Here is a 57,671-nt window from a genome sequence, read left to right on the forward strand (position 1 = left end):
CCACAGGCGTTGATTTATGTTGCCGGAGCAGTTCCTGAAGGAAAGACTGGCACTCTGAACCTGAAGAAGCAGGGTTTGAACATGAAAGTTGCCAATCTGCCGATCACGATTCAGGAAGTACAGAGCACAAGTGGCTTGCCAGGATATGCGTAATGGCATGGGGCCGGTGTCGAATGAGGATCCGCAGACTCGTTTCAGTTTCGGTTCAGCAAGAAGATGTAGTGTGTCAGAGGTTGGACTCAATGAGGAGGATCGATAAATGACCCGCAAAAATTCTGCCACCGGAGTCTCCAGACGCCGACTGCTTCAGGGTGCCGGTGCCATGGGGCTACTTGCCGGATTTGATAGCCTGATGCCAGCATTTGCCAGGGGCCAGCTGGATAATGCCAATGTTTACCACACCGTGCGAGACGGCGCTGATATCTATGATCTGAAAATCGCCAGAACGCCTCTCACGATCGGATCCAGACTCTCTGAACAACCAATCACCATCAACGGCACTCTACCTGCGCCTCTGGTTCGGCTTAAGCAGGGTCGCGAAGCGATTTTGCGGGTCACCAATACCTTGCCCGAGGCAACCTCCATTCACTGGCATGGCCTGATACTGCCCTTTCAGATGGATGGTGTTCCGGGGGTCAGCTTTCCTGGCATCATGCCCGGCGAAACCTTCGAGTACCGCTTTCCAGTCGAGCAGCACGGCACCTACTGGTATCACAGCCATTCGGGCCTACAGGAACAGCTCGGACATTACGGGCCTATTATCATCGACCCCGCCGAACCGGAACCCCTTGACTACGACCGTGAATACGTTGTGGTCCTCTCCGACTGGACCTTCGATTCTCCGGCCAGCGTGTTTCGCAATCTGAAAGTGGCCGAGGGCTACTACAACTACAACCAGCGTACCGTTGGCGACTTCTTCAACGACGTGGAAACCATGGGCTGGGACGCCGCATGGAAAAAAGCTGGCATGTGGGGACAGATGAGAATGAGCCCGCGGGACATTCTGGACGTGACCGGCTCCGAGTATACCTACCTGATGAATGGGTCACCCTCTGCCAGCAACTGGACCGGCCTCTTTAAGCCTGGTGAGAGAATTCGACTGAGATTCATCAACGCTTCGGCCATGACCTTTTTCGACGTACGCATCCCGGGGCTACCAATGACTGTCGTTTCCGCTGACGGTCAGCCAGTACAGCCGGTTGAAACCGATGAATTCCGCATTGGCGTAGCCGAAACCTACGACGTCATTGTAGAGCCAACGGACATGGCTCATACCCTGTTTGCACAATCCCAGGACCGGTCCGGTTTTGTTCGCGGCACATTGGCCTCCAGAGCAGGACTGGAAGCGCCCGTGCCCTCCATGTATCCGCGCACTGAACGTGGAATGGCCGCGATGGGAATGGGTGCCATGACTATGGGCGAAGGCATGGAAATGCAGGACAACATGAAGATGGGCCACGGCAGCATGGCTAAGGATCCAGGTAATATGAAGATGGATCACGCGGGCATGAGCATGGACTCTGCTCCGAAAGAGGCGGACCTGAGCGCTGTTCCCACCGCAGGGCGCCCTATCTCCCACGGACCTGACAACCATGGCCCCGGTGCTGCGATGGTAGCCTCCAGCCCACAGTCCCGCCTGGACGACCCGGGCGTTGGCTTTGAAACCGCCGATCACAGGGTGCTGACCTACTCACAATTACGAAGTATTGATGGCTGGCCCGACAAGCGCCCCGCCGAACGGGAGGTGGAGCTTCACCTTACCGGTAATATGGAGCGCTACATGTGGTCGTTCGATGGAAAGAAATTTTCCGAGGTCGATGGCCCGGTAAAGTTCTATCACGGCGAGCGCCTTCGACTGATTCTGGTGAACGATTCCATGATGGACCACCCCATTCATCTGCACGGTATGTGGATGGAGTTGGAAACCGGAGCGGGCGAGTATCGCCCACGCAAGCACACGATTTCCGTGAAACCCGGTGAACGAGTATCCGCGCTGATATCGGCAGACGCACCAGGAGACTGGGCATTTCACTGCCACCTGCTCTATCACATGGACGCAGGTATGTTCCGTGTTGTGTCGGTCGTTTAACCGGATGGGGATGAGAACTATGAAGAACCGAATGAAACCGTTTGTTGGCATTTGCACTTTCACAATCAGCACTAGCGTCATTGCAGCGGGTACTGGAGTACAGGCCGAACCGGACTGGACACTGCCTATCCATGACAATGACATCTACGGCCAAATACTGTTTGATCGCATGGAGTACCAGCGCGATGGTAGCGACGAGATGGCACTCTGGGATGCTCAGGCTTGGGTCGGCAAAGACCGCAAGCGGCTCTGGATTGAAACAGAGGGCGAGACGGATCTGGCTACCGAAGGCGGCGATATAGAAAACTTTGATGTCCAGTACAGCTATCGACTGGATCGCTTCTGGGACATACAGACAGGGCTGGGCGCTCAGGCAACCTTTGGGCCAGGCCAGAACAAAGAGCGTTATTCGGCACTTATTGGCCTGCAGGGTCTCGCACCTTACTGGTTTGAGGTAGACACTAACCTGAGGGTCACTGAGGACGGCGATCTGTCCTACGACCTCGAGGCAGAATACGACTGGCTACTAACCCAGAAACTGATATTGCAAGGCAGGGGTGAAACGCTGGTTGCCTTCAGTGACGTCAAGGAATGGGGCGTTGGCAGCGGAGTCAACAATCTGGGTCTTGGGCTGCGGTTGAGATACCACTTTTCGCGGGAATTCGCACCGTACGTTGGGGTTGCCTATACACGATATCTGGGCAACACCAAGGACCTGCGGGAGCAGGAAGGTGAAAGCACTGAGTCCTCGAGCTTTGTAGCGGGTGTCCGGTGGTGGTTTTGAGGTGCTTGCCGGGTCGTTCCCGGCGCATGCGATAACCAGTAACAAGACTGCGTTTTGCAGGGCAACTTCAGGAGGCAGGCCCCTAGACCGGCCTGCCTCATCCTGGCCAGCACGACTGCAAAAGAGAGCTGGTTTAAAGCCTCTTCGTCACTCCAGTTCGTGGTGCTTCCCTTCGTATAATTTGACATTTCTAAGAGTACCATTCTCATTTACGAGCTCATACCCGCCATCGTCGAGAGGTCTGATTTTATTGCAGGAATAATCCCGGCCATAGACAGAGGTACAGAATTTCCCGTTTTTAACCTGCCAGCTACCAACATAATGGGTGAAATTTCCTTGCTGCTCCCTGTACTTTGTCATGCCATAGATTGACCCGTCGGGATCATAGTATTCATGAAAAGTGCGGGTTCGGAAGTCATCCCTTGCATCCCGAAACACCATTTGAACCGTATTACCCACGACAATGTCAGCGACATCCTTACCTGAAAGGATTTCGCTCGCCTGCAGCAGTGGTGCTTCAAATACCATGAAAATGAACGCTAATTGCAGTATTTTAACTCGCATTATCTGACCTCCAACTAAACCCAACAGCTGTTTAAAATCGATAACCATTCGTTGGCTCTTGTCATTTACATCAACGAACGCTGTATCCAACCTCAAATATTTACCTTAATGTCATTTTTTTTCATATCAAGCCCCTAAGGCCCAGTGTGATAATCCGGGGCAAGTCAAAGAATTGGACTTCCCCCGATCACAGTGTAGACCAACGTGTGCTTCTGGAGTCACCGCCGCTAACATAAGCGCAGTATCAATCAAAAAACTGATGAAGTATCTGGCATTTTGATTGAGAGTGGCTCATGCCAACGCCCATACCAGTCCCACCAATATTGAGCGTCTAGACGGCTATACCCGGCTCAGCTTACGCATTATCTGATGAAAATTGACTGAAACGATGCTAAAGCCACGAAAGACAGTAATGGAGGATCTGTCCGGCAACTATCGGGTGACCAGAGGCGCTCGAGTTTTGCCCGTGTGGACAACCTGCTTGATGATCAGAAAGTAGCGTCTCGTTTGACGCGCGAAAAAAACCGCAGATATTTCTGCGGCGAAGATAAAACTGAGTTAACACAAAAGGCAGCCCGTCAATATGACCAACCCCATTGCACCACCAATTGAAACACAGCCTCCTTAAACGAAACTGAATTTTCGATAATTGTTTGGATGCGACGGAATTGGATTTCTTTGAATTGGCCGAAAATTCGGGCTGCGATCTTTATGTCGCCAATTCATTCACAGCCCTGAAAAACAGCGCCAACAGACTGACGTCCCGGACTTTAATGGAGTAAATCAGTGACAATGTTCGAGCGTTTGATGTCCAAACCTTTTACTCCGTTCAAATCAGACGCTCAGAATGTCTGGCCACTTTCATTTTGAAGGCCTTTCAAAGTTCCAGCTTTTAATATGGCCCACGCTCTCACATACAGCTCAGACGTATAAGAACTGGGCAGCCAAGCCTAGAATCAATGTAGTTGCGAGCGTTATCAACACCACGATTCCCAGCCATATCTCCAATGTGGCGACGGTGGCTGTCTCCCCTTGCCTGTACATGGGCACGACGATGCGCAGATACACTGCCAGCGACAGTACGCTATTGATGATCGCCACGACTGCCAGCCAGGTGAACTGAACATCAATGGCCGCTGCGAACAACAGGAACTTGCCGACGAAGCCGGCCAGTGGCGGAATGCCGACCAGAGACAACAGGAAGACCACCATCGCGATTCCCATCAAGGGCCGCGAGCGCCCCAGCCCACCGAAATCGCTCAGATTGCGTCCGGTAGCCGCGGCAACAGCAAAAGCACCCAGGTTCATGGCGGCGTAGGCGGCAGCGAACAGAATGATTGACGGTAATGCCAGTTCACTGGCGCCCACCGCCACGATACCCAGAAGGAAATAGCCAGACTGGGCAATCGACGAATAGGCAAGCAGCCGGATAACGTTGTCCTGCACCAGAGCAGCAAGATAACCATAGGTCATGCTCAACACCGCCAGGCCCGCAATAACAACGGTCCAACTGCTGCCTGCTGGCAGGTCACGGACCACCTGCGTTAGCGCAAACAGCGCACCGACCTTGGGCACGACTGACAGGTAGGCTGCAATCGACAGAGGTCCTCCCTCGTAGGCGTCGGGTGCCCAAAAATGAAACGGAACCAGCGATGCCTTATAGCCTAGACCAACAACCACAGCCACAAACCCAAGAATCACGGCCATAGGAATCGCATCCATGTCCGGCAGATCAGTAAGCAACGTAGAACCGGCAGCGCCGAACCAGTAGCTGAGACCGAAAATCATGATGGCACCGGTGACCGAGGCAAACACGAAGAATTTCATCGCGGCTTCGGTAGCTGGGTCGGTGTCGGGATAAGCAACCAACGCAAAGGTGGCCAGGCCGGTCAATAGTGTACCCAACACCAGAAACATCATATCGCCCGCGCCGGCCAGGGCCAGTGCGCCCAGGGTGGCAAAGCACAGCAGGCTATAAACAGTGCCCTCTCGCGCCGTTCCTCCCACATCCACTCGTGCCAGCAGCATGGCGAGCAGGGTGGCCGGCAGCAGAATGAGCTTGGCCCAGACACTGAGCTCATCGATCCGGAAGCTGCCGCCGAACACTGTGGTGTCCGTGCCGATCATCCGCAAGGTCAGGCCAGTAGCGACGAGCAGGCCCATGACCGCTACAGCCAGCGAGATTCGGGGCTTGCGCAGCATTTCCGCAATCAGCGCACCGACAGCCGTCAGCAGTACGGCGATTTCGGGGATCAATAGTGCAAGATCACGAGCCATCACAGCACCAACGCCGATGTTGCCCGGTGAATCATGTCCAGCACCCAGGAAGGAGCCACACCGGTGGCTATGGTGAGCACCAGAAGAGGCGCTACGGCAAGCCATTCCCGCACATCAAGGTCCGGCATGGTTTGCCAGCGCTGCCGGGGTTCGCCGAGAAAGGTTTCACGCAATGCCTTGAGAAAGGTGCCGGCGATAATGGCAATACCCAGAATCACAACCACTGCGGCGGGAGCGCCACTTAAAGTGGCGAGAAATATCTGGAACTCAGCCGGGAAATGCGCCAGTCCCGGCAGTCCCAGGGATGCAAAAGCCGCCAATACGAATGACCAGCCAAGCATCGGGACCGTCTTGAGCAGACCGCCGAGCTCACCCATTTCACGGGTATGGGCGCGGTCCTGAATCATGCCCACCAGCAAGAACAGGGCACCGGTGACCAGACCGTGACTGAACATCTGCAATACCGCACCGTCCAGCGCAACAGCACGCACTGAGGGGTCCAGAGTGAGCGCGGCCACAGCGACGCCAACGATCACGTACCCCATGTGGTTAATCGAGGTATAGGCAACCAGGCGTTTGAGATCGGTCTGAGCCAGCGCGGCAAAAGCCCCATAGAGCGCGCCGACAACACCGAAGATCAGAACAGCAACTCCCGCTTCACGGAATGCATCGGGGGTCATTTGCAGCGCAAAACGGATCAGCCCGTAAGTACCAAACTTCAACATGATGCCGGCCAGAATGACACTGCCGACGGTCGGCGCCTGGACGTGCGCGGCGGGCAACCAGGTGTGCACCGGCACTGCGGGGATCTTTACCGCAAAGGTAATCAGCATTGCAACCAGTGCCCACATCGCTGTCGCTCCTTCTAGTGGCGGATTCTCGATCCAGGCTCGCATGTCGAAGGTCGGTTCGGGACTGCCAAGATACAACGCCAGAATCGCGAGTAGCAGCGGCAGGCTACCCAGTAGCGTATAGATAAAGAACATCAGTGCGGCGCGTTGCCGGTCCTCATGTCCCCACCCAGCGATCAGGAAATACATCGACACCAGGGAGACTTCGAAGAAAACATAAAACAAAATCCCATCGAGGGCGGTGAAGGTCCCGATTGCCGTGGTTTCCAGAAGCAGCACCAGAGCCACGTAGGCACGCGGACGATCGCGAAGGGACGACGCGTAGACGAGAGCAACCAGAAAAAGCACGGCACTCAGCAACACCAGCGGCAGGCTGATGCCATCAACGCCAACCCGGTAGGCAGCGCCGATGGCAGGGATCCATTCCAGCTCTTCAACCTGGGAAAACGCCGCACCACCTACCCCCTGCAGCCACATGGCCAGAGCGCCGACCAGCGTCAGCGCGGCACTGGCAATCGCTATACCGTGCGCGCCGCGCGCCGAGAGCTTCGGCAAACACAGAATCAGCACGGCGCCGGCGAGTGGCAAGAACAGGGTAAGAGATACAAGTGGTAGCATGGGTAGTAATTCCCTTTAGAAACTCAATGAAGCTAAAAACAGGACGACCAATGTCACGGCGCTGGCTACCGCGCTGATGGCCAGACTATGATGGATCAGCCCGCTCTGCAGGGTTCGCGCTCGCGCACCCATGGCCTGCACGCCGGCCACCAGGGCGAAGATCAGACCGTTGATGCGGCGCTCATCCCCGGCCCGAACGAGGTTTGCCACAACCAGGCTTGCATGGCCGGTACGAAGCACTGTCACATACAGGCCCTGTTCCAGGCGCTCACACCCCCGGGCAACCGCCATTGCCGGCCGCCCTACCCAGGCCGCTAGCCCTCCCGCAATCGATAGCCCCGATTCCGCCCATTGATGGATAGGACCAAGCAAGCGCTGGGCTGACACCAGCGAACCCAGCAACAGACCTCCCAGTCCAGCGAACAAACCGAGCAGCACGACGCCAATGCCCTCATCCGGCATGGACAGATCAAGAATCGCCTCGATGGAACCAAATGCCAGACCCAGCCCAGCGGCCGGGACTACCAACCCCAAAATACCCGCGCGCATCCAGGCACCACCGGCAACCGCCAGAGTTTCGTCAGGACCTCGCCACAGCAGCCGCAGCGACCGGGCCATATAGGCGCCTGTCAGCAGCGTGCCCACCAATGCCAGAGGGCCGAGCCAGGCGAAGCCCTGTGCAGACAGGGCCGCAGCAATGACCGCGTCCTTTGAGAAAAACCCGCTCAATGGCGGGATGCCGGCCAAAGCCAGCGCCGCCACCGCAAAACTGGCAAAGGTCCAGGGTCTGGCACGGCCAACGCCCTCAAGTTGATCAAAGCCAGTGCCCCCACGGGCGTGCTGAAAGTCGCCAGCGGCAAGAAACAGAGCGCTTTTGATAGCAGCGTGGGCGAGCAGGTGTAACAAAGCAGCCAGCGGAACCCCGGCGCCAACAGCGATCAGCATCAGGCCATACTGGCTGGCAGTGGAAGCGGCAAGCAAGCGCTTCAGATCACGCTCGGCAAGTGCGATGACCCCGGCTGCCACCGTGGTAATACCGCCGACAAGCCCAACGAAAAACAAGGCTTCGGGGCTCAGTAGCGGGGCCGAGCGGATCAGCAGGATAGCACCTGCCGCCACCAGCGTGGCCGAGTGCAACAGAGCCGAAACCGGCGTTGGGCCCGCCATGGCACGCATGAGCCAGTCCTGTAACGGGACCTGGGCGGATTTACCCATGGCAGCCAGCAGCAGCAACAGCCCCGCGGCGGTCGATGTACTTCCACCTGCTTCCAGGGAAGGGGCAATTTCGCTGGTACCCGTCGCCCCGATTAGCATGAATACGGCCACGTACAGACCCAGATCGGCGCTACGGGTGTACAGGAAAGCACGACCGGCGGCATCTGCGGCCTCGGGCCGCTGGAACCAGAAGCCGATCAGCAGGTAACTGCACATACCGATTAACTCCCAGGTCGCCAGCAGCAGAACCCAGTCACCAGCCAGAACCAGCGCCTGCATGGCCGCCAGAAACAGGGACATGATTGCGTAGAACCGGACAAGACCGGACTCCCGCTTCATGTAGCCGACGGCGTGAATCAGTACGAAGGTACCCACTGTGGCGACCGCCACCGTCAACAACGCCGTCAGCGGCCCTGCGACCAGCCTCAGTGGCATCTCTGGCAGCCCGGGCAGCAGGAAGGTCTCGGGTTGACCGCCGCCGACCCGCACCAGAAGCCACAGACTTCCAGCCAGGCTAAGCGTTGCGCCAGCCAGGGCCAGACCAGGCCCGCCCCGGCGCAATAACAATACGGCCAAGGCGGCGATCAGCGGCGGCAATATCGGTAGGAGCACCGCACTCATCCTTTCAAGTCTCCGGCTTCTTCCATTTCAACCGAGCCCTTGGCCCGGAAGCGCGCGATCGCGACGCCAAAGCCGACCGCCATTTCAACCGCCATGACGGTCATCACCACCAGCACGAACATCTGGCCGGAGTAGCTCTCGGGATGCAGAAAACGCCAGAAGGCCACCAGGTTCACCAACGCGCCCGCGAGAATCAGTTCCACCCCCATCATAATCATGACCAGATTGGTCTGGGACAACGCGCCATAAACACCAATACCGAAGAGGATTGCGCCGGTCACAAGTGCCACGATCAGTACAGCCGTCATTCGGAGTCCTCCTTGTCACCACCATTGGCCAACGTTTGCACCGGTATTGCCACCGCCGTTGCCGCAATCATTGCGGTCAGGATAGTAATACCGGCGGTTTCAAAGATCAGCATTGAGCGCCCAAGCAGCTCCATGCCCAGCTCCCTGGTCTGCATTGCCGCATCTGGCGCCTGGGGCGTCACCGGGCCCCAGTCCGCCAGAAGCGCGACGGCAATCGCGACGCCGCCAGCAATCACCCCGGCACCAATCGAAAAGCGTTTCTGATGGGTCATATCCATGCCGCCAAGGCCACCCGGATCCATCATAAACATCACCATGAAGATGGCCATGATGCTCATCTCGGTAGCCATCATCATGATCTGCAGCACGCCCAGAAATTCGGTCTGCATTGCCAGGAACATACAGCCGACGGCCGTCTGCGAAAACAGCAGGGCCAACGCGGAACGAACCATGGACGATGTGCGAAACACCCACACGCCGAAGCCGATTGCGGCCAGCCCGAAAATAGCAACGAAAAAAGCCTGAGCGTACATTATGAAACCACCAGAACCAGTAAACCGACGATAATGATATTGACCAGTGCCAGGGGAATACCCAGGGTCCAGCACCACCTCATCAGATCCGCTTCGCGAATGCGCGGCAGATAACGACCGACCAGCAACATCGACACCGCCACGGCCAGAGTCTTGATCAGGCTCCAGGCCCAGGGTGGCAGCAGCGGCCCGTGCCAGCCGCCGAGATAGAACACCACAGTCGCGGCAGCCAGGGTAACCACCAGCGTCAGTCGAGCTAGACGCAGAACCGCCCGGCGCACGCCGGTGTATTCGGCGTCCACACCCCCGCCAAGCTCACCCTCTGCGATGGGCAGATCGAATGGTGCACGGAATGCCAAGGCCATAGCAGCAATGAAAAACAGCACGAAACCGAGCGGTTGATAGACGATGTTCCACAGGCTTTCCTGAGAAGCAACAATCACGGTGGTCACCAGGGATTCAGCGCGCATGGCCACCGCGGTGATCGGCATAACTATGAGCATAGCGTAGGCAATGAGCTGGCCAAGGAATCGCCAGCCACCGATCATGGCGTAGGCGCCGTTCGGGCCCCAGCCCGCCATAATCAAGGCGACCAGCACATAGGCAAGCGCTGCGTTGATGAACAGGGCACCGGTGGCAAGATCCGCAATAACCAGGGTCGGGGCCAACGGCAGAACCGTCACACCGAGCACCGCGACAATCAAAAAAAGAATCGGCGCTGCCTCGAAAAACAGCCGGTCCGGCGTGCGTGGAACTATGGATTCACGACCAAGATGCGCAAGGCCACTGAGCAGGGGTGCGGACAGGCTCAGGCGGCCCGTTGTCGTCCAGCCCTCGACGACCGCAAGCAGCCAGACACTGCCAAGCAACGCAAGCAACACAATGACGACGTTCACGAAATCACCTCCCAGGGAGACAGGTCAAGTGATCCGACCGCCACCAGCGCATCGCCCAACTCCCTGCCCTCGACAAGTTGCGCGACCAGGCCGATATGGTGACGACAGGCGGTGTCCAGCTTGTACGATTTCACCTGGCCATGCTCCAGCGTCAGGCTCAGTTGCGCCTGGCCGCGCGGGGTTTCCACGGAGGCCTCACCGGTGCCGGATCCATGACCGATGTTTCGCAAAACCGGTAGCTCCGGCTCGCCGATTGCCTTGATGAAGTCGAGGCTCGTCGTGATTTCGTCCAGGCGTTGCCACAGTCGCCCCCAGGCATCTCCCGCATTGCCATCAGCGCGCGCGACCGGGCCACTTAGGCCCGTAGCGTCCGATGGCAGTATGCCGATTCCCTTCAGTCTCGATTTGAGCAAAGGCGTTCGCCCAAGACGAGTAACCAATGCCTGCAAAGCCGGCGCCAGTTCAGCAAGCCGCTTTCCACTCGCGCAGCGGATTTCCAGTTGCAAGGTTGAAGCACGATGCGTCAGCCAGGCGAAGCCGAATTGGCGCCCTAGTTGCGCCAGCCAACCCATGTGACTGGCGATGCGCTCACGTTCAAGCGCCACGGCGCGAGCCTGAGCGGTCGCCGGATCCTCCTCCAGACCGGCTGCCCGCTCGATTGCCTGGCAGGCCAGCAGTCGGTAGCTCACGCTAGCCAGCGGCATCGCCGACGCCAGACGCTCGATAAAGGTCTCGGCGTCCACCTCCTTGCCTTCTTCAACCTCATTGACCATGCCCACAAGGGATATGGCCTGCCCTTCGGTTACGCCGTCACCGTCGAGGGTCAGCGTTAACTTGAGCCCGCCAGGCAGGCCGGAAAAAACCGGACCAAACGGCACTTCTAACCAGTCCATTGCTAACCCGTCGGCACTGCGGGGCAGATCTTTGGTCACTTCGATCATGGACATGAATCCCGAGGCACCGTGATCATGCCCACCATGATCGTGACCACTGTGGTCGTGCCCACCGTGATCATGATGGTGCTCGTGTTCATGGCCCTGTTGGTGCGCATCATCGTGATCCTGTCCATCGTGCTGGTGATGGTGATGCTGATGCTGATGGTCGTGGTCGTGATCATGATGATGCTCGTGCTCATCATCATGTTCATGCTCGTGGTCATGATGGTGTTCGTTGTGCCGATGTTCGTGATCATGGTCATGACCGTGCTCCGGGGCCGATTCCCCGGCCTCGTGGGCTACCAGATCCATACCACATTTGGGACAGCTACCCGGCTCGTCCTCGACAACTTCCGGGTGCATGGGGCAGACATACTCGATCCTGGCGTGCAGGACAGAGGCGTCGAAATCCTCGGATGAGCCGGAGAATGCAGCACCCTCAGCCAGCGTACGCCTCAGCAAGCCAACTGCATCAATCAGCTCAGTTTGCGAAAGACCTGCGGAAAAATCAGCGTTCGGTAGCGTTGACGGTGTCTGTCCGCCCAGCACCACAATGGCGCGTGGCCGGGGCATTTGCGCATAGAGCACTGCCACGGCTTCGCTCATTCTCTCAGACAACTCTCCGACAATCAGAAGTACACCTGCATCGCGAGGCGTAGCGGTGATACGCATGCCTGCTGCGATCACATCCAGGCCACGCGCCAGAGCGACTTCCGGCCCGGGGACGATGAGGCAACTCAGGTTGCGCGCGATAGCACGAGAGATCCATCTCTGCAATATTGCGAACCGCGCCTGTCGCTGTCGCGGGCCCGTGATGGTCATTTCAGGATCAGAAGTCATTGCCGCCTCAGAGCCCCCTGGCTCCACCCGTAGATCAGGCCGAGAAAGAGAATGGCAAGAAACACGCCCATATCAAGCAAGGCAACCAGCCCTACTTCCTTGTACACGACGGCCCACGGGTACATGAACGCCATCTCCATATCGAAAGCGAGAAACAGCAACGCGTAACCGTAATACCGCACGTGATAGCGCCCCCACACCGGATCCCGCGACAGCACGCCGGAACTCGCCGGCACATCCTTGCCCGGTTCCCGGTGTATTGGGCCCATGGTGCGAGCAAGCCCATACAGCGCCAGGACAGTAGCAGCAATGCCTAGCGCCAAGGCTAACAGCAGACCGTATTGCTCCAAAAGATTCATCATCTAATCTCCAGATCGAGCAAACAAGTGTGTTTCGCACTTACCTCAACACTCAACGAGCGTGAGTAAATCCAACAGGATGGCCGATGCTATCACCCACACGCTGACTTTCACATCGTCACGTAGGTATCTTAGCACGCCCCAAGGGATGGCAATCTCCATGATCAGGTAAAACACGATACCTAGTGCGGGACTTGCAGCCGCCGTCACATAGCTCAGCCGCAGCCCGGTTTCAGTGGAGACCAACCCTTCGGCGCCAGTCCGGCAACACCCAGCACCGCATAGGTCCGGTCTGGTCCTTCAGGAGTATCGAACCGCACGCCAGCCTTGGCATCGAAGAATTTGGAGATGGGTACTTGGCCCAATAACTGGTTTTCCAGCGTTTCGTAGGCTTGCTCCTCAATCTCATACTCTCCAGATGTCAGAAACCGGACTTTCAGGTCGTCGCTGCCATAAAAGGCATCGGCGTCCCAGCCCCCCAACTCTTCGTCGTCGTCGCTGTAACGGTATTCAAACTCTTCGAGCTGATCCCCCCAGGTTGTCAGCGGTTGCTTGCGAGCCGTGGTGTCGGAAATCATTTCCTGAGCCACCAATGAGGCTGGAAAACCAATCGCGGCGAGCAGACTGACAGCCGCAACGGTACAGACACGGCTCATGCCTCACCCCCTTCTTCTGTCACCGAATCTGTCTTTGCCTGAGTCGAATCAGGGCCACCCTCTACGACGACCTTGCGGAACATTCCGGATTCCGCGTGGTAGGACAGATGACAATGGAAAGCCCACTGCCCGGGTGCATCAACTTCGGTTTCCATATACACAGTGGTGCCGGGCTGAACGCTCACGGTGTGCTTGATGGGGTTCCACTCACCTGCGCCAACATCCAGAATCGACCACATGCCGTGCAGATGCATGGGGTGAGTCATCATGGTGGTATTGACGAATTTGAAGCGAACACGCTCACCGTATTGCAGACGGATCGGGTCTGCACCCTCATACTTGACGCCATTAATGCTCCAGATACAACGCTCCATGTTCCCGGTCAGGTCAGGCGCAACTCGATCTCCCGGATCGGTTCACTGACCCCGGAGATTTGCCATTGTATCCGATGCCCTTCTTGACAAAATCACCGATATCAATGTTCACCCGGTCGACCGTTAGATCGTATTCGCCGGCCAATCCCAGCGCCGGAATCATCAGGCACAAAAGCCCACGTTACCAGGCGTATCTTCATCTATTTTCCTCAAAATAATCTGCACGAAGCCCGAACTGGGCCCCTAGGCACCAGCCCGGACATCCATACACTTTCTCAAAACCGAGTTACTTGAAGTTAACCTCGCCGTACATCCCAGACTGATAATGCCCCGGCACGTTGCAGGCAAATTCGATATTGCCCTGCTCGGAAAACTTCCAGACAACTTCCTTGCTCTGCCCCGGCTCCAGTAACACGCTGTTCGGATCGTCATGCTTCATGGACTTTCCGTCGCCCATGTCCATTTCCATCATCTCGTGATTGAGCTTGCCGCCCTGAATCACGCCATGCTCGACCATCATCATCATTTCTTTCTGGTGGGCCTCATGCATAGCCGGAGTACCAACGTTAAACTCGTGCACGAGATTACCCTTATTCTCCACGACAAACCGCACGGTTTCGCCAGGTTTGACCTCAATCGCTTCCGGCTCGTAGTAGTTATCGTACATTTCGACAGTGATGGTGCGACCAGCCTCCGAAGCCTTACCGGGTTCACCGATGCTGCCACCGTGTCCATCACCGTGTTCATCATCGTGCCCACCCCCGGCAAAAGCAGTAGCGGACATCGACAGAACCACCGCAACAACCAGAAACTTTGATGCATTCATTTTATCTTCTCCTTCAAAATAATGTTCACCAACGCGGGTGTTGATTAGCTCAGAACACTGGGCCATGCCAGAATACGATACAAACCATCGCTCACTTACCTGAATTCTTGCTGAAAAAGCCTAAGGAAACTCTGAACACGTCCCCAAACTCGGCGATAATACAGCTGTCGTTAACCGCATAGGGTTCCTTGCCAACATGGATCAGACGACCTTCTCCGGCGACCGTGACCCTGCCTCCGCTTTAGTACCACTCATTGTCAGAAAAATCCGACTCCAGTTGATGCTGTTTTCGCCGAAAAACCGCATGTTTCCTGGCGTAGTCAGAGGGCGTGGAACACTCCAATGCAGAATGGGGCCTGACTTGGTTATAGAACGTCCGCCACGCTTCGATTTTCTCCCGGGCGTCGGCCAGTGACAAGAACCAGTTTTCGTTCAGGCACTCCTGGCGGAGTCTGCCGTTGAATGACTCCTCGGTGGCATTATCCATGGGCTTCGCAGGCCGCAAGAAATCAATTTCTATCTGTCTCTCGTAGGCCCATCGGTCCACGACCTTGCCAGTATATTCAGAGCCGTTGTCTGCTTTCAGAATCTTCGGATCGCCCCGGAAGCGAGCACTCCGCGTCAGGGTCAGTGACCAAGAATTGACCCTGTAGCAACTACAGGGTTTTAACAACAACCGACCGGCTCCCATCAATCTTTTTTATGTCTCGAGAAAACCTGAGCTAAGCTTTCAGTATCAACGAGCACTCTTCACAAACAACCAATCTATACTTTTGCTTTAAATTCACAAAGAGAGTTCATGAACTTCAAACGTCTGGAAACCTTTATCTGGGTAGCCACGCTCGGGAGCTTTCGCAAGGCGGCAGAGCGGCAAAACACCACGCAACCCGCGATATCCAATCGGATCGCAGCGCTTGAGGAGGAACTGGGCGTTCAGCTCTTTGAGCGGGATTCCGGCCGCACCATGCTGACGACCAGGGGGCAGGAACTGCTGCCCTATGCCGAAAAAATCGTCTCCATGTCGCAGCAGCTGCGCAAACGGGCAGACAGGGTCGCGTTGCTGTCTGGTATCTTGAGACTTGGCGTTTCCGAGACCATTGTCCATTCCTGGCTGCCATACTTCTTCCGCGAACTGAACGAAAACACACCAAACCTGGACGTGGAGATCACCGTCGACGTCACCGGAAACCTCCGCACCGGCCTGATGGACCGGACCTTTGACCTCGCGTTCCTGATGGGCCCGGTTTCCGAACCCAAAATTGAAAACCTGGACCTGTGCAGCTTTCCCTTGATCTGGGTTGCAAGTCCCTCGCTGAAACTGCCAGACCGGACACTGGCACTGGAGGAACTGGCCCAGTGGCCCATCATCACCTACGCCAGGAATACCAAGCCGTTCGCCGAAATCAGCCAGAAATTCAGCGAACTGGACGAGCTGCCCGCACGCTTCTATTCGTCCAGTTCACTGGCTGCGTGTCGACGCCTGACCCTGGATGGCATTGGCGTGTCAGCACTACCGCTGAGCGTGATATCTGACGGCCTGAAAAGCGGACGCCTGATTACTCTGGACGCGGCCTGGACACCATCACAGCTGGCATTCACAGCCTCGTACCCCAGCGTGCCGTTTAACCCGATCGCCGAACTGGCCGCCAATCTGGCGGTAAAGGTTTCGAAACAGTACGTGGAGCCAGACATCACGAAAATTTATCGACAAACGTAAAAAACCATAATTAGACTTTTTCGCCAATAGGAATAACCTGATCCATAACCACATAACTAATTCAATCAGGGGTAGCCGAGATGCAGACCGGCGATTATTCAGACTTCAAAGCAGGCCTGCTCGACCAGGTAGCTGAGCTGCGCGCGCACATCCGTTCCGGTCTCCATACCGGAACCACCAGCGGCAAGGCACAAAGCCTGGTTCAGGGCAATGTCGTCATCCTTCCGGCCGACTGGGCAAACGATTTTCTTCTGTTTTGCCAGAACAACCCAGTTGCCTGCCCCCTCATTGGTGTCTCCCAGACCGGTGATCCCATGCTGCCGGGCCTTGGGCATGATCTGGACATCCGAACCGACATTCCCGAGTACCAGATCTTCCGCAAGGGAGAACGGGCTGAGACCACCACTGATATTCGCGATGTGTGGCGCAACGATTTCGTGACGTTTGTACTCGGCTGCTCCTTCTCGTTCGAAGATGCGCTGATCCGTGCTGGCCTGTCCATCAGGAATGTCGAGCAGGGACAGAACGTATCCATGTATCGCTCGAACATTGCCACCCAATCGGCCGGCCGGTTCCACGGCGACATGGTGGTATCCATGCGGCCGTTCAAAGCTGCCGACGCCATAAGGGCGATTCAGATCACCACCCGGCTACCCAAAGCGCACGGAGCACCGGTGCACCTCGGAGACCCGACCCTGATCGGAATCAACGATATTCACACTCCGGATTTTGGCGACGCCGTCACCATCGGCCGTGACGAGATACCTGTCTTCTGGGCCTGTGGCGTGACGCCGCAGGTTGCCCTGGAAAACGCACGCCCCCCGATCGCGATCACTCACGTACCGGGAAAAATGCTGCTCACCGAGCGGCTCAACGAAGAACTGGCGGTGCTGTAGCAACTGCCAACTGATGATCAAAGCAACAACAAAAGAACGGGAGAATCGATATGTTCAAACAACTTGCGACAGTCACCCTGATGGCTGGTTTTTTCTTCACCACCGCAGTCAACGCTGCCCAATGGCATATGCCAACGCCTTACGGCGATGCGAACCTGCCCACCAAAATCGCCTATGGGTTTGCTGAAGACATCAAGGCAGGCACCGACGGCGACATCGCGATCACCGTCCACTCCGGCGCCTCACTGGTCAAACACCCGGAAATCCCGAGGGCCGTCCGCACAGGACAGGTTCAACTGGGGGAGATCTTCATCGGCATCATGGGTAACACCCACCCGGTGTTCAAACACGACAACATTCCGTTTCTGGCAACCAGCTTTGAGGATGCAAAACGGCTCTGGGAAGCAGCGAAACCCGAGGTGGAAAAACAGCTCGATAAAGAGGGTATGAAGCTGCTTTACACGGTGCCATGGCCCGCCCAAAGCCTCTATACAAAGGCTCCGGTCAACACCATGAGCGACCTGGAAGGTCTGAAGATGCGCGCTTACAGCCCGTCCACCTCACGCCTGGCCGATCTCATGAACACCACCCCAACCACCGTTCAGGTACCGGAGATCCCCCAGGCATTCAGCACTGGCATCATTGACGCGATGATTACCTCTCCGTCCACCGGCGCCAACGGCCAGGCCTGGGATTACCTCTCTCACTACACGGACATCAAAGCCTGGATTCCCAAGAATGTTGTCGTCGTCAACAAGCGCGCCTTTCGCCGCCTGAGCGATGAACAACAGCAGGTCATTCTTGATGCTGCCGCAGCCGCCGAAAAGAAAGGCTGGGAAGGCGTTCGTGTCACCGCCGCCGAAGACACGGCGACGCTGGCAGAGAACGGTATTGAAGTATCCGAGCCATCCGAACAGCTGATGCAGGAATTCCAGAAGATCGGCGACATCATGATCCAGGAATGGGAAGAGGAAGCTCCGAAGGAAGTCGGCGCCATTCTGCAAAACTACCGTTAACGGTCTATTCACAAGACGCTTTCCCCTGGTATTCCAGCGGGAAAGCCGCCTTGGGAGGCATCTGCCATGAGTACCCTTCGAGACAAGTTTTACCTGGCATCTGGTTACGCAGCGGGTTTTTGCATTGCACTGATCATGGTCGTGATTCTGGTGCAGATTGTCGGCCGCCTGTTCGGCTTCATCATCCCTTCTGCTGAAAACGTGTCCGGTTATGCTCTCGCTGCGTCTACGTTTTTCGGGCTTGCCTACACCTTCCATGAAGGTGGTCATATCAGGGTGACCCTGGTTATACAGAAGTGGTCGGCCAGGGCGCGATTCGTTCAGGAACTGGCGGTACTCATCCTTGGCCTCGGCCTTTCGTGCTTCATGACGTTCTACTGCTGGCACATGGTGTGGGAATCCTACGTTTTCGAGGAGGTCTCGCACGGCTACATTCCCATTCCGCTCTGGATTCCTCAGATCCCGGTGGGGCTGGGCACGTTAGCGCTTACTATCGCGATACTGGATGACCTGGTCGCGGTGCTGCGAAAGCGTGTGCCTTCCTACCAACAACACGAAAGTGACGTCAATCTGGAGGAAATCTGATGGATACCACGCTGCTTTCCATCGCCCTCGCCGCCTCCATGATACTGATGCTCGCGCTTGGGGTTTGGGTATCACTGACACTGGTTGGCATTGGCGTCCTCGGGCTTTTGTTGTCCGGCAACGACCAGATCGGCCTTCTGTTCGCAACCTCCAGTTGGGGTGCGAGCACCGGCTGGTCGCTGACCGCACTGCCCATGTTCATCTGGATGGGCGAGGTTCTGTTCCGTACTCGCCTGTCCGAAGACCTGTTTAAGGGGCTGTCACCCTGGATGGGTGGTTTACCGGGCAAACTGCTGCACGTAAACATTCTCAGCTGCGGTATATTCGCCGCGGTGTCGGGATCGTCAGCCGCCACGGCGGCCACCATTGGACGCATGACCCTCCCTGAGCTCAAGGCCCAGGGTTACAGCGACCGCATGGCTGTCGGCACCCTTGCCGGCTCCGGCACGCTGGGGCTGTTGATACCACCATCTATCATTCTGATCGTTTACGGCGTAGCGGCGGAAGTTTCCATCGGCCGCCTGTTTATTGCCGGCGCCCTGCCGGGCCTGATGCTGGTGGTCATGTTTATGGGTTACACCATGGTATGGGCGGCATTGAACAAGAATGAGATGCCCAAACATAAGAAAGAGCACATCTCGTTCTCAGCCAAGATCAAAGCACTGCGAATGCTGCTCCCGATTGTCGGCCTGATTGTATTTGTGCTTGGTTCGATTTACGCCGGCTTTACCACACCCACCGAAGCCGCCGCCCTTGGCGTTTTTGGCGCCCTGTTGCTGGCGGCCGTCACCGGCTCCCTGCACGGCGACAGTTTCAAGGCAAGCCTGCTGGGCGCGGTCAAGAGCTCCTGCATGATTGGCCTGATTCTGGTGGGTGCGCACTTTCTCACTTTGTCCATGGGCTTTCTCGGTATTCCAAGAGAGTTGGCGGAATGGATCGGCAGCATGTCGCTCTCTTCTTTCGAACTGCTTGTCTGCCTGACCGCCCTGTTCGTAATCCTGGGCTGCTTCCTTGATGGCATTTCCGTGGTGGTTCTTACCGTCGCCGTAGTGATGCCCATGGTCCAGCAGGCCGGCATCGACATGCTCTGGTTTGGCATCTTTATTGTTCTGGTGGTTGAGATGGCACAGATCACACCACCAGTAGGCTTCAACCTGTTCGTGATCCAGGCATTGACCGGGAAAGACATTCTCTACGTTGCCAGGGCAGCCCTACCCTTTTTCCTGCTGATCATGGCGGCGCTGTTTCTGATCGGCTGGTTCCCGGAAATTGTCACCTACCTCCCTCAGACCATGAGCCGAGGCTAGCGCACACTTACCTGTTTCTGGAGACAACCTATGAAACTCAACTGCGATATGGGCGAGAGCTTCGGTAGCTGGACCAAAGGCATGGATGCCGAGGTCATGCCCTACATTGATATGGCCAATATTGCCTGCGGTTTTCATGCCTCAGACCCGCTGACCATGGACCGCACCGTCAGAACTGCGATCGCCGAGAAGGTCGCCATCGGCGCACACCCGGGTTATCCGGACCTGCTCGGCTTTGGTCGGCGTGACATGGAGTTTGCGTCAGAGGAACTCCAGGCCCTGTTGGTGTATCAGATCGCTGCGCTGGACGGCATCTGCCGCACCCACGGTACGGCCATCGAATACGTTAAACCCCACGGCGCGCTCTACAACAAAATGGCGGTTGACCGTACAACCCTGGCAACGGTGATGGCTGCTGTACGCAACTACGCGCCCCACTGCCCCCTGGTGGTCATGGCAACACCCGATGCTGACGAGGTTCTGGCGCTGGCCGCCGACGTTGGCATCGACGTGTGGTTCGAGGCGTTTTCAGACCGCGCCTACAGCGACGAAGGCCGGCTGGTTAAGCGCTCTGTGAAGAACGCGGTTCATGACACACCAGAAGCCATAGAGAAGCAGGTAACACAGATCATCACCGAAGGCAGCGTCACGTCGATCTCCGGCAAACGTATCCCGATAAAGGCCGATACCCTCTGCATTCATGGCGACAGCCAGCATGCTGTAGAGGCGGCCAGGCACATGCGGCAGGTAGTCTAGTCACTATGATCATTGAAGCCGTCAACGAAAGTACGTGCATCGTCTACTTTGGTGACCGTATCGACGATGACATCGCTGGCCAGGTCAAGCGCGCCACGGAGGCCATTCGCCGGAACCTGTCGGATCTGGTGATTGACCTGGTGCCTTCGTATACCTCCGTGCTGGTTTGCTATAACGCCGACAGGACCGACCGCTTCGGTATCGCGTCCCGCCTACGCAAGGCATTGAGCCAGAGTGAACAAGAGGTGCCGGATGAAAACGCTTCCAGCACTATTGAGTTGCCGGTCTACTACGGCGCCGAAGTAGGCCTGGATCTGGACGAGGTCTGTGACTATTCAGGCCTGAGCCGGGACGAAGTGGTGCGCATCCATAGTGAGCAGACCTACCGCGTTTACGCCATTGGATTCAGCCCTGGGTTCGCCTACCTCGGCATTACCGACCAACGAATTGCCCTGCCCCGAAAAGCCACGCCCCGACAGAAGGTGCCCACCGGAAGCGTTGGTATTGCAGGCTCGCAGACCGCCATCTATCCCAGCGCCACGCCGGGCGGGTGGCAGATAGTCGGTCGCACGCCTCAAAAAATGATCGATTGGGACAGTGATTCCCTAGCGTTGGTAGCAGTAGGTGACAAAGTTCGGTTCCGGTCGATTGACCGCCAGGAATATCTGGACCTGGGAGGAAGCCTTGATGAGTTTTGAAGTTCTGGATGGCGGCCTGCTGGCCTTACTGCAGGATCCCGGCCGGTACGGCTATCAGCACATTGGCGTGACCACCGGCGGCCCCATGGACGAGCATGCCTTTCGTTGGGCCAATCGCCTGCTCGATAATCCACCAGAGGCGGCGCAGATTGAGATCAATATTGGGAAACTGGGCCTGCTGGCCCATGAGGATACCTGCATCGCGCTTACGGGTGCGGACCTCGGAGCACGGATCAATGGAAAGGAGGCAGCGCCCTGGCAGACCTATCACATCCAGCGGGGAGACCGAATCGAATTCGGCATGCCGGTGGCCGGACTAAGGGCCTACCTGGCCGTCGCCGGGGGCTTTAAGCCCGCCATCAAACTCGGCAGCTGCGCCACCGTCGTGCGCGAAGGCCTTGGGGGGCTGGATGGACGCGGACAAAAGCTGGCCAAAGACGACTGCATCGGTTTTGACCGCTGTCACCAGAAGACCATGACAAGTCTGCCAGCCGGTGAAATCCCGGACTATAACCAGGACCTTCAAGTCGGTGTGATTCCCAGCTACCAATACGCACACTTTTCTCCTGGTGAGCGTATGAAATTTTTCACGGGCTGTTACGAAGTCAGCCAGCGAATCGATCGCATGGGCTACCGGTTAACGGGCGACCCCATTCACTCTGAGCTGGACGGCATCATCTCCGAAGGCATCGCCTACGGTGCCATTCAGGTACCCAGTGACGGCCAGCCGATCGTCCTGATGAAAGACCGGCAAACCATCGGCGGCTATCCAAAAATAGGCTGCCTGAGTGCTTTGGATGCCGGCCAACTGGCGCAACGTGGGCCCGGGACACGGATCCGTTTTTACCTTGCGGACGTCGCAGAGGCCGAAGCTCAGCGCGCGATTTTCAACCACAAGCTGGATACCTTCAAAACATCACTCGCCGGCCCGTAGCCGGGTACGTACGCCCCGCGACGCCATCACCGCCAGCACCTCCATCAAAGACAGCACACCCCGGTCGTGCTTCTTTGGTGCCTTACCCTTGCCCATGCGCCCGAGTTGGCGGGTGTACCAGCTCACTTCCATCAACGCCATATCGTCAATCACGCGGATGCCGGTACGAATGGGCTTCACGGAACTGGTAAACGTCTGCCCTGCCATAATGCGCTTCGGGAAATCCGGCTCCACCGCCATTGGCCGCGCCAGGCCCACCAGATCCGTGGCCCGCGATGCCACAGCTGCCGCCATGCCTGACTCGGTGCGAAAACCACCGGTAACCATCAACGGCACGTCCACCCGCATGCGCACCTTCTCCGCAAATTCCAGGAAATACGCCTCCCGGGCGACGGTGCTGGCCTTCGCGCCGTTCGCACCCTTGGCGCCTTTCGCCATCGCCGGGTTTTCGTAGTTGCCACCGGAAATCTCCACCAGATCAATGCCGAGGTCCGCCAGAGTCTCGATAACGCCCAATGACTCTTCCTCGGTAAAACCGCCCCGTTGAAAATCCGCCGAATTCAGCTTGATGCCCACACTGAATTGCTCGCCGGTCGCTGCGCGGATGGCTTTGTACACTTCCACCACAAACCGCATCCGGTTCTCGGGACTACCGCCCCACTCGTCCTCCCGAACATTATGGTGGGGCGACAGAAACTGACTCACCAGATATCCATGCGCGCCGTGAATCTGCACCCCGGAAAAGCCCGCCTTCTCTGCAATCGCCGCACTGTTGGCGAACCGCTGGATAATATCTTCAATCTCCGACACTTTCAGCGCCCGAGGCGTCGCAAACATGGCCTGTAACTCCTTGCGGAACGGAACCGCACTGGGCGACACCGGCGCCTTGTTCAACATTTTCGGGCTCTGCTTACCAGGATGATTGAGCTGCATCCACAACTGGCACCCATTGCGTGAGCCAGCCCTCGCCCATTCCCGCAACAGGTCCAGATCCCGCTCATCCTCCAGCACCACATTCCCTGGTTCACCGATATGGCGCCGGTCAATCATCACATTCCCGGTGATCGACAACCCGATCCCGCCATCCGCCCAAGTGCCATAAAGCCGTGGCAGATCCCGCGTCACACGGTTATCCATGGTTCCAAGGGTTTCGCTCATGGCCGATTTGGCAAATCGATTGGGTATCACCGCCCCGTTTTGCAGGGCCAGCGGCTGGGAAAGCAGTTCGGCAGGATTCATTGATCGGTCTCCGTAGGATGCCTGGAATTTTCCAAGGACGAGATCCGATCATGGCTAGTAAACAGAATGGCTGCATTGGCCGGAATGCCGCACCAATTGCGGTGACATACAAGTCAGTAAGAAAACAGGAGATATCTACAAAGCCAAAACAAGCGAGGCCGGTCAGGTTATTCAGAACCGTGGAGCGCCAGGGATGGCGCGACCGAGCCCTACAGGGACGTATCCACGGGCGTGTTCTGAATAACCTGACCGGCCTCGTGACCGCTCCGCAGCCCGAAGGCTACGGAACAGAACTGCCAGCGCTAAAGAAGCAGGGAGCGAATATCCCCCAACAACTGACTCAACACGGATGTAAAACGGGCCGCATCCGCCCCATTTACCGCCCGGTGGTCGTAGGACAACGACAACGGCAGCATTAGCCGTGGCTGGAAATCCTTGCCATCCCATACCGGCTTCATCGCCGCCTTGGACACCCCAAGAATCGCCACCTCCGGCGTATTCACGATCGGCGTAAACGCCGTGCCGCCGATACCACCCAGACTGGTGATGGTAAAGCAGGCACCCTGCATCTCCGCCGGCTTAAGCTGCTTGTCCCGCGCCTTCTGCGCCAGGTCCGCACTTTCTGCCGCGAGCTCCCAGAGCCCCTTCTTGTCGACATCCTTGATCACCGGCACCATCAGCCCGTGAGGCGTGTCCACCGCAATACCAATGTGAACGTACTGTTTGCGGATCACTTCCTTACGGTCCATATCCAGAGACACATTGAACTGGGGCAACTCCGCCAGCGCCGTGGCGCAGGCCTTCAGCAGGAACGGAAGCGGTGTCATCTTCACACCTTTCTTCTCGCCGGCTGCCTTCTGGGCCTTGCGGAAGTCTTCCATGTCGGTGATGTCCGCGTCCTCGAACTGGGTGACGTGGGGCACGTTCAGCCAACTGCGCTGCATATTGTTCGCCGTGGCGAACATCATGCGTGACATGGATTCACGCTCAATCTCACCAAACTGGCTGAAGTCCGGCAGTTTCACGCCAGGAATACCGGCACCACCACCGCCAGCCACCGTACTGCCCTGCTGCGTCTGGTGCAGCTGGCTTTTCACGTAGGCCTGAACATCGTCCTTCAGAATGCGACTCTTCGGGCCGGAACCCTTGATGCGAGTCAGATCCGCACCGAACTCACGGGCCAACTTGCGCACCGCCGGGCCCGCATGAACCTTGGCACCCGGTGCCGGTGGTTCGTAGGTTGCCGAGGACTGTTCCGGCTTCGGTTCGGAAGGCTTGCTTTTCGATTCAGGCTGTTCTTCCTGCTTTTCCTTGCCGGAAGACTCAGACGCCTCGGACGAGGCTTCCTCATCGCCTTCTTCACCACCCTCTTCCACAATGGTCATTTCAACCAGATCATGGCCTTCAGACAGCTTGTCGCCTTCGGACACCAGAATCTTGCCGATCTTGCCGGCATAGGGAGACGGAATCTCCATGGTGGCCTTGTCGGACTCCACGGTGACCAGTGCATCGTCCGCCTCAACCTCATCACCTTCGCTGACGTTGATCTCGATCACCGGCACATTGTCGAAGCCGTCCAATGCGGGCACCTTCACGGTTTCCTTACGGGAACCACCGGATTTCTTCGGTGCCGGCTTCTTCTCTTCAGACTCGGCTTCCTTATCGTCCGACTTGGCTTCCGCCTCGTCTTTCTCATCGGACTTGGCGTCTTCGCCAGAATCCTTGCCGTCATCCGAGCCACCATCGTCGCTGCTGGCTTCCATCATGCCGACAACGTCGCCTTCCTTGACCTTGTCACCCACTTTGACGGTGATCTTGGTAATTTTTCCGGCACCCGGTGACGGCAGTTCTACCGATGCCTTGTCGGACTCCACCGTCAGTATCGGATCTTCCTCTTCAACCGAATCGCCCTTACTGACGAGCACTTCGATAACCTCGACCTCGTCTGCACCGCCGAGATCCGGAACCTTGATTTCCTGTTCACTCATGGCGGTCTCCTTAGCTCAGCACCGGGTTCGTTTTGTTGCGATCGATTCCGTACTTGCGCATAGCGTCGAGAACCACGTCATTCTTGATTTCACCGTCCCGTGCCAGGGCTGCCAGCGCGGTCACCGCCACGTAGTATCGATCCACCTCGAAGTGACTCCGCAATTTCTCGCGGGTATCACTGCGGCCGAAACCGTCGGTGCCCAGGGTCAGGTAGGTTTTCGGAATATAGGCACGCACCTGCTCGGACAACAACTTGATGTAGTCCGTGGACGACACCACCGGTCCCTGTTGTTTCTCCAGGCATTGTGTGATGTACGATTTCTTGGGCGTGTCATCGGGGTGCAGGCGATTCCAGCGCTCAATGTGCAGGCCGTCACGGGCCAGTTCGTTGAAGCTGGTCACACTCCAGATATCAGAGGCAACACCAAAGTCTTCTTTCAGCAGTTCCGCCGCCGCTCGCACCTCATTAAGGATGGCACCGGAGCCCATCATCTGAACTCGTGGCGTTTTCTTACGGCCCTTGGTTTCAACGGAATCCAGTAGGTACATGCCCTTGATGATGCCGTCTTCCACTTTCTTGCGGTCCTTGCCTTCAGGCATGGCGGGCTGCTCGTAGTTTTCATTTTCGATGGTCAGGTAGTAGAAGACGTTCTGATTGTCTTCAAACATTTCCTTGATGCCATGCTGAACCACCACGGCCATCTCATAGCCGTAAGCCGGGTCATAAGCCTTACAGCTGGGAATGGTCTGAGCCAGGATGTGGCTGTGGCCGTCCTGGTGCTGCAGGCCTTCGCCGTTCAGCGTTGTGCGCCCGGCGGTACCACCCACCAGGAAACCGCGAGCCTGAATGTCACCCGACGCCCAGGCCAGGTCGCCCACACGCTGGAAGCCAAACATGGAGTAGAAAATGTAGAAAGGTATCAGTGGGAAGTTGTTGGTGCTGTAGGAGGTCGCCGCTGCCATCCAGGCCGCCATCGAGCCGTCCTCATTGATCCCTTCCTCAAGCACCTGACCTTTCTTGTCTTCCTTGTAGTACATAATCTGGTCACGGTCTTCCGGCACGTACTTCTGGCCTTCAGAGGTGTAGATGCCCATCTGGCGGAACATGCCCTCCATCCCGAAGGTACGCGCCTCGTCCGGTACGATCGGAACAATTCTCTTACCGATGCGCTTGTCCTTTGTCAGAGCCGTCAGCAATCGCACGAACGCCATGGTGGTGGAGATCTCACGACCGTTGGAGCCTTCCAGCAGGTTCTTGAAGGTATCCAGTGGCGGCGTCTGCAACGGCTGACAGTCCTTGCGACGCTTGGGATAGAAACCACCCAATTCCTGGCGGCGCTTGTTCATGTAAACAATTTCCGGACTGTCCGGCGCCGGCCGGTAGTAGGGCACGTCCTTGAGCTCTTCGTCCTTCAGCGGCACCGCAAAGCGATCACGGAAGGCCTTCAGTTGCTCGATATCGAGCTTCTTGAGCGAGTGTGCCGTGTTTTGCGCTTCGCCGGCCGAACCGAAGCCATAACCTTTAATGGTATGGGCCAGAATCACCGTTGGCCGCCCGCCATTGTTGTGAATGGCGTGATGATAGGCTGCATAGACCTTGTAGGGATCGTGGCCACCGCGATTAAGCTTGTTGATGTCCTCGTCGGTGAGATTTTCCACCATCTTGGACAACTCCGGGTATTTGCCGAAGAAGTGCTTACGGGTATAAGCCGGGCCGTTGCTCTTGAAGTTCTGCAGGTCGCCGTCAACGGCTTCGTCCATGACACGCTGCATCAGGCCGTCCTCATCCTTCTCAAACAGGGGATCCCACATGCGGCCCCAGACCACTTTCAGCACGTTCCAACCGGCTCCCCGGAACACGCCTTCCAGTTCCTGGATAATCTTGCCGTTACCACGCACAGGGCCGTCGAGACGCTGCAGGTTACAGTTAACCACGAAAATCAGGTTGCTGAGGTTTTCACGGCCAGCCACAGAGATGGAACCCAGGGTTTCCGGCTCGTCGCACTCGCCATCACCAACAAAGCACCAGACCTTGCGGTCCCCCATGTCGATCAGCTCGCGGCTGTGCAGGTACTTCATCACGTGGGCCTGATAGATGGCCTGGATTGGCCCAAGGCCCATGGACACCGTTGGAAACTGCCAGTAATCCGGCATCAGCCAGGGGTGCGGGTAGGATGACAGGCCGTCGCCGTCAACCTCTTCCCGATACTTGTCCAACTGATCTTCGTCAAAACGCCCTTCCAGGTAGGAACGGGCATAAATGCCGGGAGAGGAGTGGCCCTGGAAATACACCAGATCCGATTCACGCTTCTCGTCACCGCCGTGGAAGAAGTAGTTGAAGCCAACATCGTACAATGTGGCCGCCGAGGAGAAGGATGACACGTGCCCGCCCAGATCACCCGGGCGCTGATTGGCCCGCAGCACCATGGCCATGGCGTTCCAGCGAATCAGCGAGCGAATACGCCGCTCCATGAACAGATCACCCGGCATTCTGGATTCCTGGGTGACAGGAATCGTGTTGCGGAAGGGCGTGGTGATGGAATAGGGCAACTCAGTGCCGTCGCGGCTGGCTCGTTCGGAGAGCCTTTCGAGTATGTACTTGGCGCGATCAACGCCCTCCTGTTCGATCAGAGACTCCAGCGCATCCAGCCATTCACTGGTCTCTATGGGATCATCGTCCTGGTACATCAAACCTCCCCTTGGCATTAAAAAGTGCAGCGCACGCCACGATCAGCAGCTGAGCGCCTTGCAATATCGATAAGCTGCGATGAAATGCAGAGCGTTTTATTATGGATATCCGCCTGTTCGTTACCTTGAACAAGCATAGAACACGATCGCCAGTTTTACTGCCTGAAGCGCCCTTGCGTCACTCGGCTTTTGGCCAGGCGAATCAGGCAGCATTCACATACCGGCACAACCACACCGACGATTAGGTAGTATTTTTACTACATTTCGGCATGAAAGTTCAATTTTTGAGGAAAATTCACCAAAGCCTGTCGGACTATTTCGGTTACTTACGTAAGAATGGCGCCTTTTTCTCTCTCAAACAAGCACATTCAGACCAAGGTCGTAGGATTCCTACCAATTTGATTAGACCTGAAAATACTTTCAGATTTATGTATACTCGCCTGCCCGTTTTTTGACCAGCGGAGCGGTGGCAACGCCCACCCCTCCAGACTATGGCTCACAACCAAAGAGGGCGACCTATGAACTCCATCGTCACGTTCCCGAACCGGATTCCAACCGCCGAGTTCGAAGAGCGGCGTTTCAAGGTCTACACAGACCGCCAGCTCGATAAAATTGACGTTATCCAGAATCTCCCTGAAGAGACCCTGTTTGAAATGAAGGTGGTGGCCAGCGTGCTGCCCTTCCGCGTTAACGAATACGTGATCAATGAGCTGATCGACTGGAACAAGGTGCCGAACGACCCACTTTACCAGTTGGTGTTTCCCCAGAAGGGCATGCTGAAGGACGAGCATTACGAGCGCATGGCAAATATGCATCGTGAGGGCGCGGAGAAGAAAGAAATCCAGGCGGTGGCGAAAGAAATTCGCGACGAGCTGAACCCGCACCCGGCCGGCCAGATGGAAATGAACATGCCGGAACTGAACGGCGAAGTACTGGACGGCGTTCAGCACAAATACCGCGAAACCGTTCTGTTCTTCCCGGCCCAGGGCCAGACCTGCCACTCCTACTGTACCTTCTGCTTCCGCTGGGCTCAGTTCGTGGGCGACAAGGACCTGAAGATGGCCAGCACCGAAGCGGAAAAGCTTCACGGCTACTTGCAAGAGCATACCGAAGTCAGTGATCTGCTGGTCACCGGTGGCGACCCCATGGTGATGAAAACCAAAAATCTGGTCCAGTACCTGGAGCCGCTTCTGCAGCCGGAGTTTGATCACATCCAGACCATTCGCATCGGCACCAAGGCCCTGACCTTCTGGCCATACCGTTTTGTGACCGACAAGGACGCAGACGAACTGATTGATCTGTTTGCCCGCCTTGTGGACGCCGGTAAGCACGTGGCGATCATGGCGCACTACAACCACTGGCAGGAAATCACCACCGATATCGCGGAAGAAGCCATCCGCCGCCTGCGCGCCACCGGCGCTGAAATCCGCGCCCAGGGCCCACTGATCAAGCATGTGAACGACAATGCCGACGACTGGGCAAAACTGTGGGACAAGGAAGTACAGCTGGGCATCATCCCTTACTACATGTTTGTGGAGCGGGACACCGGCGCCAAGAACTACTTCGAAGTGCCTTTGGTAGAAGCGTTCAATATCTACCGCGAAGCCATCAAGCAGGTTTCAGGCCTGGCTCGCACCGCCCGCGGCCCGTCAATGAGCGCTGGCCCCGGCAAGGTTGAGGTACAGGGCATCACCGAGATCAACGGCGAGAAAGTGTTCGTGCTCCGGTTCATCCAGGCCCGCAACCCGGACTGGGTACAGCGCCCGTTCTTTGCCAAGTACAGCGAAACAGCCACGTGGCTGCATGAGCTGGAACCGGCCCTTGGAGAGGAGAAGTTCTTCTTTGAGGATGAGTATGAGCAGATGAAGAAGGGCAACGGTTAACGCCGCCTCACGAAAAAGGGGCCCCTACCGGGCCCCTCCTTCCAGAAATGCCTTTCACTGCACATCAATGCATCAGCGTATAGAGCTTACGCCGATAGGTACGCACATCCGGGTTGTTATTTCCCAGCTTGTCGAACAGCTCAATCAACGTGGTCTTCGCCACCTCATCCTTATACTTACTGTCCACACGCATGAGGCGAATCAGCAATTCCATCGCTTCGGCGTTATTTTCCTGAAGGATGTGATGCAGCGCCAGCAGGTGCAGGGCATTAGGATCTTTCGGATCTTTATCCAGTGCATCTTCCAGTTCGTGGATGGGGGGCAATTCGGCTGATGCCTTGAGGAATTTCAGCCGGGCCGCCAGCTGCTTGGCCTGGTGCTGCATCTTTTCTTCCGGCGGCAGGCTTTCCAGTACCTGTTCAGCGGTTTCCAGGTCACCGAGCTCAGCCTTCAACTGTGCAAGATCAATCAATACTTTCAGGTCGTCCGGGTTACTACGATTCATCTCTGTCAGCACGGCCAGCGCCGCCTCTACGTCACCCTCCTCCCACAATCTGTGGGCCTTGTCGTAGGGCGCTTCCTCGTCTTCCGGTATCTCAATGTGCTTGTCGAGGACCTTGCGGATCTCGCTCTCCTGCAAGGCACCATTGAAGCCATCCACGGCCTGGCCATCTTTCACAAGGATCACAGTAGGCAGGCTGCGCACGCCCAGGCTACCCGTCAGTTGCTGCTGTTCGTCGGCGTTGACCTTGGCCAGCATAAAGCCGCCCTTGTACTCATCCGCCAGCTTTTCCAGCAGCGGCATCAACTGCTTACAGGGGGCGCACCACTCCGCCCAGACGTCAATCAATACGGGCGTTTTGGAAGACGCTTCCATCACATCCTGTTGGAAGTTGTCCATGGTGGCTTCAAAAATGTAAGGCGAGTTGCTCATGGATGGCACCTGAAAGTAATTTCCTGAAATGTCATAACGGATTGTTGTTGGAAGTGGGGGCTGAGAGCCGGAATTCAAGGTTTTGCCGTCGGCTCTGTTCGCTGGCAGTAAATACCGGCACCTACCTTGAAATAATCCCCGTTGCCGTTACATAGGCAATAGGACCGGGGCGACTGCCCGGATGAAATTCCCTGGAGGATGCGTATACGGCATGAACGACGACAACCGCAACGACTCTTTTGATGCTCCCGAAGAAGACCTGACCGAGTACATCGGCAAGGACGAGAACAGCAAAAGCCTGGTGCTGCCGAAACAGCAGATGCCACGACGCATGTACGTGTTACCGGTGTCGAACAGGCCTTTCTTCCCGGCCCAGGTGCAGCCGATTGTGGTTAACCAGAACCCCTGGCAGGAAACCCTCAAGCGAGTAGGCGAAACCGACCACAAGGTGCTAGGTATATGCTTTGTGGAAGACAGCGATCCTGAGCAAGGCATTCCCGGCAGCGAGGAACTGGAAACCGTGGGCTGCGCCGTGCGCGTCCATCACGCCCAGGGCGAAAGCGGCAAAGTCCAGTTCATTGCCCAGGGGCTGCAGCGTTTTCGCATTACCCAATGGCTTCGCCGCCGGCCGCCCTACCTGGTGGAAGTGGAGTACCCTGAAGAACCGGAAGAAGCCGCAGACGAACTGAAAGCCTATACCCTCGCCATCATCAGTTCCATCAAGGAGCTGCTGCGCACCAACCCGCTTTATGGCGAAGAAGTGAAACAGTACCTTTCCCGATTCGGACCGGATGACAGCTCTCCCCTGGCGGATTTTGGCGCCTCCATGACCAGCGCTCCCGGCCAGGAATTGCAGGAAGTACTCGATACCGTGCCGCTGCTCAGGCGTATGGAAAAAGTACTCCTGCTGATGGCGAAAGAACAGGAAGTGGCCCGCCTGCAAAGTGAAATCAGCGAAGAAGTGAACGAGAAGGTGCAAAAACACCAGCGTGAGTTCTTCCTGAAGGAACAGCTCAAGGTCATCCAGCGCGAACTGGGTATGGCCAAGGACGACAAAACCGCCGATGCCGAGCGCTTCCACGAGCGCATGGCAAACCTGAATCCGCCGGAACAGGTTCAGGAACGTTTTGACGACGAGCTTCAGAAACTGCAGGTGCTGGAGCAGGGTTCACCGGAATACGGCGTTACCCGCAATTACCTGGACTGGCTGACCCAGGTGCCTTGGGGCGTGACGTCGGAGGACCATTTCGATCTGGCCGGAGCCCGCCGCATCCTGGACCGTGACCACGACGGACTCGACGACGTGAAAGACCGTATCGTCGAGTTCCTGGCCGAAGGCACCTTCAAGGGCGAAGTCAGCGGCTCCATTCTCTTGCTGGTCGGTCCGCCTGGCGTGGGCAAAACCTCCATCGGTCATTCCGTCGCCGATGCCCTCGGCCGCGAGTTCTATCGATTCAGCGTGGGCGGCATGCGTGATGAAGCCGAAATCAAGGGACACCGCCGCACTTATATCGGCGCCATGCCTGGCAAATTCGTGCAGGCATTGAAAGACTCGAAGGTGTCCAACCCGGTGATCATGCTGGACGAGATCGACAAGATTGGCGCTTCCTTCCAGGGCGACCCGGCCTCCGCCTTGCTGGAAACCCTGGACCCGGAACAGAACCGGGAATTCCTGGACCACTACCTGGACGTACGCATGGACCTGTCCAAGGTCCTGTTCATCTGCACCGCCAACCAACTCGACACCATTCCCCGGCCACTGCTGGACCGCATGGACGTCATCCGGCTATCCGGCTACATCACTGAGGAAAAGCTCGACATCGCCAAGCATCACCTGATGCCACGGTTGCTAAAACGAGCCGGCCTGCTGAAAAAGCAGATGAACATTACCGACGCCGCCATCAAACAGATCATCGAAGGCTACGCCCGTGAAGCGGGCGTCCGCAGCCTGGAGAAACTGCTGCACAAAGTGATCCGCAAAGGCATTGTTCGACTATTGGAAGAGCCGGACGAACCCGTTAAAGTCGGCGTTTCCGACCTGCAAACCTATCTGGGGCAGCCGGCCTTCCGCAAAGAGAAATCCCTGAAAGGCACCGGCGTAGTCACCGGCCTGGCCTGGACCGCCATGGGCGGCGCCACCCTGAGCATCGAAGCCTCACGCATCCACAGCAGTCAGCGTGGCTTCAAACTCACTGGGCAACTGGGCGACGTCATGAAAGAGTCCGCCGAAATCGCCTACAGTTTTGTCTCTTCAAACCTTAAGCGATTCAAGGGCGACCCGACCTTCTTCGACAAATCCTTCGTGCACCTGCACGTTCCCGAAGGCGCCACCCCCAAAGACGGCCCCAGCGCGGGCGTCACCATGGCCACCGCCCTGCTGTCCATCGCCCGCCGCGAATCGCCACAGCAGAACATCGCCATGACCGGCGAACTGACGCTCACCGGCCAGGTACTACCCGTGGGCGGCATCCGCGAAAAAGTCATCGCTGCCCGTCGCCAGAAAATCACCAACCTGATTCTGCCGGAGGCAAACCGGGGGGATTATAAAGAGCTACCGGAATACCTCAAAGAAGGCCTGACGGTGAATTTTGCGAAGCATTACAACGACGTGTTTCAGGTGTGTTTCGGGAACAAACCCCGCAAGGGATCAAGCGTCCACTAATATTACTGGTCTGACCACTGCGGGGCTGCCTTGACGCCTATGCAGCCGTTGTCTTTACTCGCTTTGACATGAGCAAAAACCGAGCACCGGTGGCCCGAGGGTCACCGGCTTCCGACTCGCTGAGTCAAAGGGAGTGGCAAAACAATGAACAAGAACAACTCAATCCTGTGCATGGCTGTGGGCCTTGCTTTCATCCCCTTCGCTCACAGCCAATCTGACGACACTCTCAAAAAGCTTGGCAACTTCCAGACCACCGGGAAAGCCGAGTTCACTGTGATCGACCAGAAAAGCGACAGCGCCGACGCTATTCGAAAGACCCTGCAGAAAATAACACTTCCCGAGGGGTTTGAAATAAGCCTCTACGCACTCGTTCCCGACGCGCGACACATGGCGGTTGGCCCACAGGGTGTTGTTACCTTTGTCGGAACCCGTAAAACCGAAGTCTGGGCAATGACCGACCGGGATAAAGACCGCGTGGCCGATGAAGTAAAGAATTTCGCACCGTCGCTGGCCAAGTCCGTCCCCAACGGTCCCTGTTTTTCGCCGTCGGGTGTACTCTACATTGCAGAACAGAACCGGGTCCTGGCGTATCCGGCCGCGGAGTTCTTCTTTGAGGGGGGCGATGTAGTCGCCTCAGAGGTGATCCCAGGGGGCGAGTTGATCCCTGAGCAGTTCGTCAGTTACAACCACACCGCCCGAGTCTGCGATATTGGCCCGGACGGGAAGCTCTACATCTCGCTCGGACAACCCTACAATGTTGCGCCGAAAGAACACTTGGACACGTTCAGTGAGTGGGGCATTGGCGGGATTATCCGGGTTAATCAGGATGGCAGCGGACGTGAAATCTACACACGTGGTGTCCGCAACTCTGTAGGGCAGGACTTTAACCCTAATACCGGCGAACTGTGGTTTACGGACAATCAGGTCGATGGCATGGGCGACGATATCCCACCTGGAGAAATCAATCGCCAGACCGCCATGGGCCAGCATTTTGGCCATCCCTGGTACGGAGGCGGTGATGTTCGTACCAACGAGTATAAAGGCGAGGAAGTGCCGGTAGAAGTGGTGTTCCCAGTCTCTGAGACGACGGCACATGCGGCCAATCTGGGCATGATGTTTTACACCGGAAACATGTTTCCGAAGCAATATCAGGGCGGAATTTTCTCAGCGCAACATGGCTCCTGGAACAGGACCGTTCCGGTCGGAGCACGGGTCATGTTCACGCCGGTGGACGCCGAAGGCAATATTAGTGGCGAAACGATTCCTTTCGCCGAAGGGTGGCTGGATGAAAACGGTGAATACCTCGGCCGGCCGGTTGATGTGGCCCAGTTGAAAGATGGCTCACTGCTGGTCTCGGATGATTTGGCCGGGGCTGTATACAGAATCGCGTACACGGGTTCCGGCTCATGATTCCCAAAACAGGTGGGGATCCTCCGGCTCTCAGGGAAAATCATGCGGCAAGAAAAGCCAGAGCCGCCTATTCAACAATAGCGGTTCTGGCATCTTTTCTTGCGATGAGCCCAGTGGCCCAGGGCGCAGACCCTGCCGAGGGGCGAAAACTCGCAGCCCAGTGCAAGACCTGCCACGGCCTGGACGGGATAGCGAAGATCCCAGTCGCACCCAACCTTGCGGGCGAAAGTCAGATTTATATTGAAAAACAACTCAAAGCTTTTCGCAGTGGCAAACGGGAGCACGAGATGATGTCTTTGGTCGCCAAGAACCTGACGAACCAACAGATTTCTGATCTGGCGGCTTGGTACCAATCCATTGAGATCATCGCAAAAATGCCGGAATAATCCCTGAAGCCGGTGCCATCGCCTCAGGACTTGTCATCGGCCTTCCAGCCATCATCCTTTAGCACCGAGCCCACCGTGAGCATCGGTGCAGCATCGATATCGTCAGCGTCCATCATATTGGCCACCCGCTGCAACGAAGCCAGAATCATGGTCTGCTCCCACTCCGCCAGGCTCTGGAACTTCCGTGTGAAGTCTTCCTGAAGCGGGTTCGGTGCCCGCGAGAGAATTTCCGCACCCTCACTCGTCAGATGCGCATGGACCTTGCGTTTGTCCTGGGTGCTGCGAACACGGTAAACCAGCTTACGATGCTCCAGCCGATCAAGAATCGTGGTCACGGTTGCCTGGCTCAGGCTCACCTTGTCGGCAATGGTTCCGATAGTCACCTCACCCAGATCGCGGATGCTGCGCATAATCAGCAATTGCGGCCCCGTCAGGCCCGCATGCTTGCTCAGACGTTTGGAATGCAGGTCAGTTGCTCGAATCACCCGGCGCAACGCCACCAAAACCTCTTCATAATTGTTCAACGCACCACTCCGCTTCGTTTTGCCGAATTATTTATAACACTAAGTATTAGAGGTCTTTGCTCCTGATTTTGCAAGCAGTACTGCCCACACCCATCGGCGCGTACTGCACTAACCTGCCGGTCCTTTTACGAATTTTCGCATTTTTCCGCCAACCACTATGCTAAGGTCACCCTCTTGTTCAATTTCCGCAAAAACGGACACGGCCCAATGAACACCCGAACACCCAATACCCTCCTGCACAGCCCTTCCTGGAAGCGTCTGACAACCTTCTTCGCTTCAGGCCTGATCGCACTGTTATTCAGTTCCTTCACCATGGCCCAGGAGCCGGGTGAGAACCTTAGCGCCGAGGACGTGCAGCAACGAATCGACAACGCGGAAGAACCCATGTATACACCGTTTGTCGAGCTGTACTTGCTGGAGGAAACCAAAGCACTGCGCAAGGAAATGATGAACACCCGCGCCGAGCTGATCGAGAAGGTTGTGGACAAGGAACTCTCGGTGGCTGACAAAACCATGTCTTACGCCACCGACACCGTTACCTACTTCTTCTACCTGATTGCTGGCGCCACCTCCATTCTCGTAGTCATTGGCTGGAATTCGATTCGCGACATGCGAAACCAGCTCACCAGCCTTGCCGAGAAGCGGGTCAACGAACTGGTCGTTGAATATGAAAAGCGGCTGGAATTCATCGAAGACCAGTTGAAGCAGAAATCCGACATCATTCATCAGAACCAGGCCGAGATCGAACGCACCAACGAAGTGCACTCCCTTTGGCTGAAGGCCAGTCAGGAAACCTCTCAACAGAACAAGATTTCTGCCTACGATACGATTCTGGATCTTCGGCCTGACGACGTGGAGGCACTGAGCTACAAGGCCGATGCGGTACTGGAAATGCAGGAGCCACTGTGGGCGATCAGCCTTTGCCAGCGCGCCCTGAAACTGGCTCCTGAAAACGGTCATGCACACTACCAGCTGGCCTGCGCCTATGCCGAAATCGGTCGCTGGGACGATGCCGTGACGACGCTGCAAAAGGCAATTAATATCTCTGAGGCGTATAAGGACGATGCCTCCGTCGACCCTAGTTTCGAACAGTTGAGGGATCACGACAGTTTCCGGAAACTGATTTTTACCGACGACGGGGACCAGCCTGACGCCTGATGCGGCAGGCCGGCATGCTCTTTGCCCTTCGAATGTCGGAAAAACAACCGTCGACGTTCCGGCACATTCACTGACGCTGCCCGCTTGACAAGGTGGCAGGTGTGGTGTTTGTTTACATCGCTGAGAACATAAGAAAAACCCTGGCACAAAACAGGACAGACCCAATGAGAACACCAGTCAAGAAACTCGTATCCGCTGTAGCAACCTCCATTGCCGTGATGGGCGCCGGCCAAGCGGCCGCCGAAATCAAAATCGGTATCGCAGGGCCCATGACCGGCCCTGTCGCCCAGTACGGTGATATGCAATTCTCCGGTGCCCGCATGGCGATCGAACAGATCAATGCCAATGGCGGCGTTATGGGAGAAAAACTCGTCGGTGTCGAACAGGACGACGTTTGTGACCCCAAGCAGGCCGTGACCGTTGCCAACAACATGGTGAACGAAGGCGTGCGTTTCGTGGTTGGGCACCTGTGTTCCAGCTCCACTCAGCCGGCGTCCGACATCTACGAGGATGAAGGCATCCTGATGGTGACGCCAGCGTCCACCAGCCCGGATATTACCGAGCGTGGTTATGAGCTGGTTTTCCGTACCATCGGCCTGGACAGCATGCAGGGCCCGGTCGCCGCCAACTACCTGATCAGCCAGAAGCCGGAGCGCGTTGCCGTTGTTCACGACAAGCAGCAGTACGGTGAAGGCATCGCAACGGCTGTTCGTGACACCCTCGAAGAAGGCGGTGTTGAAGTGGCCATGTTCGAAGGTATTACCGCCGGCGCCAAGGACTTCTCGTCACTGGTCACCAAACTCAGGCAGGCTGACGTGGACTACGTCTATTATGGCGGCTACCACCCGGAACTTGGTTTGATCCTGCGCCAGGCACAACAGGCCGACCTTGACGCCACTTTCATGGGCCCGGAAGGTGTCGGCAACAAAGACATCAACACCATCGCCGGCGATGCAGCCGAAGGCCTGCTGGTCACCTTGCCACCGAGCTTCGACGAGAAAGACGAAAACCAGGAACTGGTCCAGGCCTTTGAAGAAAAAGGTGAAGATCCGTCCGGTCCTTTCGTACTGACGTCCTACACCGCCGTACAGCTGATTGCCGATGGCATTGAAGCCGCCGAATCAACGGATCCGTTCGATGTTGCCGAAGCGCTGCGCGCAGGCACGTTCCAGACGCCCATCGGTACCGTTGAGTACGACGGCAAGGGCGATATGGAATCGTTTGAGTTTGTTGTCTACGAATGGCATTCAGATGGCAGCAAAACTCCGGTAAACTAAGCCGCAATCGTTAACAAACGGTAATTATGAGAACACCTTCTCACCGCGATCCGGGAGAAGGTGTTTTTCTAGGCCCCTGATGATCCTGTATCCAGTACGCCCGGCACCCCGGGCCGAGCCTGCATGCAGTGGAAGGGGCAGGCTATCGGAGTCCCACACAGATGCAAGACCTCCTGTATTTTATTCAGCAGCTCATTAACGGGCTGACGATCGGGAGCACCTACGCCCTGATCGCCATCGGTTACACGATGGTTTACGGCATCATCGGCATGATCAACTTTGCCCATGGTGAGATTTACATGATCGGCGCCTATACCGCCCTGATTGCCATTACCGGCCTTGCCGCACTAGGCATTGCCTGGCTGCCGCTGATACTGATCGTGGCACTGGTCTGCGCGATGATTGTATCCAGCTCCATGGGCTGGGCGGTGGAACGGGTGGCCTACCGTCCTGTGCGAGGAAAGCATCGCCTGATCCCGCTAATCTCCGCCATCGGCATGTCCATCTTTCTTCAGAACTACGTCCATCTTGCCCAGGGATCTCGCAACATCGGTTTTCCTGCGCTGATAGAAGGCGGATTCCGGTTCGGTGCCGAAGATTCATTCCAGACCTCTATCTCCTACATGCAAGTCACCATATTCGTTACCACACTGGTCTGCATGACAATCCTCTCCCTGTTCATCTCCCGTTCCCGCATCGGTCGCGCCTGTCGGGCCGTTTCCCAGGATCTGGGCATGGCCAATCTGCTGGGCATCGACACCAACCGCATCATTTCAGCAACGTTTGTGATCGGTGCCGCGCTGGCAGCCGTCGCGGGCCTGCTTCTGGGTATGTACTACGGCTCCATCGATCCGCTGTTTGGATTCATTGCAGGGCTGAAGGCGTTTACGGCCGCCGTCCTGGGGGGCATTGGAAGTATTCCCGGCGCCATGCTGGGCGGGCTTATTCTCGGCGTTGCCGAGAGCATGACCTCCGGTTACCTCAGCGGTGAGTACAAGGACGTTGTGTCCTTTGGACTGCTGATCCTGATCCTGCTGTTCAAACCCACCGGCCTGCTCGGCAAACCGGAGGTTGAAAAGATCTGATGGCTGCTCATAACCTGAAACACGCGCTGTTTTGCGCCATTGTCACCCTGATCATTTCGTACCCCATTCTGGGATTCAATCTGGCCAGCGAAGGCACCACGGTTACCCTTGAAGGAGCCAAGACCTCTACCGTTGTCGGCGTGCTGCTGGCAGCGGTTATTGTCTTCCTGTTCCAGTTGTTTCGGGACACTCTGATGGGGTCACTGCGGCAATTGCCTGCAGTAAACCCGCTGACCAACCGCAAGCCCATGGAACAGAGTAAGCGACTGAAACTGGATTCGGTCCTGCTCACATTGATGATCATAGGCGCCCTCATCTGGCCGTTTATTGCCTCTCGCGGCGCGGTGGATCTGTCCACCCTGGTACTGATCTACATCATGCTGGCACTGGGCCTGAATGTGGTGGTCGGCCTCGCGGGCCTGCTGGATCTGGGCTACGTCGCTTTCTACGCCGTAGGTGCATACACCTTTGCCCTGCTGTCGCAGTATTACGGCGTTTCATTCTGGTTCGCGCTGCCGATCGGCGCCCTGCTCGCCGCCCTGTTCGGGCTGGTGCTCGGCTTTCCGGTACTGCGATTGCGCGGGGATTACCTGGCCATCGTCACGCTCGGGTTTGGGGAAATCATCCGCATCCTGCTGAATAACATGACCAACCTGACGGGCGGGCCCAATGGTATCGGCGGCATTCCCGACCCCACTCTGTTTGGCATGGAGTTCGGCCGCCGGGTGAAGGAGGAAGGCAATACGTCGTTCCATGAAACCTTCGGCATTGCCTACAGCGGTGAGCACAAGGTAATTTTCCTCTACCTGATCGCCCTGGTACTGGCCGTCATTACCGCTATCGCTATTCGTCGCCTGATGCGCATGCCGGTAGGCCGTGCCTGGGAAGCCCTCCGCGAAGACGAGATTGCGGCTAAATCCCTGGGATTGAACCGGACTGCGGTCAAGCTTTCCGCCTTTACCATCGGCGCTTTCTTCGCCGGCTTTGCCGGTACGGTGTTCGCCTCCAAGCAGGGCTTTATCAGCCCGGAATCCTTTGTGTTCCTGGAATCGGCCATCATTCTGGCGATTGTGGTACTGGGTGGCATGGGCTCCCAGATGGGGGTCATTCTCGCTGCAATTGCGGTCACTATACTGCCGGAACTGGCGCGGGAGTTCTCCGAGTACCGGATGCTGATCTTTGGCGCGGCCATGGTGTTGATGATGGTCTGGCGCCCGCAAGGCCTGCTGCCCATGCGACGCATCCACATTGAACTGAAAAAGCAGGAGTGACGGATAATGCTTGAAGTACAGAATCTGTCGATGCGCTTTGGCGGGCTCCTGGCGGTGGATCAGGTGTCGCTCGACGTACGGGAACATGAGATTGTGGCGATCATCGGCCCCAACGGAGCCGGCAAAACCACGGTGTTTAACTGCATGAGCGGTTTCTACAAACCGACTGGTGGCAAGATCCTGTTCAAGGGAGGCGAAATCCAGGGGAAGCCCGACTATAAGATTTCCCGCCTTGGTTTGGTCAGAACCTTTCAGCACGTGCGGTTGTTCAGCCGTATGACGGTGGTGGAAAACCTGCTGGTGGCCCAGCACCGCCACCTCAACACCAACCTGCTCTCCGGCATACTGAATACGCCCAACTATCGGGAGAAAGAACAAAAATCGCTGGACCGGGCCGCCTACTGGCTGGACCGGGTGGGGCTGACGGACATGGCGAACCGGGAAGCTGGCAATCTGGCCTATGGCCAACAGCGCCGTCTTGAGATAGCCCGCTGCATGGTGACCGAGCCCGAACTGCTGATGCTGGATGAACCCGCTGCCGGCCTGAACCCGGCCGAAACCAAAGACCTGAATCAGTTGATTATCAGCCTTAAGGAAGACTACAACGTCTCTGTGGTGCTGATTGAGCACGACATGAGTCTGGTGATGGATATCTCCGACCGCATTAATGTGATCAACCAGGGGCGCCCCCTGGCCAGCGGCACACCGGATGAGATTCGCCGCAACGATGATGTCATCAAAGCCTATCTGGGTGAGGCCTGAGGAATAGCCATGCTTGTACTAGAAGACGTCCATACCCATTACGGCAAGATCGAGGCACTTCACGGGGTTTCTGTTGAAGTAAAGAAAGGTGAGATCGTGTCGCTGATCGGTGCCAATGGCGCCGGTAAGACCACCCTGCTGATGACCGTCTGCGGAAATCCCCAGGCCACCTCTGGCCGAGTGATCCTTCAGGGGCGTGACATCACCCGTGATCTCACGTCGAACATCATGCGCTCGGGCATTGCCATTGTGCCGGAAGGCCGGCGCGTGTTTTCCGGCCTGACGGTTGAAGAGAACCTCCACATGGGCGGTTTTTTCAACACCAAATCGGAAATCCGCAAAAGCCAGGACCACGTCTACGAACTGTTTCCGCGCCTGAAGGAACGGGAACATCAGCGGGCAGGCACCATGTCAGGTGGCGAACAGCAGATGCTGGCCATCGGGCGGGCGCTGATGAGCAAACCGAATATGATCATCCTGGACGAGCCCTCGCTTGGGCTCGCACCGCTGGTGATCAAACAGATCTTCGAGATCATCGGGAAGCTGCGAGAAGAAGGTATTACTGTGTTCCTGGTGGAACAGAATGCGCATCAGGCCCTGAACCTGGCGGATCGAGGCTACGTGCTGGAAACCGGACGCATCCGCCTGCACGATACCGGAAAAAACCTGCTGGCCAACCCGGACGTTCAGAATGCCTATCTCGGTGGCTGATGGTAGAGCCACCCACCGATAGAACGGCGTACCTAAACGCAAAAAAGCCGGAACATGGTGTCATGTTCCGGCTTTTTTGTAACACCTGGCATCAAGCAATCACTTACTTAACGCTCTTGATGGTGCCCTTGTAACCTTCAACGGATACGTTGATGGTTCCGAATACCACGTAATCGTCCTTCTGGACGGTGTAACGTGGAGCGACAATCACGTCAGCACCGGACTCCTGAATGGCGTTGTAGGCAGCCGCGGCCTTAACAGCTTCAACCGGATTCGGCAGCGCGAAAGGCAATGCACTGCCACCGTTACCGCCGGCAGAGTAGGCAACGCCGTCAGCGTATTCCGTTTCAGCACCCAGGGTAAAGAACAGAACCTTGGTTGCAGAGGATTGACCAGTGATTTTCTCGCCTACTTCGATGTCGGCCTTGACGTCGGTAGCGACGGAGCCGGACAGCGGCAGGGAAGGAGCACTGGTGTTCAGTGAGGAACAGCCAGTCAGTGCGCCGGCAAGAATCAGTGATGATGCGACAAGAACTTTTTTCAAAACTCAATCTCCATGTGTTGTGTACAAGCCTTCATGGCCGCGCGCACTATACCCAAACCAACTATATATAACAATATCGATGAAAAAGAACATTTTTTAGCTTATTTAGAAATATGAACACGTGATCACACTTTGGATTTATGGGCCAAATCAATCACTCAGCGCTTTTGTAATTTGCCTTCCTGAGATTTCAACTATACTCAGAGTCAACGGTCGACCTGTCTCCACGGGAAATCAGTCAGGGCCGTTAGCGCGCCGGTCCCGGGACCCTGTCAGGTGGGTATGGCGCGTTTGCGACGACAGCTAAACCAAACAAGGAGTGGATAATGAAAAAACTCATCGCAGGTGCACTGCTCATGGGAGCTTCTACCCTGGCCTTCGCTCAGCCTGGTTGCGGCGTAGGTGCAATGATCTGGAAAGGACAGTCAGGCATCGCCCCCCACGTTCTGGCGGCAACCACCAACGGTACTTTCGGTAACCAGACGTTTGGTATGACCACCGGCACCCTGGGTTGTCAGACCAACCAGTCTGTGCAATCCATGGCCATGTACATGGACAGCAACATCGATAAGGTTGCCCGCGACATGTCCCGTGGCTCCGGCGAAAACCTGGACACCCTGGCCGTGCTGCTGGGTGTAGACGAAACGGATCGCGACTCTTTCCGCAAAGTTCTGCAGGACAACTTCGCCACCATTTTCCCATCGTCCGACACCACCTCTGGCGAGGCTGTCGATGCCATCGTAGCCCTGCTGGAGCAGAACGATACGCTGAGCAAGTACGTAGCCGCCTGATCCTTCGGCTCGAAGAAAACGGAGTTTGCGCGCCAGGGAAGGCGCAATGATTCCACTGCCACCCACCTGTCGCCTAACCCGGAATTGACTGACCATCCATGCGCACTTCGCTTCGGTTCGCGCTGGCCCTTGTCTGGCTGGCATCCTGTTTCAACGCATTCGCCACATCGCTCCCCGACACCGGAAACCTGCATCTGAATCCTGCGTGGTTGAACCTGCTCCATTACCAACCCGATCGCTTTGGCGACGGCTACACTGGCCAGGCGGACGACGATGCCTTCTACCTCAGCGACAACGGCAAAACCTCACCAAAGGCGGAATTGGAAGCCACTGTCATGGCCATCACCCAACCCGGAGGCGGAAATGAGCACGCACGCTGTCGTTTCCCGGCACGAGACCGCTGGCTAAGGGCGCAACTGGACCTGCCGGGGCACCCCGTAAACTGCCCCGCTTTCGAGGACTGGACCGACGAGTTGAATACCGAAACCGTGACCCTGGTGTTTGCCGCGTCGTATCTGAACAGCCCGTCTTCCATGTTTGGTCACACGTTCCTACGCCTCGACCCACCCCGGGAAGACGAAGAAACCAACCTGATCCTGGCCAACACCATTTCCTATGCCGCCGATGCAGCTGCACACGACAGCGAAATCCTGTTTGCCTACAAAGGCATTTTCGGTGGCTACCCGGGTATTACCTCGATCCAGCCCTACTACGAAAAAATCCGCCTCTATTCCGACATTGAGCACCGGGACCTGTGGGAGTACACGCTTAATCTCACCCAGTCGGAAGTGGACATGATGCTGGCTCACACCTGGGAGATTCGCGATCGCAACTTCGATTACTACTTTTTTGACGAGAACTGCGCCTACCGCCTGCTGGCCCTGATCGACGTCGCCCGACCCGGCACCGACCTGCTGGGGGAAGTTGGCACCCATGCCATTCCCTCGGACACGGTGCGATGGGCTGTCGACAAGGGGCTTGTCGACTCCGTCTACTACCGCCCCTCAGCAGCCACCAACGTCAGCCACCGCATTGACGCCCTGCCGGACGACCACCAGACCCTTGCCGCCGCCATCGCCAACGGGTATGTGGATGCCGATGCGCCCGAGGTACAAGCGTTAAGCGATGAGCCGCGTGCGAGGGTGCTGGACGCCACCTACGACTATGTTCGCTACCAAAGCGAAGCCGAGGGCTGGCCCAGGGAACACGCAGCCCCACTCTCCCATGACCTGCTAAGGGAACGCAGCGAGATCCGCGGGGTCGCAATACAGGACGGCCCCCCTGAGCCTGCCATCCGGGACGATCAGGGTCATGACACCTTTCGCGCCAGCATCAGTGGCGGACGCATGGGTGACCGCAATTTCAGTGAACTCACGTTACGCCCCGCCTACCACGATGTACTTGACCCTCCCGCAGGCTACCGTGGCGGAGCACAACTCCAGTTCCTGCGCCTGGACGCTCGCCTTTACACGGACAACGACGAAGTACAGGTTGAACAACTGACCGGCGTGGAAATCCGCTCCCTCTCGCCGCGCAACCAGTTCTTCTCGCCACTGTCCTGGCAAGTCGGCTTCGGCGGCCGCCGCACTGACACCGAAACCAATCGCGTATTCACCCCCTACCTCGAGGGCGGCGCTGGTGGAAGCTGGCGACTGACAACCGGCACCCAAGCCTTCGCCATGGCCACCGCCGATCTGGAAATCGACAACGACCTGCGCCGCGGTTACGACGCTGCGCCCGGCGCCGATCTGGGCATACTCCACCAAAACAACCAGTTCAGCCTTCTGGGTGGCGTGAAAACCAAGGCCTGGATCGTCAGCAACCAACACCGCCAGGACCAAGCCTACCTGGAAGGCAACTGGCACCTCGGACGGGACTTCAGCCTGTTCGGAAAATTCAGCCGTGAAGACCACTACGACAGGTACCGCAGCACATGGCAACTCGGACTCCACGCCTACTTCTGACAACTCTGAGAACACTGGCCGGCCTCACCGCCGCGTTTACCCTGCTATTGCAGACCGGCTGCAGCAGCGTGTTCTTCTATCCGGACCAGGTCACCTACATCACCCCGGACCGACTGAACCTGGACTACGAAGACGTGTTCGTGAAAACCCCGGACGGCGAAACCCTCCACGGCTGGTGGCTCCCCGCCAATTCCGAACCGAAGGGGACTGTTTACTTCCTTCACGGCAACGCCCAGAACATCAGCAGCCACATCATGAACGTCGCCTGGCTGCCTGAGAAACGCTACAACGTCTTCCTGATCGACTACCGGGGATATGGGCGCTCTACCGGCGCACCGGACATAGAAGGCACCCTGCACGACGCAGAGACTGGCCTCAGATGGCTGGCCAATCAACCAAGCACCAACGACCAGCCCCTGTTCCTGCTGGGCCAGAGCCTGGGTGGTGCACTGGGAACCGCCCTGGCCAGTGAGTGGGTAAAACGCGACGAACATCCTCCCCTGGACGGCGTCATCCTGGACGGCACCTTCTCCGGCTTCCGCGCCATCGCTCGTGAAAAACTCGGCGACTTCTGGCTCACCTGGCCGCTGCAAATCCCCCTGAGCTGGACCATTACTGACGAGTATGAAGGCCATGAGCGTATTGCCGACATCAGCCCAGTACCAGTGATGGTAATTCACAGTGTCCGTGACGGCATTATTCCGTTTCATCATGGGGAGCGGTTGTATGATGCGGCAGCGGAACCCAAGACGTTTTTACAGACGGATACGCCCCATGCATCGACGTTTGTAATTCCGGCTTATCAGGAAGAGGTTTTGGAGTTTATGGATTAGGCGCTTCGCCGAAGCCAGGGAGCGCACCGGGCAGGGCTGTTCAAAACCGTGCGGAGCCATGGATGGCGGAGCTCGAGCCTACATGGACGTACTTGTTGGCGTGTTTTGAACAGCCCTGCCCGGTGTGCTCTGACTCCAAAACTCGAAGGCCCGAAAACAAAAAAACCCGCCAAACTCCGGAGAGCGGCGGGTTTTTGTCAAAGGCAGAGCTTACAGCGCGGACAGATCCGTCGGCTGCTCCCCTTCCTTCACTTCCTTCATGGACAGCTTCACGCGCCCACGGTTGTCCACATCCAGAACCTTGACCAGAACTTCCTGACCTTCGCTCAGCTCGTCAGTCACGTTCTCGATACGACGCTCGGAGATCTGGGAAATGTGCACCAGACCATCCTTGCCGGGCAGGATGTTAACAAAAGCACCAAAGTCCACAATGCGCTCAACGCGACCGCTGTAGATAGCGCCAACTTCGATTTCCGCAGTGATTTCCATCACCCGCTTCATCGCAGCATTGGCCGCATCCTGATTGTCGGCATAGATCTTCACATTGCCATCGTCGTCCAGATCGATGGACGCACCGGTCTCGTCACAGATAGAGCGAATGGTGGAACCGCCCTTGCCAATAACGTCGCGGATCTTCTCAGGATTGATCTTGATGGTGGTGATGCTTGGCGCGCGGCTGGAAAGCTCTTTGCGCGGCGCAGAGATAACCTTGGCCATCTCACCCAGGATGTGCAGACGAGCAGCATTGGCCTGGTCCAGGGCAATTTCCATGATCTCGTCAGTGATGCCCTGAATCTTGATGTCCATCTGCAGCGCAGTGATACCTTCAGAGGTACCCGCAACTTTGAAGTCCATATCGCCGAGGTGATCCTCGTCACCCAGGATGTCGGTCAGAACCGCGAACTGGTCGCCTTCCTTGACCAGACCCATGGCGATACCAGCCACCGGCGCCTTGATGGGCACGCCCGCATCCATCAGCGCCAGACTGGAACCACAGACAGACGCCATGGAGCTGGAACCGTTGGATTCGGTGATTTCAGACACCGCACGGATGGTGTACGGGAACTCTTCCATGGTGGGCATAACCGCTGCCACACCACGCTTGGCCAACCGGCCGTGGCCAACTTCACGACGGCCCGGCGTACCCACACGGCCAGCTTCACCAACGGAGTACGGAGGGAAGTTGTAGTGGAACAGGAACGGGTCTTTACGCTCACCTTCCAGGGCGTCGATGATCTGCATATCACGCGCAGTACCGAGCGTGGTGGTCACGATGGCCTGGGTCTCACCACGGGTAAACAGGGCGGAACCGTGGGTGCTCGGCAGAACGCCAACTTCCACTTCAATGGGGCGAACAGTCTTGTTGTCACGGCCATCGATACGCGGCTTGCCGTCGATAACCTGCTGACGAACGATAGTCTTCTCAACCTTCGCGAAGTACTTCTTCACTTCGTCTTCCGCCGGCTGGCCTTCTTCTTCTCCGGCCAGTTTTTCAACGGCCGCGGACTTGATCTCGCTCAGGCGGGCATAGCGTTCCATCTTGTCACGGATACCATAGGCCTGCTCGATGTCGGCAGCAAAGTCAGCTTTCACGGCGTTCAGAAGCTCGGTGTTCTCCGCCTCTGGCAGCCATTCCCAGCGCGGCTTGCCAACTTCAGCGGCAAATTCCTTGATCGCGGTAACCGCTGTCTGCATTTCCTGATGCCCGAAGAGCACGGCACCCAGCATCTGGTCTTCTGTCAGGCCCTTGGCTTCGGATTCAACCATCAGAACCGCGTCTTCAGTACCCGCAACCACCATGTCCAGCAGGGAGGTTTCCAGCTCTTCGAAGGTCGGGTTCAGGAAGTAGCCACGCTCGTTGGTGTATGCGACGCGGGATGCACCGATAGGACCATCGAACGGGATACCGGAGATCGACAGCGCGGCGGAAGCGGCCAGCATGGCGGCAATATCCGGATCCTGGTTCTTGCTGGACGACATCACCGTAGTGATGACCTGGGTTTCGTTCATGAATCCCTTGGGAAACAGCGGACGAATCGGACGGTCAATCAGACGGGACGTCAGGGTTTCTTTCTCGGACGGACGGCCTTCACGCTTGAAGAAACCACCCGGGATCTTGCCCACAGCGTAGGTTTTCTCGAAGTAGTTGACGGTCAGCGGGAAAAACGGCTGGCCAGGCTTCGCTTCCTTGGCCGCTACCACGGTACCCAGTACCGAAATGTCGTCTACGGTAACCAGCACTGAGCCAGTGGCCTGACGGGCGATACGACCGGTTTCGATGGTGACGGTCTTGCCGCCGAGTTCGAACGATTTTTTAACGGGATTAAGATCCACGGTAACTCCTGAATTCATCATTTCAATTGGTTAACCCGGACAACTCGCCCCTGCGAACTGTCCGCTATAACTGCAACACCGTCTGAAGTGATGAACTGAAGGGTAGCCCGTCTGAAAGCTAACAGGCTGTTGCAAAACCCCGGGGCAGAAACCACCTGGCTAAACCGGGCTTTTCAACAACCTGCTATCAATTTCAGCTTTCCGTTACGACAGGGAGTTCCTTCAGGGTTCACAGACAGACACGATGCAGGAGAGAGGCACAACCAGCGGGGCTATCAGAGCCCCGCCGGCCGTTAAGTACAACCGGATTAGCGGCGCAGGCTCAGACGCTGGATCAGGTCCAGGTAGCGGTCTGCGTTCTTACGCTTGAGGTAATCCAGCAGCTTACGACGCTGGTTAACCATCCGGATCAGACCACGGCGGGAATGGTGATCCTGCTTGTTGGTCTTGAAGTGATCCTGCAGCTTGTTGATGTTGTGGCTCAACAGTGCGACCTGAACTTCAGGAGAACCGGTATCGCCATCACCCTGCTGAAAATCCTTAACGATCTGTGCTTTCTCATCGGCAGAAAGTGCCATAAAACTCACCTCATTGTCGCGATGCTATCGAATTCGGCCGAACCACGCATCTCTACAGCCCGGCTAATCAGCTGCACCCCGTTCTCTCAAACGGTTGTCAGCCACTCTTCACCAGACGGCGAGGCACCAGTTTGGTCGCCTCCCCCTCCGGGAATCCTTCCGCCAGCCCGACAAAACGCCCGTTGCCATAAAGGCGAACGAACCCTTCCTCAGACTGACCCGATATTCTAACTGGTTGTCCATTCAATATCGATACCAGCGAACTGCCTTCCAGATCCCGTTCCGGGAACATGGACAGAGCAGCATCCGGGGCCACCAGCAGGCCATCCAGACTTTCGCCCTCTTCACGCATGGACTCCAGCATTGAGACCTCGCGCGCGTCCGCGAGCGTGAAGCCCGAGGCCATGGTGCGGCGTAATGCCGTCACATGCGCACCGCAGCCCAATGCCTCGCCAATATCCTCCACCAGCGAGCGAATATAGGTGCCTTTCGTGCAACTTACCGCGATATCAATCTCGGTCTCGCGCACCTCCAGCAGCGTCAGCTCGTAAATGGTCACCGGGCGCGACGGACGCTCCACTTCAATACCTTCGCGCGCGTACTCATAGAGTGGCCTGCCCTTGTGTTTTAGCGCGGAGTACATGGAGGGAACCTGCTGGATATTGCCACGAAAGCGATCCAATACCGGTTCCAGGGCTTCTGCATCCAGCCCAGGGGGTACCGGTTTCTCAGCAACCACGGCGCCTTCGCTGTCCCCGGTTTCGGTGCGAACACCGAGGCGAGCGGTGGCGATGTAGGCTTTGTCGCTGTCCAGCATCATCTGGGAAAACTTGGTGGCCTCACCGAAGCACAGCGGCAACACGCCGGTGGCCAGCGGGTCCAGCGCACCGGTGTGACCGGCCTTGGCCGCCCCGAACAGGCGTTTTACCTGCTGCAGGATGCCGTTGGACGTAATATCCATCGGCTTGTCGATCACCAGGATGCCATTAACATCGCGACCTTTACGACGTCGACTCAAGCCTTTTGCTCCGGATCATCAGACGCCCCGTCGGTGCGGGCGTCGTCACGGTCAACCGCCGGTTTATCACCAACCGCTTCGCGAATCAGGTTGTCCATGTGACGGCTGTGCCCAAGCAGCGTATCGAAATGAAAGCGCAACTGGGGCGTCACCCGCAATTTCATGGCACGGCCGACCTGCCCTTTCAGGAAGCCAGCCGCTTTATTCAGCACTGTCAGGGAATCCCGCACCTGCGGCGACTCCTCGGTCAGCTCTTCGGTGGTCAGCAGCGATACGTAAACGTCTGCATAACCCAGGTCACGGCTCACCTTGACGGCATTCACCGTGACCATACCCACCCGCGGGTCTTTGACCTCCCGCTGGATGAGCTGGGCAAGCTCTCGCTGCATCTGATCGCCGATGCGATCAATCCGGCTGAACTCTCTTGGCATCAGGTTTCCTTTAATCTCAGGCGCATCACGCGCCGGTGGACTCAAGCTTACGCTCGACCCGAACGCGATCGAACACCTCGATCTGGTCGCCGACTTTCACGTCGTAGCCCTTAACGCCGATACCACACTCCATACCGTTGCGGACTTCCGGCACGTCATCCTTGAAGCGGCGCAGGGATTCCAGCTCGCCCTCAAAGATAACCACGTTATCCCGCAGGACACGAATTGGCTTGTTACGGTATACGTTACCTTCGGTGACCATACAGCCAGCCACCTGGCCAAACTTCGGCGAACGGAACACGTCACGCACATCGGCAATGCCCACGATATCCTCGCGGAATTCCGGCGCCAACATGCCGGTCAGGGCCGCTTTCACATCATCAATCAGGTTGTAGATGATGCTGTAGTAGCGCAGATCCAGACCTTCCTGCTCCACCAGACGCTTGGACGCCGTGTCCGCACGCACGTTAAAGCCGAAAATAACCGCGTTGGTCGCCATCGCCAGACTGATGTCAGTCTCAGCAATACCACCAACGCCCGAGGACACGATCTTGACCTGTACTTCGTCGTTACCAAGATCCTGCAGCGATTTGGTGATGGCTTCCAGGGAACCACGAACGTCGGTCTTGAGCACCACATTGAGGGTTTTGACCTCGTCCTTGCCCATGTTCTCGAACAGGTTCTCAAGCTTGGCGGCCTGCTGCCTGTGCAGACGCTGCTCCCGCTCGCGGGACTGACGGAATTCCGCCAGCTCCTTGGCTTTCTTCTCGTCGGCCACGGCAAAGAACTCATCACCAGCGTTCGGCGTGCCGTTCAGGCCCAGGATTTCCACCGGAATAGAGGGCCCGGCTTGCTTGACTTGCTTGCCAGCCTCGTCGGTCATGGCGCGAACCTTACCGAAGAAGGAACCCGCAACCACCATCTCGCCCTGACGCAGCGTGCCGTTCTGGACCAGCACTGTAGCCACGGAACCGCGACCACGCTCGAGGCTGGATTCAACCACCACACCCTTCGCAGGTGCGTCCGGAGAAGCCTCGAGCTCAAGGATTTCTGCCTGTAGCAGCAGTGCCTCAAGCAGGTCTTCAATGCCGTCACCGGTATGGGCCGACACGGGGATAAACTGAACATCACCGCCCCAGTCTTCCGGAATGACTTCCATACCAGCCAGCTCGGTTTTGATACGATCCGGGTCGGCCTCTTCCTTGTCCATCTTGTTGATGGCAACAACGATGGGAACGCCGGCAGAACGAGCGTGATCTACGGCTTCCTTGGTTTGCGGCATAACGCCGTCATCGGCGGCCACCACCAGGATAACGATATCGGTGCACTGGGCCCCCCGCGCACGCATTGCCGTGAAAGCGGCGTGGCCCGGAGTATCCAGGAAGGACACCATGCCATGGTCGGTTTCCACATGGTACGCACCGATGTGCTGGGTGATCCCCCCGGACTCGCCGGACGCCACCTTGGTGCGGCGAATGTAATCCAGCAGCGAGGTTTTACCATGGTCTACGTGGCCCATCACACTGACGACAGGTGCACGCTTGGTCTTTTCCTTGCCGTCAAAGGAGAACTCGCTCAGAACTTCCTCTTCGAATGCATCTTCGCTCACTGTATTCGGCTTGTGACCCAGCTCTTCGGTCACCAGCACGGCGGTTTCCTGATCGAGAGCCTGGTTGATCGTCGCCATTACCCCCATGCCCATCAGTTTTTTGATGACGTCGGCTGACTTGACGGCCATCCGCTGGGCAAGATCACCGACAGTGATCGTCTCGGGAATATCGACTTCTCGTACCATTGGCTTGGTCGGCCTCTCGAAAGCATGACGCTTTTCTTTGGGTTTCTTTTTCGCTCGAAGCGGCTTACGCAGCGTGGTGTCTTCTTCCTCTTCATTGATAATCAGAGGTTCTTCCACCGGACGGCTACGCGGCCCACGATGCCCCGCGGACTTCTTCTTGGGCTTGCCTTCTTCCAGCTCGTCACCGCGCTCACGGGCTTTCTCTTTCTTCTTCTTCGGCTTGCGATCCTTGCCTTCGCCTTCTTCCGGCGGCGGAATCGGCATGTCTTCCGGGGCGGGAACCGGTGACGGTTCCGGCTCAGCAGCCACTTCCGGCTGAACTTCCTCGGCCGGTTTTTCATCAACAGCCGGCTCTTCAGCCGGGGCATCTGACACCGGCGCTTCCGGCTTCGGCGCATCCGCAGGCTGTGCCTGCTCAGCCGCTACTGTCGCTGGAGCCTCTTCCGGTGCGGCAGCCGCTGCCTGCTCGGCAGCTTCTTCCTGCTTCGCCGCTTCCGGCTCCAGCTCAGCGCGCTTGATATACGTACGGCGCTTGCGAACCTCAACATTGACCGTTTTGGTACGGCCCGCTTTCAGCGTGGTTGTTGTCTTGCGCTTGAGAGTGATCTTCTTGGGTTCCGCTTCACTCTCACCGTGATTCTTTTTCAGATAGGTCAGCAACTGTTGCTTCTCATCACTGGTAACAGAATCCGCCTCGGAGCGGGCTTTCAAGCCTGCCTCCACGATCTGTCGCAGCAAACGATCCACGGGAGCGCCTACATCTGCGGCCAGTTGTTTTACCGTTACATCAGCCATACTGGTCCTCCTCCCGATTAAGCCTGGTCTTCAAACCAGGGGGCGCGTGCTGCCATAATCAACTGGCCGGCACGCTCTTCTTCCATTCCTTCGATGTCGAGCAGATCGTCAACCGACTGCTCTGCGAGATCTTCCATGGTACGAATCCCCATACCGGCCAACTTGAAGGCCAGGCCACGGTCCATACCGTCCATTGCGAGAAGATCTTCTGCGGGCTCAGCGCCCTCTAGCGCCTCTTCGCTGGCCAAGGCCTGATTCAACAGGGCATCCTTGGCACGGCGACGCAATTCGGTCACGGTTTCTTCATCAAAACCGTCAATGGCAAGCATCTCTTCCATGGGGATGTACGCCACCTCCTCAATGGAGGTAAACCCTTCCTCAATGAGGACACCTGCAAATTCCTCGTCCACATCCAGGTTTCCGGTGAAGTGCTCGAGCAGAGAATTATACTCCTGCTCCTGACGTTCACCCGCTTCTTCTTCGGTCATAACGTTCAGCGTCCAACCGGTAAGATCCGTCGCCAACCGAACGTTTTGACCGTTACGGCCTATTGCCTGAGCCAGGTTATCCTCTGCTACCGCCACTTCCATGGTATGGCGATCCTCGTCCATGACGATGGACGCGACTTCCGCCGGCGCCATGGCATTGATGACCAGTTGCGCGGGGTTGTCGTCCCACAGCACGATATCCACACGCTCGCCACCCAACTCGTTAGAAACCGCCTGGACTCGTGAACCACGCATGCCCACGCAGGCGCCCACCGGATCAATCCGGCGATCGTTGGTCTTGACTGCAATCTTGGCGCGGGAGCCTGGATCCCGGGCAGCGCCACGAATTTCTATCAGTTCCTCCGCGATTTCCGGCACCTCAATGCGGAACAGTTCGATCAGCATCTGCGGATCGGTACGGCTCAGAATCAGCTGCGGGCCGCGATGATCGGTACGAATTTCCTGCAGAAGAGAGCGCACACGATCACCCATACGGAACGTTTCACGGGGAATCAGGTGTTCACGGGGCAGCAAGGCTTCGGCATTGGCCCCCAGATCCACGATGACGTTGTCACGTGTCACTTTCTTTACGGTGCCGGAGACGAGTTCACCCACGCGATCCCGGTAGCTGTCGACAATCTTGGTGCGCTCGGCTTCCCGCACTTTCTGGAATATGATCTGTTTCGCTGCCTGGGCACCAATACGGCCGAAGGCAACGGATTCCACTTTCTCTTCGTGGATATCGCCGGGCTGAAGACTCTTGTCGATGTCTTCCGCTTCCTGCATGGTCAACTCGGTGCCCAAGGCAGGAACCGCATCGTTATCAACCACCAGCCAGCGACGGAACGTCTCATATTCGCCGGTGCGGCGATCGATGGAAACGCGGATATCCGCTTCCTCGTCGTCATAGCGTTTTTTGGCAGCGGTGGCGAGTGCCAGCTCGATTGCTTCGAAGATCACGTCCTTCTCGACACCTTTCTCGTTCGAGACGGATTCAACCACCAGCAAGATCTCTTTACTCATTGGATTGCCCTGCCCTTAAAAATAAACTTTGCGTCCACTGACTTACTCAAATACCGGAACGATGTTGGCTTTCTCGATGCTATCGAATGGCAACAGGTATTCGTGATCATCAACAACCACGACAACGTCTTCACCTTCAATACCTTTAATCAGGCCCTGAAACTTGCGACGCCCCTCAAATGCCATTCGTAATTTGATCTGGACCTGGTGGCCTGCGAATGCCTCATACTGCTCCAGACGGAACAACGGCCGGTCCATGCCCGGAGAAGATACCTCGAGGGTATACTCCGTCTGAATGGGGTCTTCCACATCCATTACGCCGCTGGCCTGGCGACTGACTTTCTCACAGTCTTCAATGCCGATGCCGTTCTCAGCATCGTCAATAAAAATTCTCAATAGGGAATGGTGTCCCTGGGAGCGAAATTCAATGCCCCAAAACTCGTAACCCAAGCCTTCCACAATGGGCCTGAGCATTTCTTCCAGCTGCTTCAACTTGGCTGACAAGGTTATCCCGTCTCCGTTACTCGATTTATCTGACCCCAAAAACAAAAAAAGGGCTGTTGATCAGCCCTTTTTATGCACCAGGGCCTGATGCGCCAGGCCCCTTAATCAAAAAGCCCCTAAAAAGTGGGGCCCTTTGTTGCAAGAACTCACAGGGGAAAAGCAATCTAAACACCCCCTGCTGACAGACACCTGGCCTGCCTGGAACCGGCAGGGCAAACTGCGCCCGGAGCCCGCTCCAATATCCGCCGGAGTATAGAGACGCCGGCCTTAGTGGTCAAGGACTGACCAAAAAAAACGGCCTGGTAAATCCAAGCCGTTTTTCTTCTAGTATGGTGCCCAGGGCCGGACTCGAACCGGCACGGCTTTCGCCACTACCCCCTCAAGATAGCGTGTCTACCAGTTCCACCACCTGGGCAGCACCCTTACTCGAGCTCGGGGAGTTTATTCTCATCCCCGCGCCCGGCTTCGCCGTCTGTCGCTGATTCACTTTCAGCCTGCCCGGCATCCGATGCGGCCGGTGATTCCTGAACCACAGGAATACCCGCTTCACCCGCGACTTCGGCACGCTGCTTGGCAAATACAGCCAGCGAAAAACTCGTTACAAAAAACACAATGGCCAGCAAGGTTGTGGCGCGGGTCAGAAAACTGCTGCTGCCCTCACTGCCAAACACGGTCTGGGAGGCGCCGCCACCAAATGCAGCACCGGCATTGGCACCCTTGCCCTGCTGGAGCAGGACCAGCGTCACCAGCGCCACCGCAATGAGCACGTGCAGAACGACAACCAGTGTTTCGACCCAATCCATAATGACTCTCTAATGACTCTTGCTAATGGCTTTCGCGAACCTTTAACGCTCAGGACTTGCCCGGCACCGCCCGGCAAATACTTACAAAATCGTTTGCATCCAATGACGCGCCACCAATCAACCCACCATCAATGTCCGGCTGAGCAAAAAGCGCCGCGGCATTATCCGCTTTTACACTGCCGCCGTAAAGCAGCGATACTTCATCCGCCGGAGCCCCAAGAGACGCCAACACATCGCGGATCGCGGCGTGCATGGCCTGTGCGTCATCAGCGGTCGCGGTTTTACCCGTCCCTATGGCCCAAACCGGCTCATAGGCAATCACAACCTGCTGCCACGACTCACTGCCAACGTCCGCGACGGCTTTGCGAACCTGCAGCGACACGACGTCTTCAGCCTTGCCCGCACTACGCTCTTCAAGGGTCTCGCCAACACATATGACAGCGACCAACCCGGACGCCAGGGCCTGCCCGACCTTGGCGGCAACCTGCTCATCGGTTTCGCCGAAGAGTTGTCTGCGCTCCGAATGCCCGACCAAGGTAAAACCACAGCCGCAATCTTTTGCCATCGCCGCGGAGACTTCCCCGGTGTAGGCGCCTGAACCCCAGCACGCTACGTTCTGGACACCAACCGCCAGCTTTTCGCCAGCCTGCTCAACGACATCGCCAACAAACAGGGCGGGAGGAATAATAACAGCCTCCACACCATTATCAAACGATGCCAACTCGGACCGGACTTGACCAACCAGATTGCTTACAAGGTCTTTCGACCCGTTCATTTTCCAGTTGCCGGCAACAATCTTACGGCGCATAAAAAACCCCTGAATCAAGGGAGGGCGAACTATACAGCAGTCTTTTACGGCAGACAACTGCCCCTGAGTACAAAATCATGCCCGCGAATTCTCAACCACAACAGCCAGTTCCTCGGCAATTTTCACGATTTGCGCCTCATCTTGCCCTTCTGTCATTACCCGGATCAGAGGTTCGGTGCCCGACGCCCTCAGAAGCACGCGGCCACCACCACCCAGCCTGGCCTCTGCTGACTCCACGGCCCTGACAATATCGTCACGCCCGAGGGGATCAAAACGCTGATCGACACGCACGTTGATCATTTTCTGGGGCAGCTTGCTCATGCCCTGG

General features: G+C 57.0%; 50 protein-coding genes, 1 tRNA gene and 4 pseudogenes (2 of these 55 cut by a window edge). 23 read left to right on the plus strand and 32 right to left on the minus strand.

The genetic code is table 11. The features are described from left to right. Nucleotides 1-282 carry the 5' portion of a hypothetical protein gene (locus AC13D2_RS08100; protein ID WP_292050405.1) on the minus strand. Its footprint begins 180 nt before the window's first position, so 282 of the gene's 462 nt are visible here — the first part of the coding sequence; its start codon is at nt 280-282; the stop codon falls past the left edge of the window. On the opposite strand from AC13D2_RS08100, the gene AC13D2_RS08105 reads away from it, so the two are divergent. Next, nucleotides 260-2,089 carry a copper resistance system multicopper oxidase gene (locus AC13D2_RS08105; protein WP_482938459.1) on the plus strand — a complete coding sequence of 610 codons (1,830 nt, stop codon included), beginning with the start codon at nt 260-262 and terminating at the stop codon, nt 2,087-2,089. The genes AC13D2_RS08100 and AC13D2_RS08105 overlap by 23 nt on opposite strands. A gap of 19 nt (nt 2,090-2,108) precedes the next feature. After that, complete coding sequence (locus AC13D2_RS08110) at nt 2,109-2,873, plus strand: copper resistance protein B (RefSeq protein WP_300495547.1); 765 nt, start codon at nt 2,109-2,111, stop codon at nt 2,871-2,873. Nucleotides 2,874-3,020: 147 nt separating this feature from the next. Here AC13D2_RS08110 and AC13D2_RS08115 read toward each other — a convergent pair whose 3' ends face one another. From AC13D2_RS08115 to AC13D2_RS08180, 14 genes and pseudogenes are all read right to left on the minus strand, one after another. Beyond that, on the minus strand, nt 3,021-3,485 hold the full coding sequence (locus AC13D2_RS08115; RefSeq protein WP_292050402.1) for a hypothetical protein: 465 nt from the start codon (nt 3,483-3,485) through the stop codon (nt 3,021-3,023). Nucleotides 3,486-4,358: 873 nt separating this feature from the next. Next, a complete protein-coding gene (locus tag AC13D2_RS08120; protein WP_292050401.1) occupies nt 4,359-5,714 on the minus strand; it encodes an NADH-quinone oxidoreductase subunit N in 1,356 nt (451 codons plus the stop codon). Next, nucleotides 5,714-7,183, minus strand: coding sequence for a complex I subunit 4 family protein (locus AC13D2_RS08125; protein ID WP_292050400.1), 1,470 nt, complete (start codon nt 7,181-7,183; stop codon nt 5,714-5,716). Before AC13D2_RS08125 ends, AC13D2_RS08120 begins: the two co-directional genes overlap by 1 nt. 15 nt (nt 7,184-7,198) lie before the next feature. Next, on the minus strand, nt 7,199-9,019 hold the full coding sequence (locus AC13D2_RS08130) for an NADH-quinone oxidoreductase subunit 5 family protein (RefSeq protein ID WP_292050399.1): 1,821 nt from the start codon (nt 9,017-9,019) through the stop codon (nt 7,199-7,201). Beyond that, entirely contained in the window at nt 9,016-9,327 is a 312-nt protein-coding gene (gene nuoK, locus AC13D2_RS08135; protein WP_292050398.1) for an NADH-quinone oxidoreductase subunit NuoK, read from the minus strand. The genes AC13D2_RS08130 and nuoK overlap by 4 nt, the downstream gene beginning before the upstream one ends. Continuing rightward, nucleotides 9,324-9,860 (minus strand): NADH-quinone oxidoreductase subunit J family protein, encoded by a 537-nt coding sequence (locus AC13D2_RS08140; RefSeq protein WP_292050397.1) that lies wholly within the window; start codon nt 9,858-9,860, stop codon nt 9,324-9,326. The genes nuoK and AC13D2_RS08140 overlap by 4 nt, the downstream gene beginning before the upstream one ends. Next, a complete protein-coding gene (locus AC13D2_RS08145; protein WP_292050396.1) occupies nt 9,860-10,756 on the minus strand; it encodes a complex I subunit 1/NuoH family protein in 897 nt (298 codons plus the stop codon). The genes AC13D2_RS08140 and AC13D2_RS08145 overlap by 1 nt, the downstream gene beginning before the upstream one ends. Beyond that, on the minus strand, nt 10,753-12,531 hold the full coding sequence (locus tag AC13D2_RS08150; RefSeq protein WP_300495553.1) for a heavy metal-binding domain-containing protein: 1,779 nt from the start codon (nt 12,529-12,531) through the stop codon (nt 10,753-10,755). Before AC13D2_RS08150 ends, AC13D2_RS08145 begins: the two co-directional genes overlap by 4 nt. After that, nucleotides 12,528-12,893, minus strand: a complete 366-nt coding sequence (locus AC13D2_RS08155; protein ID WP_292050393.1) for an NADH-quinone oxidoreductase subunit A — start codon at nt 12,891-12,893, stop codon at nt 12,528-12,530. The genes AC13D2_RS08150 and AC13D2_RS08155 overlap by 4 nt, the downstream gene beginning before the upstream one ends. 54 nt (nt 12,894-12,947) lie before the next feature. Then, a pseudogene (locus AC13D2_RS08160) lies at nt 12,948-13,079 on the minus strand (amino acid permease); the annotation flags it as partial. 59 nt (nt 13,080-13,138) lie between these two features. Continuing rightward, nucleotides 13,139-13,546 (minus strand): annotated as a pseudogene (locus tag AC13D2_RS08165) (copper resistance protein B); the annotation flags it as partial. Then, nucleotides 13,543-13,964 (minus strand): annotated as a pseudogene (locus AC13D2_RS08170) (multicopper oxidase domain-containing protein); the annotation flags it as partial. The pseudogenes AC13D2_RS08170 and AC13D2_RS08165, both read right to left, overlap by 4 nt. A gap of 242 nt (nt 13,965-14,206) precedes the next feature. Next, entirely contained in the window at nt 14,207-14,746 is a 540-nt protein-coding gene (locus tag AC13D2_RS08175) for a cupredoxin domain-containing protein (RefSeq protein ID WP_292050391.1), read from the minus strand. A 241-nt stretch (nt 14,747-14,987) separates the two neighbouring features. Continuing rightward, nucleotides 14,988-15,371 (minus strand): annotated as a pseudogene (locus AC13D2_RS08180) (integrase core domain-containing protein); the annotation flags it as partial. A gap of 174 nt (nt 15,372-15,545) precedes the next feature. Between AC13D2_RS08180 and AC13D2_RS08185 the strand changes: the two are divergent. From AC13D2_RS08185 to AC13D2_RS08220, 8 genes are all read left to right on the plus strand, one after another. Beyond that, a complete protein-coding gene (locus AC13D2_RS08185) occupies nt 15,546-16,463 on the plus strand; it encodes a LysR family transcriptional regulator (RefSeq protein WP_292050390.1) in 918 nt (305 codons plus the stop codon). 80 nt (nt 16,464-16,543) lie between these two features. Further along, a complete protein-coding gene (locus AC13D2_RS08190) occupies nt 16,544-17,359 on the plus strand; it encodes a putative hydro-lyase (RefSeq protein WP_292050389.1) in 816 nt (271 codons plus the stop codon). Nucleotides 17,360-17,409: 50 nt separating this feature from the next. Then, nucleotides 17,410-18,375 (plus strand): TRAP transporter substrate-binding protein, encoded by a 966-nt coding sequence (locus AC13D2_RS08195; protein ID WP_292050388.1) that lies wholly within the window; start codon nt 17,410-17,412, stop codon nt 18,373-18,375. A 66-nt stretch (nt 18,376-18,441) separates the two neighbouring features. Then, complete coding sequence (locus tag AC13D2_RS08200; RefSeq protein WP_292050387.1) at nt 18,442-18,960, plus strand: TRAP transporter small permease; 519 nt, start codon at nt 18,442-18,444, stop codon at nt 18,958-18,960. Then, nucleotides 18,960-20,267: a TRAP transporter large permease gene (locus AC13D2_RS08205; RefSeq protein WP_292050386.1), complete on the plus strand. Its 1,308-nt coding sequence runs from the start codon at nt 18,960-18,962 to the stop codon at nt 20,265-20,267. The genes AC13D2_RS08200 and AC13D2_RS08205 overlap by 1 nt, the downstream gene beginning before the upstream one ends. A gap of 30 nt (nt 20,268-20,297) precedes the next feature. After that, on the plus strand, nt 20,298-21,023 hold the full coding sequence (locus AC13D2_RS08210; protein ID WP_482938460.1) for a 5-oxoprolinase subunit PxpA: 726 nt from the start codon (nt 20,298-20,300) through the stop codon (nt 21,021-21,023). A 5-nt stretch (nt 21,024-21,028) separates the two neighbouring features. Next, nucleotides 21,029-21,721: a 5-oxoprolinase subunit PxpB gene (pxpB, locus tag AC13D2_RS08215; protein WP_292050384.1), complete on the plus strand. Its 693-nt coding sequence runs from the start codon at nt 21,029-21,031 to the stop codon at nt 21,719-21,721. Next, nucleotides 21,711-22,655: a 5-oxoprolinase subunit C family protein gene (locus AC13D2_RS08220; RefSeq protein ID WP_292050383.1), complete on the plus strand. Its 945-nt coding sequence runs from the start codon at nt 21,711-21,713 to the stop codon at nt 22,653-22,655. The genes pxpB and AC13D2_RS08220 overlap by 11 nt, the downstream gene beginning before the upstream one ends. Here the strand turns inward: AC13D2_RS08220 and AC13D2_RS08225 are convergent. The 3 genes from AC13D2_RS08225 to aceE all read right to left on the minus strand — a co-directional run bounded on the left by AC13D2_RS08225 (nt 22,638) and on the right by aceE (nt 28,571). Further along, on the minus strand, nt 22,638-23,894 hold the full coding sequence (locus AC13D2_RS08225) for an NADH:flavin oxidoreductase/NADH oxidase family protein (RefSeq protein ID WP_300495560.1): 1,257 nt from the start codon (nt 23,892-23,894) through the stop codon (nt 22,638-22,640). The genes AC13D2_RS08220 and AC13D2_RS08225 overlap by 18 nt on opposite strands. 302 nt (nt 23,895-24,196) lie before the next feature. Further along, nucleotides 24,197-25,882 carry a dihydrolipoyllysine-residue acetyltransferase gene (aceF, locus tag AC13D2_RS08230; RefSeq protein ID WP_292050381.1) on the minus strand — a complete coding sequence of 562 codons (1,686 nt, stop codon included), beginning with the start codon at nt 25,880-25,882 and terminating at the stop codon, nt 24,197-24,199. Between the two features lie 10 nt (nt 25,883-25,892). Then, on the minus strand, nt 25,893-28,571 hold the full coding sequence (gene aceE / locus AC13D2_RS08235; RefSeq protein ID WP_300496517.1) for a pyruvate dehydrogenase (acetyl-transferring), homodimeric type: 2,679 nt from the start codon (nt 28,569-28,571) through the stop codon (nt 25,893-25,895). 518 nt (nt 28,572-29,089) lie between these two features. Between aceE and AC13D2_RS08240 the strand changes: the two genes are divergently transcribed. Beyond that, nucleotides 29,090-30,454 (plus strand): KamA family radical SAM protein, encoded by a 1,365-nt coding sequence (locus tag AC13D2_RS08240; RefSeq protein WP_292048649.1) that lies wholly within the window; start codon nt 29,090-29,092, stop codon nt 30,452-30,454. Between the two features lie 64 nt (nt 30,455-30,518). Here AC13D2_RS08240 and trxA read toward each other — a convergent pair whose 3' ends face one another. Beyond that, nucleotides 30,519-31,388 carry a thioredoxin gene (gene trxA, locus AC13D2_RS08245; protein WP_007153082.1) on the minus strand — a complete coding sequence of 290 codons (870 nt, stop codon included), beginning with the start codon at nt 31,386-31,388 and terminating at the stop codon, nt 30,519-30,521. A 211-nt stretch (nt 31,389-31,599) separates the two neighbouring features. On the opposite strand from trxA, the gene lon reads away from it, so the two are divergent. The 3 genes from lon (at nt 31,600) to AC13D2_RS08260 (ending at nt 35,846) form a co-directional block, all read left to right on the plus strand. Next, nucleotides 31,600-34,050 (plus strand): endopeptidase La, encoded by a 2,451-nt coding sequence (gene lon, locus AC13D2_RS08250; RefSeq protein WP_292048651.1) that lies wholly within the window; start codon nt 31,600-31,602, stop codon nt 34,048-34,050. A gap of 171 nt (nt 34,051-34,221) precedes the next feature. Next, a complete protein-coding gene (locus tag AC13D2_RS08255; RefSeq protein WP_300496525.1) occupies nt 34,222-35,460 on the plus strand; it encodes a PQQ-dependent sugar dehydrogenase in 1,239 nt (412 codons plus the stop codon). Continuing rightward, nucleotides 35,457-35,846 (plus strand): c-type cytochrome, encoded by a 390-nt coding sequence (locus tag AC13D2_RS08260; protein ID WP_292048652.1) that lies wholly within the window; start codon nt 35,457-35,459, stop codon nt 35,844-35,846. Before AC13D2_RS08255 ends, AC13D2_RS08260 begins: the two co-directional genes overlap by 4 nt. A 23-nt stretch (nt 35,847-35,869) precedes the next feature. Here AC13D2_RS08260 and AC13D2_RS08265 read toward each other — a convergent pair whose 3' ends face one another. Continuing rightward, nucleotides 35,870-36,370, minus strand: a complete 501-nt coding sequence (locus tag AC13D2_RS08265; RefSeq protein WP_007153086.1) for a MarR family winged helix-turn-helix transcriptional regulator — start codon at nt 36,368-36,370, stop codon at nt 35,870-35,872. A gap of 312 nt (nt 36,371-36,682) precedes the next feature. On the opposite strand from AC13D2_RS08265, the gene AC13D2_RS08270 reads away from it, so the two are divergent. The 6 genes from AC13D2_RS08270 (at nt 36,683) to AC13D2_RS08295 (ending at nt 42,634) form a co-directional block, all read left to right on the plus strand. Next, complete coding sequence (locus tag AC13D2_RS08270; RefSeq protein ID WP_292048791.1) at nt 36,683-37,528, plus strand: tetratricopeptide repeat protein; 846 nt, start codon at nt 36,683-36,685, stop codon at nt 37,526-37,528. A gap of 164 nt (nt 37,529-37,692) precedes the next feature. After that, nucleotides 37,693-38,805 carry a branched-chain amino acid ABC transporter substrate-binding protein gene (locus tag AC13D2_RS08275; RefSeq protein ID WP_292048653.1) on the plus strand — a complete coding sequence of 371 codons (1,113 nt, stop codon included), beginning with the start codon at nt 37,693-37,695 and terminating at the stop codon, nt 38,803-38,805. 161 nt (nt 38,806-38,966) lie between these two features. Beyond that, the gene (gene livH, locus AC13D2_RS08280) at nt 38,967-39,890 is read left to right on the plus strand and encodes a high-affinity branched-chain amino acid ABC transporter permease LivH (RefSeq protein ID WP_292048654.1); all 924 of its coding nucleotides are present in this window, start codon (nt 38,967-38,969) and stop codon (nt 39,888-39,890) included. After that, the gene (locus AC13D2_RS08285) at nt 39,890-41,161 is read left to right on the plus strand and encodes a high-affinity branched-chain amino acid ABC transporter permease LivM (protein ID WP_292048655.1); all 1,272 of its coding nucleotides are present in this window, start codon (nt 39,890-39,892) and stop codon (nt 41,159-41,161) included. Before livH ends, AC13D2_RS08285 begins: the two co-directional genes overlap by 1 nt. Before the next feature lie 6 nt (nt 41,162-41,167). Next, complete coding sequence (livG, locus tag AC13D2_RS08290; protein ID WP_300496508.1) at nt 41,168-41,923, plus strand: high-affinity branched-chain amino acid ABC transporter ATP-binding protein LivG; 756 nt, start codon at nt 41,168-41,170, stop codon at nt 41,921-41,923. A gap of 9 nt (nt 41,924-41,932) precedes the next feature. Beyond that, nucleotides 41,933-42,634, plus strand: a complete 702-nt coding sequence (locus AC13D2_RS08295; protein WP_007153092.1) for an ABC transporter ATP-binding protein — start codon at nt 41,933-41,935, stop codon at nt 42,632-42,634. Between the two features lie 103 nt (nt 42,635-42,737). On the opposite strand, the gene AC13D2_RS08300 is transcribed toward AC13D2_RS08295, so the two are convergent. Further along, nucleotides 42,738-43,178: a hypothetical protein gene (locus tag AC13D2_RS08300; RefSeq protein WP_300496504.1), complete on the minus strand. Its 441-nt coding sequence runs from the start codon at nt 43,176-43,178 to the stop codon at nt 42,738-42,740. Between the two features lie 326 nt (nt 43,179-43,504). Here AC13D2_RS08300 and AC13D2_RS08305 point away from each other — a divergent pair, with 326 nt between their 5' ends. The 3 genes from AC13D2_RS08305 (at nt 43,505) to AC13D2_RS08315 (ending at nt 46,766) form a co-directional block, all read left to right on the plus strand. Continuing rightward, nucleotides 43,505-43,969 carry a DUF3015 domain-containing protein gene (locus tag AC13D2_RS08305; protein ID WP_300496501.1) on the plus strand — a complete coding sequence of 155 codons (465 nt, stop codon included), beginning with the start codon at nt 43,505-43,507 and terminating at the stop codon, nt 43,967-43,969. Nucleotides 43,970-44,067: 98 nt separating this feature from the next. After that, on the plus strand, nt 44,068-45,933 hold the full coding sequence (locus AC13D2_RS08310; protein WP_300496498.1) for an Lnb N-terminal periplasmic domain-containing protein: 1,866 nt from the start codon (nt 44,068-44,070) through the stop codon (nt 45,931-45,933). Next, nucleotides 45,903-46,766, plus strand: coding sequence for an alpha/beta hydrolase (locus tag AC13D2_RS08315; protein WP_482938461.1), 864 nt, complete (start codon nt 45,903-45,905; stop codon nt 46,764-46,766). Before AC13D2_RS08310 ends, AC13D2_RS08315 begins: the two co-directional genes overlap by 31 nt. A gap of 210 nt (nt 46,767-46,976) precedes the next feature. On the opposite strand, the gene pnp is transcribed toward AC13D2_RS08315, so the two are convergent. From pnp to glmM, 11 genes are all read right to left on the minus strand, one after another. Then, on the minus strand, nt 46,977-49,100 hold the full coding sequence (pnp, locus tag AC13D2_RS08320) for a polyribonucleotide nucleotidyltransferase (protein WP_300496495.1): 2,124 nt from the start codon (nt 49,098-49,100) through the stop codon (nt 46,977-46,979). Between the two features lie 308 nt (nt 49,101-49,408). Next, complete coding sequence (rpsO, locus tag AC13D2_RS08325; RefSeq protein WP_007153099.1) at nt 49,409-49,678, minus strand: 30S ribosomal protein S15; 270 nt, start codon at nt 49,676-49,678, stop codon at nt 49,409-49,411. A 97-nt stretch (nt 49,679-49,775) separates the two neighbouring features. Further along, a complete protein-coding gene (gene truB, locus AC13D2_RS08330; protein WP_300496492.1) occupies nt 49,776-50,696 on the minus strand; it encodes a tRNA pseudouridine(55) synthase TruB in 921 nt (306 codons plus the stop codon). Then, nucleotides 50,693-51,127, minus strand: coding sequence for a 30S ribosome-binding factor RbfA (rbfA, locus tag AC13D2_RS08335; RefSeq protein ID WP_292048666.1), 435 nt, complete (start codon nt 51,125-51,127; stop codon nt 50,693-50,695). Before rbfA ends, truB begins: the two co-directional genes overlap by 4 nt. 25 nt (nt 51,128-51,152) lie before the next feature. Continuing rightward, nucleotides 51,153-53,717 carry a translation initiation factor IF-2 gene (infB, locus tag AC13D2_RS08340; RefSeq protein WP_300496489.1) on the minus strand — a complete coding sequence of 855 codons (2,565 nt, stop codon included), beginning with the start codon at nt 53,715-53,717 and terminating at the stop codon, nt 51,153-51,155. A gap of 17 nt (nt 53,718-53,734) precedes the next feature. After that, on the minus strand, nt 53,735-55,228 hold the full coding sequence (nusA, locus tag AC13D2_RS08345; RefSeq protein WP_300496487.1) for a transcription termination factor NusA: 1,494 nt from the start codon (nt 55,226-55,228) through the stop codon (nt 53,735-53,737). 42 nt (nt 55,229-55,270) lie between these two features. Continuing rightward, complete coding sequence (gene rimP, locus AC13D2_RS08350) at nt 55,271-55,732, minus strand: ribosome maturation factor RimP (RefSeq protein WP_300496484.1); 462 nt, start codon at nt 55,730-55,732, stop codon at nt 55,271-55,273. A gap of 330 nt (nt 55,733-56,062) precedes the next feature. After that, nucleotides 56,063-56,147, minus strand: a tRNA-Leu gene (locus tag AC13D2_RS08355). Nucleotides 56,148-56,154: 7 nt separating this feature from the next. Then, a complete protein-coding gene (secG, locus tag AC13D2_RS08360; RefSeq protein ID WP_292048670.1) occupies nt 56,155-56,535 on the minus strand; it encodes a preprotein translocase subunit SecG in 381 nt (126 codons plus the stop codon). A 49-nt stretch (nt 56,536-56,584) separates the two neighbouring features. Next, a complete protein-coding gene (gene tpiA / locus AC13D2_RS08365) occupies nt 56,585-57,343 on the minus strand; it encodes a triose-phosphate isomerase (protein ID WP_300496481.1) in 759 nt (252 codons plus the stop codon). 75 nt (nt 57,344-57,418) lie between these two features. Beyond that, nucleotides 57,419-57,671, minus strand: the 3' end of a protein-coding gene (glmM, locus tag AC13D2_RS08370) for a phosphoglucosamine mutase (protein WP_420389558.1). The gene runs 1,091 nt beyond the window's last position; 253 of the gene's 1,344 nt are visible here — the last part of the coding sequence; its start codon lies beyond the right edge, outside the window; it ends in the stop codon at nt 57,419-57,421.

It is taken from the genome of Marinobacter sp. B-12, from assembly GCF_056857915.1.

Coding starts and splice junctions, on each gene's coding strand:
- nusA (WP_300496487.1), bottom strand. CDS start 55,228: ATGAGTAAAGAGATCTTGCTGGTGGTTGAATCCGTCTCGAACGAGAAA.
- lon (WP_292048651.1), top strand. CDS start 31,600: ATGAACGACGACAACCGCAACGACTCTTTTGATGCTCCCGAAGAAGAC.
- AC13D2_RS08255 (WP_300496525.1), top strand. CDS start 34,222: ATGGCTGTGGGCCTTGCTTTCATCCCCTTCGCTCACAGCCAATCTGAC.
- AC13D2_RS08305 (WP_300496501.1), top strand. CDS start 43,505: ATGAAAAAACTCATCGCAGGTGCACTGCTCATGGGAGCTTCTACCCTG.
- AC13D2_RS08120 (WP_292050401.1), bottom strand. CDS start 5,714: ATGGCTCGTGATCTTGCACTATTGATCCCCGAAATCGCCGTACTGCTG.
- AC13D2_RS08125 (WP_292050400.1), bottom strand. CDS start 7,183: ATGCTACCACTTGTATCTCTTACCCTGTTCTTGCCACTCGCCGGCGCC.
- livH (WP_292048654.1), top strand. CDS start 38,967: ATGCAAGACCTCCTGTATTTTATTCAGCAGCTCATTAACGGGCTGACG.
- AC13D2_RS08110 (WP_300495547.1), top strand. CDS start 2,109: ATGAAGAACCGAATGAAACCGTTTGTTGGCATTTGCACTTTCACAATC.
- aceF (WP_292050381.1), bottom strand. CDS start 25,882: ATGAGTGAACAGGAAATCAAGGTTCCGGATCTCGGCGGTGCAGACGAG.
- infB (WP_300496489.1), bottom strand. CDS start 53,717: ATGGCTGATGTAACGGTAAAACAACTGGCCGCAGATGTAGGCGCTCCC.
- trxA (WP_007153082.1), bottom strand. CDS start 31,388: ATGAGCAACTCGCCTTACATTTTTGAAGCCACCATGGACAACTTCCAA.
- AC13D2_RS08195 (WP_292050388.1), top strand. CDS start 17,410: ATGTTCAAACAACTTGCGACAGTCACCCTGATGGCTGGTTTTTTCTTC.
- AC13D2_RS08190 (WP_292050389.1), top strand. CDS start 16,544: ATGCAGACCGGCGATTATTCAGACTTCAAAGCAGGCCTGCTCGACCAG.
- AC13D2_RS08150 (WP_300495553.1), bottom strand. CDS start 12,531: ATGACTTCTGATCCTGAAATGACCATCACGGGCCCGCGACAGCGACAG.
- AC13D2_RS08210 (WP_482938460.1), top strand. CDS start 20,298: ATGAAACTCAACTGCGATATGGGCGAGAGCTTCGGTAGCTGGACCAAA.
- tpiA (WP_300496481.1), bottom strand. CDS start 57,343: ATGCGCCGTAAGATTGTTGCCGGCAACTGGAAAATGAACGGGTCGAAA.
- AC13D2_RS08270 (WP_292048791.1), top strand. CDS start 36,683: ATGGCCCAGGAGCCGGGTGAGAACCTTAGCGCCGAGGACGTGCAGCAA.
- AC13D2_RS08295 (WP_007153092.1), top strand. CDS start 41,933: ATGCTTGTACTAGAAGACGTCCATACCCATTACGGCAAGATCGAGGCA.
- aceE (WP_300496517.1), bottom strand. CDS start 28,571: ATGTACCAGGACGATGATCCCATAGAGACCAGTGAATGGCTGGATGCG.
- AC13D2_RS08315 (WP_482938461.1), top strand. CDS start 45,903: ATGGCAACTCGGACTCCACGCCTACTTCTGACAACTCTGAGAACACTG.
- AC13D2_RS08130 (WP_292050399.1), bottom strand. CDS start 9,019: ATGAGTGCGGTGCTCCTACCGATATTGCCGCCGCTGATCGCCGCCTTG.
- livG (WP_300496508.1), top strand. CDS start 41,168: ATGCTTGAAGTACAGAATCTGTCGATGCGCTTTGGCGGGCTCCTGGCG.
- AC13D2_RS08240 (WP_292048649.1), top strand. CDS start 29,090: ATGAACTCCATCGTCACGTTCCCGAACCGGATTCCAACCGCCGAGTTC.
- AC13D2_RS08205 (WP_292050386.1), top strand. CDS start 18,960: ATGGATACCACGCTGCTTTCCATCGCCCTCGCCGCCTCCATGATACTG.
- AC13D2_RS08140 (WP_292050397.1), bottom strand. CDS start 9,860: ATGTACGCTCAGGCTTTTTTCGTTGCTATTTTCGGGCTGGCCGCAATC.
- AC13D2_RS08105 (WP_482938459.1), top strand. CDS start 260: ATGACCCGCAAAAATTCTGCCACCGGAGTCTCCAGACGCCGACTGCTT.
- pxpB (WP_292050384.1), top strand. CDS start 21,029: ATGATCATTGAAGCCGTCAACGAAAGTACGTGCATCGTCTACTTTGGT.
- AC13D2_RS08275 (WP_292048653.1), top strand. CDS start 37,693: ATGAGAACACCAGTCAAGAAACTCGTATCCGCTGTAGCAACCTCCATT.
- AC13D2_RS08155 (WP_292050393.1), bottom strand. CDS start 12,893: ATGATGAATCTTTTGGAGCAATACGGTCTGCTGTTAGCCTTGGCGCTA.
- AC13D2_RS08310 (WP_300496498.1), top strand. CDS start 44,068: ATGCGCACTTCGCTTCGGTTCGCGCTGGCCCTTGTCTGGCTGGCATCC.
- AC13D2_RS08285 (WP_292048655.1), top strand. CDS start 39,890: ATGGCTGCTCATAACCTGAAACACGCGCTGTTTTGCGCCATTGTCACC.
- AC13D2_RS08175 (WP_292050391.1), bottom strand. CDS start 14,746: ATGAATGCATCAAAGTTTCTGGTTGTTGCGGTGGTTCTGTCGATGTCC.
- AC13D2_RS08220 (WP_292050383.1), top strand. CDS start 21,711: ATGAGTTTTGAAGTTCTGGATGGCGGCCTGCTGGCCTTACTGCAGGAT.
- secG (WP_292048670.1), bottom strand. CDS start 56,535: ATGGATTGGGTCGAAACACTGGTTGTCGTTCTGCACGTGCTCATTGCG.
- AC13D2_RS08225 (WP_300495560.1), bottom strand. CDS start 23,894: ATGAATCCTGCCGAACTGCTTTCCCAGCCGCTGGCCCTGCAAAACGGG.
- nuoK (WP_292050398.1), bottom strand. CDS start 9,327: ATGACGGCTGTACTGATCGTGGCACTTGTGACCGGCGCAATCCTCTTC.
- AC13D2_RS08260 (WP_292048652.1), top strand. CDS start 35,457: ATGATTCCCAAAACAGGTGGGGATCCTCCGGCTCTCAGGGAAAATCAT.
- rpsO (WP_007153099.1), bottom strand. CDS start 49,678: ATGGCACTTTCTGCCGATGAGAAAGCACAGATCGTTAAGGATTTTCAG.
- AC13D2_RS08200 (WP_292050387.1), top strand. CDS start 18,442: ATGAGTACCCTTCGAGACAAGTTTTACCTGGCATCTGGTTACGCAGCG.
- AC13D2_RS08185 (WP_292050390.1), top strand. CDS start 15,546: ATGAACTTCAAACGTCTGGAAACCTTTATCTGGGTAGCCACGCTCGGG.
- rbfA (WP_292048666.1), bottom strand. CDS start 51,127: ATGCCAAGAGAGTTCAGCCGGATTGATCGCATCGGCGATCAGATGCAG.
- AC13D2_RS08115 (WP_292050402.1), bottom strand. CDS start 3,485: ATGGTTATCGATTTTAAACAGCTGTTGGGTTTAGTTGGAGGTCAGATA.